General features: G+C 60.8%; 51 protein-coding genes and 1 pseudogene (1 of these 52 running past the window's edge). 16 read left to right on the top strand and 36 right to left on the bottom strand.

The window, feature by feature from the left end:
- The 6 genes from RE432_RS05760 to RE432_RS05735 all read right to left on the bottom strand — a co-directional run.
- On the bottom strand, positions 1–339 hold the beginning of the coding sequence (locus RE432_RS05760; protein WP_310932303.1) for an amidase. Its footprint begins 1,080 nt before the window's first position; the window shows 339 of its 1,419 coding nt (coding positions 1–339); it begins with the start codon at positions 337–339; its stop codon lies off the left edge, out of view.
- Between the two features lie 148 nt (positions 340–487).
- Positions 488–1,468, bottom strand: a complete 981-nt coding sequence (locus RE432_RS05755; protein WP_310932302.1) for a tripartite tricarboxylate transporter substrate binding protein — start codon at positions 1,466–1,468, stop codon at positions 488–490.
- 69 nt (positions 1,469–1,537) lie between these two features.
- Positions 1,538–2,287 (bottom strand): SDR family NAD(P)-dependent oxidoreductase, encoded by a 750-nt coding sequence (locus tag RE432_RS05750; protein ID WP_310932301.1) that lies wholly within the window; start codon positions 2,285–2,287, stop codon positions 1,538–1,540.
- A gap of 112 nt (positions 2,288–2,399) precedes the next feature.
- Positions 2,400–3,077: a Crp/Fnr family transcriptional regulator gene (locus RE432_RS05745; RefSeq protein WP_310932300.1), complete on the bottom strand. Its 678-nt coding sequence runs from the start codon at positions 3,075–3,077 to the stop codon at positions 2,400–2,402.
- Between the two features lie 54 nt (positions 3,078–3,131).
- Positions 3,132–5,084 carry an SLC13 family permease gene (locus RE432_RS05740; RefSeq protein ID WP_310932299.1) on the bottom strand — a complete coding sequence of 651 codons (1,953 nt, stop codon included), beginning with the start codon at positions 5,082–5,084 and terminating at the stop codon, positions 3,132–3,134.
- A gap of 103 nt (positions 5,085–5,187) precedes the next feature.
- A complete protein-coding gene (locus tag RE432_RS05735; RefSeq protein ID WP_310932298.1) occupies positions 5,188–6,753 on the bottom strand; it encodes a PLP-dependent aminotransferase family protein in 1,566 nt (521 codons plus the stop codon).
- Positions 6,754–6,828: 75 nt separating this feature from the next.
- Here RE432_RS05735 and RE432_RS05730 point away from each other — a divergent pair, with 75 nt between their 5' ends.
- From RE432_RS05730 to RE432_RS05695, 8 genes are read left to right on the top strand one after another with little or no spacing between them, the layout of a single operon-like run.
- Complete coding sequence (locus RE432_RS05730; protein WP_310932297.1) at positions 6,829–8,133, top strand: ArgE/DapE family deacylase; 1,305 nt, start codon at positions 6,829–6,831, stop codon at positions 8,131–8,133.
- A gap of 27 nt (positions 8,134–8,160) precedes the next feature.
- A complete protein-coding gene (locus RE432_RS05725; protein WP_310932296.1) occupies positions 8,161–9,726 on the top strand; it encodes an ABC transporter substrate-binding protein in 1,566 nt (521 codons plus the stop codon).
- A gap of 24 nt (positions 9,727–9,750) precedes the next feature.
- Positions 9,751–10,755, top strand: coding sequence for an ABC transporter permease (locus RE432_RS05720; protein WP_310932295.1), 1,005 nt, complete (start codon positions 9,751–9,753; stop codon positions 10,753–10,755).
- Positions 10,755–11,594, top strand: coding sequence for an ABC transporter permease (locus RE432_RS05715; protein WP_310933033.1), 840 nt, complete (start codon positions 10,755–10,757; stop codon positions 11,592–11,594). The genes RE432_RS05720 and RE432_RS05715 overlap by 1 nt, the downstream gene beginning before the upstream one ends.
- A gap of 10 nt (positions 11,595–11,604) precedes the next feature.
- On the top strand, positions 11,605–13,248 hold the full coding sequence (locus RE432_RS05710) for an ABC transporter ATP-binding protein (protein WP_310932294.1): 1,644 nt from the start codon (positions 11,605–11,607) through the stop codon (positions 13,246–13,248).
- A gap of 23 nt (positions 13,249–13,271) precedes the next feature.
- Positions 13,272–13,556, top strand: a complete 285-nt coding sequence (locus RE432_RS05705; protein ID WP_310932293.1) for a cupin domain-containing protein — start codon at positions 13,272–13,274, stop codon at positions 13,554–13,556.
- Positions 13,557–13,595: 39 nt separating this feature from the next.
- Complete coding sequence (locus RE432_RS05700) at positions 13,596–14,660, top strand: histone deacetylase family protein (RefSeq protein ID WP_310932292.1); 1,065 nt, start codon at positions 13,596–13,598, stop codon at positions 14,658–14,660.
- 9 nt (positions 14,661–14,669) lie between these two features.
- Positions 14,670–15,572 (top strand): DMT family transporter, encoded by a 903-nt coding sequence (locus RE432_RS05695; protein ID WP_310932291.1) that lies wholly within the window; start codon positions 14,670–14,672, stop codon positions 15,570–15,572.
- Here RE432_RS05695 and RE432_RS05690 read toward each other — a convergent pair whose 3' ends face one another.
- The 4 genes from RE432_RS05690 to RE432_RS05675 form a co-directional block, all read right to left on the bottom strand.
- A complete protein-coding gene (locus tag RE432_RS05690) occupies positions 15,573–16,505 on the bottom strand; it encodes a glyoxylate/hydroxypyruvate reductase A (RefSeq protein WP_310933032.1) in 933 nt (310 codons plus the stop codon).
- Positions 16,506–16,507: 2 nt separating this feature from the next.
- Complete coding sequence (locus RE432_RS05685) at positions 16,508–16,648, bottom strand: hypothetical protein (protein WP_310933074.1); 141 nt, start codon at positions 16,646–16,648, stop codon at positions 16,508–16,510.
- Positions 16,620–18,215 (bottom strand): PucR family transcriptional regulator ligand-binding domain-containing protein, encoded by a 1,596-nt coding sequence (locus RE432_RS05680; protein WP_310932290.1) that lies wholly within the window; start codon positions 18,213–18,215, stop codon positions 16,620–16,622. The genes RE432_RS05685 and RE432_RS05680 overlap by 29 nt, the downstream gene beginning before the upstream one ends.
- 74 nt (positions 18,216–18,289) lie before the next feature.
- Entirely contained in the window at positions 18,290–19,582 is a 1,293-nt protein-coding gene (locus RE432_RS05675) for an aspartate aminotransferase family protein (RefSeq protein ID WP_310932288.1), read from the bottom strand.
- Between the two features lie 230 nt (positions 19,583–19,812).
- On the opposite strand from RE432_RS05675, the gene RE432_RS05670 reads away from it, so the two are divergent.
- Positions 19,813–20,391, top strand: coding sequence for an NUDIX hydrolase (locus RE432_RS05670; protein ID WP_310932287.1), 579 nt, complete (start codon positions 19,813–19,815; stop codon positions 20,389–20,391).
- Positions 20,392–20,401: 10 nt separating this feature from the next.
- On the opposite strand, the gene RE432_RS05665 is transcribed toward RE432_RS05670, so the two are convergent.
- Positions 20,402–20,734 (bottom strand): hypothetical protein, encoded by a 333-nt coding sequence (locus RE432_RS05665; RefSeq protein ID WP_310932286.1) that lies wholly within the window; start codon positions 20,732–20,734, stop codon positions 20,402–20,404.
- A 183-nt stretch (positions 20,735–20,917) separates the two neighbouring features.
- Between RE432_RS05665 and RE432_RS05660 the strand changes: the two genes are divergently transcribed.
- Complete coding sequence (locus tag RE432_RS05660; protein ID WP_310933031.1) at positions 20,918–23,005, top strand: TonB-dependent receptor; 2,088 nt, start codon at positions 20,918–20,920, stop codon at positions 23,003–23,005.
- On the opposite strand, the gene thpR is transcribed toward RE432_RS05660, so the two are convergent.
- Complete coding sequence (gene thpR / locus RE432_RS05655) at positions 22,996–23,589, bottom strand: RNA 2',3'-cyclic phosphodiesterase (protein ID WP_310932285.1); 594 nt, start codon at positions 23,587–23,589, stop codon at positions 22,996–22,998. The two genes, RE432_RS05660 and thpR, sit on opposite strands and share 10 nt — an antisense overlap.
- Before the next feature lie 113 nt (positions 23,590–23,702).
- Here thpR and argE point away from each other — a divergent pair, with 113 nt between their 5' ends.
- The 4 genes from argE (at position 23,703) to RE432_RS05635 (ending at position 27,973) form a co-directional block, all read left to right on the top strand.
- Positions 23,703–24,869 carry an acetylornithine deacetylase gene (argE, locus tag RE432_RS05650; protein WP_310932283.1) on the top strand — a complete coding sequence of 389 codons (1,167 nt, stop codon included), beginning with the start codon at positions 23,703–23,705 and terminating at the stop codon, positions 24,867–24,869.
- Between the two features lie 249 nt (positions 24,870–25,118).
- Positions 25,119–25,370 carry a GlsB/YeaQ/YmgE family stress response membrane protein gene (locus RE432_RS05645; protein ID WP_310932282.1) on the top strand — a complete coding sequence of 84 codons (252 nt, stop codon included), beginning with the start codon at positions 25,119–25,121 and terminating at the stop codon, positions 25,368–25,370.
- Between the two features lie 425 nt (positions 25,371–25,795).
- Complete coding sequence (locus RE432_RS05640; protein ID WP_310932280.1) at positions 25,796–27,046, top strand: MFS transporter; 1,251 nt, start codon at positions 25,796–25,798, stop codon at positions 27,044–27,046.
- A 78-nt stretch (positions 27,047–27,124) separates the two neighbouring features.
- Complete coding sequence (locus tag RE432_RS05635) at positions 27,125–27,973, top strand: IclR family transcriptional regulator (protein ID WP_310932279.1); 849 nt, start codon at positions 27,125–27,127, stop codon at positions 27,971–27,973.
- Between the two features lie 20 nt (positions 27,974–27,993).
- Here the strand turns inward: RE432_RS05635 and RE432_RS05630 are convergent, their stop codons facing one another.
- The 22 genes from RE432_RS05630 to RE432_RS05525 all read right to left on the bottom strand — a co-directional run bounded on the left by RE432_RS05630 (position 27,994) and on the right by RE432_RS05525 (position 53,151).
- Positions 27,994–29,538 carry an ABC transporter substrate-binding protein gene (locus RE432_RS05630; RefSeq protein WP_310932278.1) on the bottom strand — a complete coding sequence of 515 codons (1,545 nt, stop codon included), beginning with the start codon at positions 29,536–29,538 and terminating at the stop codon, positions 27,994–27,996.
- A gap of 60 nt (positions 29,539–29,598) precedes the next feature.
- Positions 29,599–30,621, bottom strand: a complete 1,023-nt coding sequence (locus RE432_RS05625) for a flavin reductase family protein (RefSeq protein ID WP_310932277.1) — start codon at positions 30,619–30,621, stop codon at positions 29,599–29,601.
- A 56-nt stretch (positions 30,622–30,677) separates the two neighbouring features.
- Positions 30,678–31,781, bottom strand: a complete 1,104-nt coding sequence (locus RE432_RS05620; protein ID WP_310932276.1) for an LLM class flavin-dependent oxidoreductase — start codon at positions 31,779–31,781, stop codon at positions 30,678–30,680.
- 105 nt (positions 31,782–31,886) lie between these two features.
- The gene (locus RE432_RS05615; RefSeq protein ID WP_310932275.1) at positions 31,887–32,825 is read right to left on the bottom strand and encodes a LysR substrate-binding domain-containing protein; all 939 of its coding nucleotides are present in this window, start codon (positions 32,823–32,825) and stop codon (positions 31,887–31,889) included.
- 88 nt (positions 32,826–32,913) lie between these two features.
- Positions 32,914–33,408, bottom strand: coding sequence for a flavin reductase family protein (locus tag RE432_RS05610; RefSeq protein WP_310932274.1), 495 nt, complete (start codon positions 33,406–33,408; stop codon positions 32,914–32,916).
- A gap of 52 nt (positions 33,409–33,460) precedes the next feature.
- Positions 33,461–34,627: an acyl-CoA dehydrogenase family protein gene (locus RE432_RS05605; RefSeq protein WP_310932273.1), complete on the bottom strand. Its 1,167-nt coding sequence runs from the start codon at positions 34,625–34,627 to the stop codon at positions 33,461–33,463.
- A gap of 56 nt (positions 34,628–34,683) precedes the next feature.
- Positions 34,684–36,249, bottom strand: coding sequence for a rhodanese-like domain-containing protein (locus tag RE432_RS05600; RefSeq protein WP_310932272.1), 1,566 nt, complete (start codon positions 36,247–36,249; stop codon positions 34,684–34,686).
- Entirely contained in the window at positions 36,246–37,892 is a 1,647-nt protein-coding gene (locus RE432_RS05595; protein ID WP_310932271.1) for an AMP-binding protein, read from the bottom strand. Before RE432_RS05595 ends, RE432_RS05600 begins: the two co-directional genes overlap by 4 nt.
- A gap of 17 nt (positions 37,893–37,909) precedes the next feature.
- Entirely contained in the window at positions 37,910–38,326 is a 417-nt protein-coding gene (locus tag RE432_RS05590; protein ID WP_310932269.1) for a MaoC/PaaZ C-terminal domain-containing protein, read from the bottom strand.
- Positions 38,323–38,793, bottom strand: a complete 471-nt coding sequence (locus RE432_RS05585) for a MaoC family dehydratase N-terminal domain-containing protein (RefSeq protein WP_310932268.1) — start codon at positions 38,791–38,793, stop codon at positions 38,323–38,325. The genes RE432_RS05590 and RE432_RS05585 overlap by 4 nt, the downstream gene beginning before the upstream one ends.
- Before the next feature lie 20 nt (positions 38,794–38,813).
- Positions 38,814–39,980 (bottom strand): thiolase family protein, encoded by a 1,167-nt coding sequence (locus RE432_RS05580; RefSeq protein ID WP_310932267.1) that lies wholly within the window; start codon positions 39,978–39,980, stop codon positions 38,814–38,816.
- Positions 39,977–41,146: an acyl-CoA dehydrogenase family protein gene (locus RE432_RS05575; protein WP_310932265.1), complete on the bottom strand. Its 1,170-nt coding sequence runs from the start codon at positions 41,144–41,146 to the stop codon at positions 39,977–39,979. Before RE432_RS05575 ends, RE432_RS05580 begins: the two co-directional genes overlap by 4 nt.
- 11 nt (positions 41,147–41,157) lie before the next feature.
- Complete coding sequence (locus tag RE432_RS05570; RefSeq protein ID WP_310932264.1) at positions 41,158–42,324, bottom strand: acyl-CoA dehydrogenase family protein; 1,167 nt, start codon at positions 42,322–42,324, stop codon at positions 41,158–41,160.
- Positions 42,321–43,388: an oligopeptide/dipeptide ABC transporter ATP-binding protein gene (locus RE432_RS05565; protein WP_310932263.1), complete on the bottom strand. Its 1,068-nt coding sequence runs from the start codon at positions 43,386–43,388 to the stop codon at positions 42,321–42,323. Before RE432_RS05565 ends, RE432_RS05570 begins: the two co-directional genes overlap by 4 nt.
- Before the next feature lie 46 nt (positions 43,389–43,434).
- Positions 43,435–44,436: an ABC transporter ATP-binding protein gene (locus RE432_RS05560; RefSeq protein WP_310932262.1), complete on the bottom strand. Its 1,002-nt coding sequence runs from the start codon at positions 44,434–44,436 to the stop codon at positions 43,435–43,437.
- A gap of 5 nt (positions 44,437–44,441) precedes the next feature.
- A complete protein-coding gene (locus tag RE432_RS05555) occupies positions 44,442–45,365 on the bottom strand; it encodes an ABC transporter permease (RefSeq protein WP_310932261.1) in 924 nt (307 codons plus the stop codon).
- The gene (locus RE432_RS05550) at positions 45,358–46,275 is read right to left on the bottom strand and encodes an ABC transporter permease (RefSeq protein ID WP_310932259.1); all 918 of its coding nucleotides are present in this window, start codon (positions 46,273–46,275) and stop codon (positions 45,358–45,360) included. Before RE432_RS05550 ends, RE432_RS05555 begins: the two co-directional genes overlap by 8 nt.
- Positions 46,272–47,969: an AMP-binding protein gene (locus RE432_RS05545; RefSeq protein WP_310932257.1), complete on the bottom strand. Its 1,698-nt coding sequence runs from the start codon at positions 47,967–47,969 to the stop codon at positions 46,272–46,274. Before RE432_RS05545 ends, RE432_RS05550 begins: the two co-directional genes overlap by 4 nt.
- A 27-nt stretch (positions 47,970–47,996) precedes the next feature.
- Entirely contained in the window at positions 47,997–49,553 is a 1,557-nt protein-coding gene (locus RE432_RS05540) for an ABC transporter substrate-binding protein (RefSeq protein WP_310932255.1), read from the bottom strand.
- A gap of 51 nt (positions 49,554–49,604) precedes the next feature.
- A complete protein-coding gene (fabG, locus tag RE432_RS05535) occupies positions 49,605–50,375 on the bottom strand; it encodes a 3-oxoacyl-ACP reductase FabG (RefSeq protein WP_310932254.1) in 771 nt (256 codons plus the stop codon).
- A gap of 293 nt (positions 50,376–50,668) precedes the next feature.
- Positions 50,669–51,583: an alpha/beta hydrolase gene (locus tag RE432_RS05530; RefSeq protein ID WP_310932253.1), complete on the bottom strand. Its 915-nt coding sequence runs from the start codon at positions 51,581–51,583 to the stop codon at positions 50,669–50,671.
- On the bottom strand, positions 51,583–53,151 hold the full coding sequence (locus RE432_RS05525) for an FAD-dependent oxidoreductase (protein ID WP_310932252.1): 1,569 nt from the start codon (positions 53,149–53,151) through the stop codon (positions 51,583–51,585). Before RE432_RS05525 ends, RE432_RS05530 begins: the two co-directional genes overlap by 1 nt.
- Positions 53,152–53,383: 232 nt before the next feature.
- On the opposite strand from RE432_RS05525, the gene RE432_RS05520 reads away from it, so the two are divergent.
- Together RE432_RS05520 and RE432_RS05515 are read left to right on the top strand one after the other, a co-directional pair.
- The gene (locus RE432_RS05520; protein ID WP_310932251.1) at positions 53,384–53,608 is read left to right on the top strand and encodes an acetyl-CoA carboxylase biotin carboxyl carrier protein subunit; all 225 of its coding nucleotides are present in this window, start codon (positions 53,384–53,386) and stop codon (positions 53,606–53,608) included.
- 20 nt (positions 53,609–53,628) lie between these two features.
- A pseudogene (locus RE432_RS05515) lies at positions 53,629–55,026 on the top strand (acetyl/propionyl/methylcrotonyl-CoA carboxylase subunit alpha); the annotation flags it as partial.
- Between the two features lie 2 nt (positions 55,027–55,028).
- Here the strand turns inward: RE432_RS05515 and RE432_RS05510 are convergent.
- Both RE432_RS05510 and RE432_RS05505 read right to left on the bottom strand, forming a co-directional pair.
- Positions 55,029–55,808 (bottom strand): enoyl-CoA hydratase-related protein, encoded by a 780-nt coding sequence (locus RE432_RS05510; RefSeq protein WP_310932250.1) that lies wholly within the window; start codon positions 55,806–55,808, stop codon positions 55,029–55,031.
- A 45-nt stretch (positions 55,809–55,853) separates the two neighbouring features.
- On the bottom strand, positions 55,854–57,392 hold the full coding sequence (locus RE432_RS05505; protein ID WP_310932249.1) for a carboxyl transferase domain-containing protein: 1,539 nt from the start codon (positions 57,390–57,392) through the stop codon (positions 55,854–55,856).
- Between the last annotated feature and the right edge of the window lie 279 nt (positions 57,393–57,671).

Here is a 57,671-nt window from a genome sequence, read left to right as displayed (position 1 = left end):
ATTCAAGCGGGCGACACAGGGGGCGTCCTCTGTGGGGACGTTATCTTGGTAGAGCAAGGTGCCGAATGTTGTGCGAACCCCTGCCGTATTCACAAGATCCTTGACGGTATAGGGAATGCCATGCAGGCGGCCCAGGGACTTGCGCTGCATGATGGCCTGCTCGACCTCTCGCGCCCGATCCAGCGCCTGCTCGCCGCACAAGGTAATGAAACAGTTCAAGTCGTCCTGAAGGCGTTCGGCGCGATCCAGGCTGGCTCGCACAAGGTCGACGGGAGAAAGTTGTTTGCTGCGGATCAAGTCGAGCAAATCCGTTGCGGAAAGCGTATGCAGGGCTGTCATATATGGTTCAACTATGTAGGCAAGCAAAAAGCCAATCCCCCGCCAAAGGCTGGTGGCCGCAGGCTTCCGACGCCAAACAAGCCAAGGGATTGCCTATGCCAAAGTGTACCGTAGCTGCGCTGCCTTGCCGGCCCTTGGACGAAGCCGCTTAATCCACCGTGATGTTCGCGTCGCGAATGATGTCGGCCCAGTTCTGCATGTCTTTCAGCAGGAACTCCCGGAACGCCTGCTGCGGCGTGATTTCCGGGATGAAGCCGGTCGCGGCGATTCTTTGTATGACAGCGGGATCGGAGAAAGTCTTGAGCGTGGTGGCGGCCAATTTCTCAATCACTTGAGGCGGTGTTCCCTTGGGCGCGAACAAGGCCGACCATGCATCGGCTTCGGCATTCAGGATGCCTTTCTCAGTCAAGGTGGGTATGTCAGGCAGGCTGGGGGACCGGGTCGCCGATGCGACGGCCAAAGCGATCAGGTCGCCGTTTCTGACTTGCGCCAGCACGGTGGGCATGGTCGAGAATGCGGCATCGATATGGCCGCCCATAATGGCCTGCACGACGTCGCCGCTGCCTTTATAGGGAATATGCTGCATGTCCACCCCGGCACTGCGCTTGAACATTTCCGCGGCAAGATGCGAAGCCGATCCGTTGCCGCTGGAGCCGTAATTGATGTCTCCGCTGCGGCTGCGTACAAGCTCGACGAACGCATCCAGCGTGTCGACGCCCAGGTCCTTCCTGGCCACCAATAAGTGCTGGAGCCGTCCCAAGCCGGCGATGGGAATGAAATCCTGCACGGGGTCGTAGCCCAGCTTGGGGTATAGCGCACTGTTGGCGCCATGGGTCTGGTTCGTACCCAGCAGCAAGGTATAGCCATCGGGGGCCGACTGCGCCACTGACCGCGTCCCGATCGCCGCCGATCCACCAGGCATATTGAACACAATGGCCGGGCTTCCAAGCTCGCCAAGATACGACTCGGCAACCACCCTGGCAATGACTTCCAATGAGCTGCCCGTGGGATAAGGAACTACGATCTTGATGGGGCGATCGGGATACGCCCATGCCTTTCCCATGCCCGCTGCAAGCATGGGAAAACCAAGCCCAAGGCCCATGAGCAATTTTCTACGTGTCGTTTTCAACGGTGTCTCCTTCTTGAAAAATGTATGTATCGTCGTAACGGATGCCGCGCCGGACAGGGGCGCCCTGCGCTATGCCGCCAGATAGCCGCCATCCACGGCCAGGGTCGAGCCGGTCATATAACCAGACAAAGAAGAGGCCAGGAAGATGGCGGGTCCGGCCAGGTCTTCAGGTTTTCCGAATTTGGCCATGGGCACGCGCGCCAGCAACGCGCTGCGCCGTTGCGGATCGCTTCTGGAAGATGCGGTCATATCGGTTTCAATCACCCCGGGCGCGATGGCATTGACGCGCACCCCATCGCGTGCCAGCTCCAGCGCCAGCACTTTCGTCAGCATATGCGCAGCGGCTTTCGAGGTGGAGTATGAAATGGACAGGCCCGAGGCCTGATGGGCCGCGATGGACGTAATGTTGATCACGCTGCCTTGGGTCGCTTTCAATTGCGCAAGCGCCGCCAAGGTCATGTTTCGTATACCGTCCACGTTTACATCCATCGCGTAACGCCAGAGCGCGTCGCGATCGCGGCTGTCGAACGTGTGGCGCGGACGTACTCCAGCGTTATTCACCAATACCGACAAGGTGCCGATTTCCGCTTCAACCTGGTCAATGACGTCAGCGCAACACGCCGAGTCTCGCACGTCGAGCCGATAGCTGAAAGCGCTGAATCCTTGTGCGCGCAGTCCGCTTGCCGTCGCCAGCGCAGCGCTTTCATCGATATCGGTAATCACCACGATGGCGCCGTGCGCGGCCATCCCCTTGGCAATGGCCGCGCCGTTTCCTTTGGCTGCGCCGGTGATCAGGACAAGCTGGTTTTCTAGCAGCACGCTTACGTTCTCCCGTGGAAAACCCGATCTTATGTCGGCTTCCGCAATAAGAACGTATACCGGGATACAAAGTCGCTACCGCATTCCGCCTCGAGCGGCCGCGGGGAGCGCGCTAGATACGAGGCACGAGATCAATCAGCGCCGATGGCGCCGCGACTTTAATGACGCCGTAATGGGTGGACAGCAGCTTTTGATCAGCCAGGGACTTGAGCACACGCGTGATCGTCACGCGGCTAAGCGCCGTCATGGAAGCCAGCTGTTCATGCGTCAGGTCGATGTTCACCGGCTCGTCCCGTCCTTCCTGGGCAATCAGCGCGATACGGCCAAGCAGCCCGCCCACCCTTACCTCTGGACTATCGGAGACGAAACTCATGAGCTTGGCGATGAGAATTCGATGTTTTATGCCCAGCAACTGGATCAAAGAGACGGACAGGGCGGCGTCCGTCTCGAAAATCCGGGTCATCTGCGTTGCGCTGAATTCGGTGACCGTGGCGGGCGTGACGGCCACCGCGGTGACATATCGCTTGGTTCCAATGAAGGCGGTCGCCTCGCCGAAGATCGCTTGCGGCCCAAAGATTTCCAGCAGCAAGGCAGTCCCGTCAGGACGCAGAACCGTGGTATGGATAAAGCCCGATTCAACCAGGTAAAACGAATCGTGCCGGGACCCCTGCGAATACAGGGATTGCCCCGGCTGCACGGCAAACGTACGCCCCAGGCGAGAGCGCGAACGCCACAAGGTACCTAAATCACGGGCGGCATCCCACGATGAAAAGGTGTCAATACGGTCCATGCTGTCCCCTGATACGAGTGCGTTGTGCGCTGACGAAGGTATCCTGCGCACAGATCAGAACGGCCAGACCAGCAATAGCATGGGTATGGCGATGGCGCATATCGCCAATTCCAGCGGCAGACCCAGGCGCCAGTAGTCGCCAAACCGGAATCCGCCCGGCCCCAGGATCAGGGTATTGTTCTGGTGGCCGATCGGTGTCAGGAAAGCGGCTGAAGCGCCGATCGCCACCGCCATCAGGAATGGGTCGGCATTGGCATTCAATTGCGCGGCCGAGCCGATCGCAATCGGGCACATAATAGCGGCCGTGGCGGCATTGTTGATAACGTCGGACATGGTCATGGTCACCAGCAGCACCACCGTCAGCGCGACAATGGCGTTGCCTTGCGCAACGTTCTCAAGCAGGAAGACCGCAATCAGTTTGGCAGTGCCAGTGTCTTCAATGGCCTGGGCCACGGGGAGCAGTGCGCCAAGCAGGACGATGACGGGCCAGTCCACCGCCTCGTACATTTTGCGCAGGGGCAGCACGCGCAGGATCATCAACAGCAGCACACCCAGCAGGAAGCTGATTGCCGCCGGCAATATATTGCATGCTGTCAGGGCGACCGCAAAGACCATGATAGCGGCCGCAGTGATCAGCTTCTTGCGGTCAGGGGTGCGCAGCGGACGCTTGGCCAATGGCGCGCAGCCCGCATTGGATGCAAATTCCGAAACCAGATCGCTTGAGCCCTGCATGAGCAGGACGTCGCCGTCGCGCAAAGCCGTGTGCCGCACCCGGCTGCGGATACGCGCGCCCTGGCGCGATATGGCCAGCAGATTGATGCCGTAGCGTTCGCGCAGGTCGATGTCGCTGGCGCTACGGCCCAGCAAGCCGGATCCGGGCAGGATGACCAGCTCGATCAACTCGGCCTCATCCAGTTGGGCGGACCGCTTGTTTTTCTTTTTCTGCGCTTCTTCGTCATCCCCGGCCTCGCCGGCCGCTTCGTCGCCGGGGCTACTTTGATGGCGAGACGCGCCACCGCCGGACGCCGCACTGGCCTTGCTCCTTGCGTCGGCGTCATCCCCATCGGATGCTTCGTCCGCATCGGCATTCTGGTCCTTGTCTTCGTCCTCGTCCTGAGACTTGCCTTCACCAAACACCAGGCCCAGGCTATCCAGGGCGCTTGCCAGCGCTTCGGGGTCGGCTTCAATCAACACCAGATCGCCTTCACGCAAGACACCCGCGGTACGGGGCGCCGTCAGCCTGATCTCGTTCCGGACAAGACTGATGATTTGCGCATCAGCCCCTTCCAGTTCGCTTTCGGCCTCGTGCAGCGTCATGCCGATGGCCTTGGAATTGGCGGCGACACGCGCTTCAGTCAGGTAGGTTCCCGTATCGAATGACTCGGCACCGGAGCGTTCGCGCGCGGGAACAATGCGCCAGCCGATCAAGGTGATGAACAGGATACCGCCCACCGCCACCACCACGCCGACCGGCGTAAAGTCGAACATCTGGAAACCGCCCTCTCCAAGCTGTTCGCGAAAGCCCGACACAATCAGGTTGGACGGCGTCCCAATCAGCGTGGTCATGCCGCCCAGCATGGTTGCAAAGGACAAAGGCATCAGTATTTTGCCCGGCGCAATGCCCTGGCGCTGCGCGATTTGCATGGCGATGGGCATCAACAACGCCAGCGCGCCCACATTGTTCATGAAGCTGGACAACACGGCCGCCAAGCCCGTCAAAGCAAGAAGGGTGATGGTCGGACCCGCGTCGGTCGGCAGCACGCGCTGGGCCAATAGGTCGACCACGCCGGTATGCAGCAGGGCGCTGCTCAGGATAAGCACGCAGGCCACTGTGACGACAGCCGGATGCGAAAACCCCGCAAACGCTTCGTTGGCCGGAACCAGTCCGACGATGACGCTGGCCACCAGCGCGGCCGCCGCAACAATGTCATGCCGCCAGCGGCCATACAAGAACAAGCTCAGGGTCGCGGCCAGGATGGCCAATATCATCCATTGGGGCTGTGTCATTGCGTCAATACCATTCCGATAACAAGCCCCCCGGCCGTGGACAGCGGCTTGACCATGGAGACCAAAGCAAAAACTCCGATCGCCGCATCGGAGCGTCACCACTTTACAGAAACTGAGTGGCGCCCACAAGGTCGCGCCTGCATGGGCGCAGCACAGCCCCCGCCTTCAACCCCGGCAATATAAGCTGCGTCAGTTTGCGGAACATGGGCGCAATCTGGTCGTCGGGGACGGTGGCATAGCCCAGCAGCAGGCCGGGCGGGCCGACGCCGTCGGCGTAGTAGCGCGATAGCGCGCGCACATAGATTTCGGCCGAACGCGCCGCCAGCACGATGCCCACATCGTCGGTGCCGGGCGGCAAATGCATGACCAGGTGCATGCCGGCATCCTGGGTGGAAACGGGCCAGTCCGCGCCGAAAGCGTCCAGTATGGCGTCGCGCAACAGCGCCTGCCGGCGCGCATAGCACATGCGGGCACGGCGGATGTGGGCCGCATAGTGCCCTTCGCTGATGAAATCCGCCAACACGGCCTGCTCGATCTGCCGGCCATCGCGATACAGCTCGGTCAGGCCGGTGGAAAAATGCCCGGTCAGCGCTTTGGGCACCACCATATAGCCCAGGCGCAGGCTTGGAAAAAGCGTTTTCGAGAACGTGCCCAGATACAGGACGCGGTCGTTGTCGTCCAGGCCCTGCAAGGACGCAATGGGCCGCCCCCCGAACCGGAACTCGCTGTCGTAATCATCTTCGATGATCCAGGTGCCGTGCGTGTGGGCGTACTCCAGCAGCATGCGCCGGCGCGCCAGGCTCATGACCGTGCCCAGGGGGTATTGATGGGAAGGCGTCACGAAAATAAAGCGCGGCGGGTCTTCCATCTGACTTGCCGTAGGCGCCAGGCCTTCCTCATCCAGGTCGATGGGCACCGTGCGGATTCCGCAGGTGCGCAGCATATTGGCGGCCCCCCAGTAGGCCGGGTTTTCGATCCAGGCGGAGCAGCCGCTATCCCCCAGCAGATTGGCGATCAGGCTGATGGACTGATGGATGCCGCTGCTGAGCAGGACCTGGTCGGAGTCGCATCGCACGGAGCGCGCCAGGCGCAAGTGTTCGGACAGCGCCGTGCGTAAAGGCAGGTAGCCGGCGCCATAGGCATAGGTCAACAAGGCCGGATCGGGCTTGCGCCAGTGCCGGCGCAGCAAGCGCAGCCAGGTCCGGTGCGGAAACTGGGACACATCGGGCACACCGGGGACGAAGGCGCCCCACTGCTTGTCGGATGCCTGGGCATTGCGAATGATCTGCGTACCGCGGCGCGATAACACCAACTGGGGCTTTTCCGGGTCGCCGCCGTTGTCCGCGGCGACGGTTGCCGGCTCGCTGCGGGCGGGCATGGTATCCGACACATAGGTGCCGCTGCCGCTGCTGGTAACGATATAGCCCTCGGATTGCAACTGCTCGTAGGCCGCCAGGACGGTATTGCGCGACAGGCCCGTATCGCGCGCCAAGGCGCGGCTGGCGGTCAGTTTTGTGCCCGCGGCAATATCGCCTTGCAGAATCAAGTGGCGCAATACGTCGTAGACCTGGCGCGACAGGGATTGCCCGCCTTGACGTTCTATGGTCTGTAGCAGAAGATCGGAAAGCACGCCGTTTTCCCTGGAAGTGGACCCATCAATCAAACGCATAGTGGCTCTTTTCATAGTACCAGAACTGGATTACGTTATGGACAACAAAAAATAGACCCTCTCCGGGAGACAAGCATGACGCCGAGCAGCGCTGAAATCATTCAAGCCATTGAAGCGGTCGAGCCCTACATGATCCGGACCCTGTCGGATTTCGTGGCAGCGGAAAGCCCATCGGGCGCGGAAGAGCCCGCGGCGCGGTTTCTGGAAAGCGCGCTGGCCGAACTGGACCTGGATACAGAACGCATCATGCTGAATAACGATCAGTTGAAGGACCTGCCGCTGTTCGCCTGCCCGTATGCGCCCGACAATGGCCGCTACAACCTGCTGGCCCGGCATATGCCGCCCAACCCCACGGGCCGTTCAGTACTGTTCAATGGCCACCTTGACGTCGTGCCCACCGGCCCGGCCAGCATGTGGACGCACCCGCCGTTTTCCCCCATCGTCCTGGATGGTTGGCTCTATGGGCGCGGCAGCGGCGACATGAAGGCCGGCATTGTGTGCGCCATGGCGGCCTACAAGGCCTTGCGCGACATGGGCCTGCAACCGGCCGGCACGGTCGGCTTCAATGCGGTCCTGAATGAAGAAGACGGCGGCAACGGCACCCTGTCCACCCTCCATGCCCTGAAGAACGCAATTGCCAAGGCGCGGCTGACCGACTTCGAGGCCACCATCATTCCCGAGCCCTTTGCCGAAACCATGCTTTCAGGCCAAGTGGGTGTCTTCTGGATGTTTATTGAGCTGACCGGGCGGCCGGCGCACGTGGCCTACATGAATACGGGCGTCAACCCGATCGAAGCCGGCATCGCGGTCATGGCCGCCCTAAAGGAAATCGAGGCCGAATGGAATCGCCCGGAGAACCGCCACCCCTTGTTCAAGGATGCCGCGCATCCCATCAACTTCAACCTGGGGCGTATCGAAGGCGGCGAATGGAACTCGTCCGTGCCCTGCACCTGCACGCTGGGCACGCGCATCAGCTTCTATCCTGACATGGCGCCGGCCGAGGCCCAGCGCATCGTCAGCGAGTGCGTGCATGCCACCGTCAAGCGCCTGAACAGTTCGTTGTCGGTCAACATCCGCTACGAAGGCCAGTTCGCCCCCGGCTGCGATTTCGATCTTGACGCGCCGGCCATGCGCACCCTGGCGCTGGCACATAAAAAGATTACCGGCAAAGAGCCCGAGCAACTGGCGTGCACCGCGACAACCGATGCGCGCCACTTCCGCCTGATGACCGACATGCCCGTGACCTGCTACGGGCCCGAGGCACGCAATATCCATGGTATTGACGAATCCGTTTCACTGGCCAGCATGCAACGTGTGGCAGCCACCATGATGCAGTTCATGGTGGACTGGTGCGGGGTCGCGCCGGCCAGCCAGCGGTAACAACAACCACCCACAGGAGGCGACAAAATGAAAATCAAACACTGGCTCAAACTGACCGTCGGCGCCCTTGCCATGGCCCACGCGCTTGGCGCCGGGGCCCAAACACGGGGCGGGACACTCAGCATGATCGTGCAGCCCGAGCCGCCGATCATCGTCACCGCCATCAACCAGCAGGCGCCCACGCAGTTCGTGGCCGGGAAAATCTACGAAAGCCTGCTGACCTACAGCCACGACCTGAAGCCGCAGCCCGGCCTGGCCAAAAGCTGGGACATGAGCGCCGACGGCCTAACCTATACCTTTCACCTGAATGAAGGGGTGACCTGGCATGACGGCAAGCCATTCACGGCCGACGACGTGGTGTTCTCGATGGGCGACATGCTGCCCAAGACCCACGCGCGGGCCCGCGTCATCCTGAACAAATACCTGGAGTCGGTCAAGAAGGTCGACGACCTGACCGTCGAAATCAAGCTCAAGGCGTCCTTTCCCGCCTTCATCCTGATGTTCGAGCCCGGCTTCGCCCCCATGATGCCCAAGCACCTGTATGAAGGCACCGACTACCTGAAGAACCCGGCCAACCAGAATCCCGTGGGCACCGGCCCCTTCAAGTTCAAAGAATGGAAGCGCGGCGAATACATCAAGCTGGAGCGCAACCCCAACTACTGGAAGGAAGGCAAGCCTTATCTGGACGCGCTTATTTTCAACATCATCCCCGACTCCGCGTCGCGCGCCGTGGCCTTCGAGCAGGGCACGGTCAACGTCCTGCGCGGCGGCGATATCGACAACGTCGACGTCAAGCGCCTGCGCAGCCTGCCCGACGTGGAATACACCACCCAGGGCTGGGAAATGTTCTCGCCCCAGGCCTACCTGATCTTCAACATGCGCAAGCCGCCCTTCGACAACATCAAGGTGCGCCAGGCCGTCATGACGGCCCTGAACCGGCAGATGATCATCAACAACATCTTCTTTGGCCTGGGCAAGCTGTCCACCGGCCCGTTTGTCGCCACCGAGATGTTCTACGATGCAAACACGCCCGCCATCGAGTTCGACCTGAAGAAAGCCAAGGCGCTGATCAAGGAATCGGGCGTGAACCCCGCCGATCACACGATACGCATGCTGGCCTTTCCCTACGGATCTACCTGGGAGCGCCTGGACGAATACACCAAGCAGTCGCTGGAACAGCTGGGCTTCAAGGTCAATCTGGAATCGACCGACGCGGGCGGCTGGGCAAGCCGCACCGGCAATTGGGACTTCGACCTGACCACCACCTATGCCTATCAGTATGGCGATCCGGCGCTGGGTGTGGAGCGCCTGTATATCGAGGCCAACAACGTCAAGGGCTCGCCCTTTGCCAATGTGCAGGGCTATATCAATCCCGAGCTCGACAAGGCATGGACGGCCGCGGCATCCGAGGTCGACCCCGCCAAGCGCCAGGAACTGTACACCCAGATCCAGACCAAGCTGGTCGAAGACATGGGCAACGGCTTTCTGGTCGACATGGAATTCCCCACGCTGTATCGCAAGAACATCAAGAATCTGGTCAAGACGGCCATCGGCCTGAACGATACTTTTGACGACGTGTATATCGAGAAGTAATCCACACCGAATCCGGATCGCCTTATGAAATTCGCCCTCTTCCTCGCATCACGCCTTGGTAAAGCCGTCTTCGTGGTTTTAGGGGTGGTGGTTGTCAATTTCTTCTTGATCCGGCTGGCCCCCGGGGACCCCGCGGCGGTCCTGGCGGGCCAGGCCGGCGCAGGCGACCCGGCCTACCTGGCGCAGCTGCGCGAGTCCTTCGGGCTGGACAAGCCCCTGCTCACCCAGCTGTACCTGTATCTGAAGGACGTGGTCCAGCTCGACCTGGGGTTTTCCTACCGCAATCACGTCCCGGTCCTCGACCTTATCCTTGAACGCCTGCCGGCCACATTGCTGTTGATGTCGTCCGCCTTCGTGTTCTCGATCATCGCAGGCGTGCTGCTGGGCGTCTTTGCCGCCAAAGCGCGCTACAACAACCGCCGGCAATGGCTGGACAGCACGGTCATGACCGGCGCGCTGATCCTGTATGCCACGCCGCTTTTCTGGCTGTCGCTCATGGGCATCCTGCTGTTTTCCGTGGTGCTGGGCTGGCTGCCGGCGTTCGGCATGGAAACGGTGGGTTCCAGCCTGACCGGCCTGGCGCGGGCGCGCGACATTGCCACCCACCTGGTGCTGCCCACCATTACGCTGGGCTGCTTTTTCATGGCCTTCTATGTCCGGCTGACGCGGGCCTCGATGCTGGAAGTGATCGGCATGGACTTCGTCAAGACCGCCCGGGCAAAAGGCGTTCCCCCTGAAAAAGTGGTGCGCGTCCATGTGCTGCGGAACGCCTTGCTGCCCGTGATCACGTTCGCCGGCATACAACTGGGCCAGATGGCGGGCGGCGCCGTGCTGACGGAAACCGTCTTTGCCTGGCCCGGCATCGGACGCCTGATGCTCGATGCCTTGCTGCAGCGCGACTATCAATTGCTGCTGGGCATCTTTCTTGTCACGTCCGTCATGGTCGTGGTCTTCAACCTGATCACCGATATTATCTACCGCTACGTTGATCCCCGGATCGCAGCGGGCGCGCAGGCACAGGGGGCATGATGAAAGGCTTGATGCAACGCTATATGCAAAACCGGGGGGCCATCTTCGGCCTCGCCATCATCATCCTGGTCGCCATCCTGGCGCTGGCCGCCCCCCTGCTGTACGACACCTCGCCGTGGATGATGGTGGCGGCGCCCCTGATCCCGCCCTTTACCGACGCGGCTTATCCGTTCGGCACCGACATGCTGGGCCGCGACATCACCGCCGGCCTGGTCTGGGGCGCCCGGGTGTCGCTCATGATCGGCCTGGTTTCCACGATTGTGGCGCTGATCTTCGGGATTCTGGTGGGGGCGCTGGCGGGCTTTTACGGCGGCGTCATCGACGACATCCTGATGCGCTTCACCGAATTTTTCCAGACCATTCCGCAACTGGCGCTGGCGGTCGTGATCGTCGCCGTGCTCAGCCCCTCTATCTATTCCATCATGGGGGCGATCATGGCCGTGTCGTGGCCGCCGGCGGCGCGGCTGGTGCGCTCCGAATTCATGACGCTCAAGCAGCGCGAGTTTGTGCAGGCGGCCATCGTCATCGGCCAGAAACCCATGCGCATCGTGTGGTCGCAAATACTGCCCAACGCCATGTCGCCCATTATTGTGTCGGCCTCTTTCATGGTGGCCACGGCGATTCTGACCGAATCGGCGCTGTCCTTCCTGGGCCTGGGCGACCGCAACCTGATGAGCTGGGGTTTCATGATAGGCGCTTCGCGCACCATGATACGCGAGGCCTGGTGGATGAGTGTGTGGCCCGGCATCGCCATCCTGTTGACGGTGCTGGCCATCAACCTGATGGGCGAAGGGCTGAACGACGCGCTCAACCCGCAACTACGCAAACGCGGCGAATAAAGGGCAGGGCATGAACGACACGTCTTCTTTGCTTTCCGTACGCAACCTGACCATTCCCCTGCCGCCTGGCAGCGACCGGCCCTATGCGGTGCAGGATATTTCTTTCGATATCCATGCGGGGGAAATCCTGTGCATTGTGGGCGAATCCGGTTCGGGCAAATCCATGAGCGCCAACGCCATCATGGGGCTGCTGCCCGAATACCTGAAACCGGTGAACGGCCAGATCATGTTCCGCGGCAACGACCTGCTGCAGCAGGCCGAGCCTGTGCTGCAGGGTATACGCGGCAAGGATATCTCCATGATATTCCAGGAGCCGCTGTCGGCGCTGAACCCGCTCATGACGGTGGGCCGGCAGGTGGCCGAGGTCATGCAGGTGCATCACGCGTATCCGGGCGAGCAGCGCCGCAAGCGGGTCATCGATCTGTTCAACTTCGTGGGCCTGCCCGACCCCGAAACACTGTATGACGTGCATCCGTTCCGGCTTTCAGGCGGCCAGCGCCAGCGCGTCATGATCGCCATTGCCCTGGCGATGGAACCGGCCTTGCTGATTGCCGACGAGCCGACCACCGCGCTGGACGTGACCACCCAGGCGCAGATCCTGAACCTGATTGCGCGCATCCAGAAAGAGAAAGGCATGGGTGTGATGTTCGTGACCCACGACTTCGGGGTGGTCGCCGAGATCGCCCACCGCGTGGCGGTGATGGAAAAAGGCATATTGGTGGAACAGGGCCCGGCGCAGCAGGTGCTGAACGCGCCGCAACACCCCTACACACAGCGCCTGATCGCCGCGGTGCCGCGCCGGCGCTTCGACGAAAGCACGACAGCCGCCAACACGCCGCCATTGCTCGAGATCCGGAGCCTGAAAAAAACCTACACCCTGGGCGGCGGCTTGCTGAGTCCCAGGCGCCACATCCATGCGGTCGACGACGTCAGCTTCACGGTGCGCAGCGGCGAAACCCTGGGCATTGTGGGCGAGTCGGGATCGGGAAAATCCACCATAGGCAAGTGCCTCTTGAAGCTGATCGGCGTAGAAGGCGGCCAGATGCTGTTCAAAGGCGAAGACATCGCCCCCTTGACCGAGAGCCAGTTTCGCCCAAAGCGGCATCACATCCAGATGATCTTCCAGGACCCCTTTGCTTCCTTGAATCCTCGGCACACTATCGGCAAGTCGATTTCCGACGGCCCCGTCGCGCACGGCAAGCGCCGCAGCGTGGCCGACCAGCGTACGCGCGAGCTGCTGGAACTGGTCGGGCTGGATGCCTCGTCCTTCGACCGCTACCCCAACCAGTTTTCCGGCGGCCAGCGCCAGCGCGTGGGCATCGCGCGCGCCCTGGCCATGGAACCGCAGGTGCTGGTGGCCGATGAATCGGTGTCCGCGCTTGACGTTTCAGTCCAGGCACAAGTGCTTGAGCTATTGCAAACGCTGCAGGCCAAGCTGCGGATTGCCCTGATTTTCATTACCCACGACCTGCGGGTAGCCGCGCAGATCTGCAACCACGTGGTGGTGATGCACCAGGGGAAAGTCGTGGAGTACGGCAGCCCGTCGCAGATTTTCGAGGCCCCGCAAACGCCCTATACGCAAAGCCTGGTCGCCGCCGTCCCCGGCAAAGACTGGCATCCCCCCCATACCGGCGCCCAGACGCCCCGGCACTGAATGGACTATTCACAAGGAACGTCATGAATCGCGCACAAGCCATCCCCACCGTCCAGATCGACAACCCGCGTGTCACCGTCACGGAGTGGCGTTTTCCCCCGGGGGCGGAAACCGGCTGGCATGAGCACGGCGTGGATTACGTGGTTGTGCCCATGACAACCGGCCCCCTGCTGCTTGAAACGGAACAAGGGCCGGTCACCAGCCAGCTCGTTGCGGGGGTTTCGTACAGCCGCAACGCCGGGGTCAAGCATAACGTCGTCAATCCGGGCGATACGGAATTCGTATTCGTGGAAATCGAAATCAAGTAAGACGCGCCGCGCCTGGCATGGCATTGACTCAGGAATACCATGAAAGCCTTTTTTGCCTCTGAACAACTATTGCACCAGCCGCTGCAGTTCATGCGGGCGGGCCGTATCTGCGCCCCCACCGACGTGCCCGCGCGGGCCACAACGCTGAATGAGGCGCTGGCGGCGAAAGGGATCAGCAGCCAGGTTCCGCCCGATTACGCGCTGAACCTGCCCGCGGTGCACAGCCTGCCCTACCTGACCTTCCTGAAGGACGGTTTTCAACGCTGGCAGGCGCTGGCGCAAACCGGCCTGCAGCCAGGCCCCGAGATCCTGCCGAACATGGCGCCGTATTACAACGGCCGAACCGACCTGGACCAGCGCGCCGAGTGCCCCTCGCCTTCGATCATTGCGCAGGCCAGCTGGTATCTGGGCGATCTGGCCTGCCCGGTCGGCCCGCACACCTGGACGGCGGCGCTGCGGTCAGCGCACTCGGCGATTGCGGCCGCTGAAAGCGTTTGCGCATCCGGCGGCATGGCCTATGCCTTGTGCAGGCCATCCGGGCATCATGCCCACCGCGACCGCGCCAGCGGATTCTGCTATTTGAACAACAGCGCCATGGCGGCCCAGCGCCTGCGCGATACCTACGCTTCGGTCCTGCTGCTCGATGTCGACGCACACCACGGCGACGGCTCGCAGAACATCTTCTACCATCGCGCCGACGTCATGACGGTCTCGCTTCATGCGGATCCGGCCAGCTATTTTCCGTTCTACACGGGGTACCCGCATGAGCACGGGCACGGCAGCGGCCACGGCTATAACCTGAACCTGCCGCTGCCCCATGGAGCCGGCAACGATGTCTTCCTGGACGCGCTGGACAAGGCCTTGATGAGCATCCGCGACTTCCGACCCCAGGCGCTGGTCCTGGCATTGGGCTTCGATGGCTACAAGGACGATCCCATCAGCGTCCTGCGGTTGGAGCTCGATGTCTACCGCCAGTTGGGCGAGCGCATCGGCGCCCTGGGACTGCCCACCGTCATCGTCCAGGAGGGCGGCTACATGCTGGACAGCATCGGCCAGGCCCTGGACTTTTTTCTTCAAGGGGTGCAGCACACCTCATCGGAATAATACGGCGCCATGAGCTCGATCCCGTCAAGCCGCCGATTCACCCTGGGTCCGCAACAGGCGGGCATTCTGCTGTTCTTTTGCGGCCTGGTGACGTTTGCCTTCTTCGATGCTTCGTCCAAGTACCTGCTGCAGACCTATCCCGCCCCGTTCCTGAACATCATGCGCTACTCCACCGTGGCCGTGGTGGGGATCATCATGCTGGTCCGCTACGGCCATACCATGCCGCGCGAGCCGGCACACCGCTGGCAACTGCTGCTGCGCGGCGTCGCCCTGGGCACGGTGGGCACTTGCTTCATGACGGCTTTGCAATGGATGCCGCTGGCCGAAGCCACGGCCATTTATTTCACCTCGCCGCTGATTGTGGTGGCGCTGTCGCCCTGGCTGCTGAGCGAGCGCTTGACGCGCGCGAAATGGGTGGCGGTGGTGACCGGCTTTGCCGGCATGCTGCTGATCGTGCGGCCCGGCAACGAGCTGCCTTGGCTCGGCACCCTGCTGATGGTGGTGTCGGCGGTCAGCTTCGCCTTGTTCCAGCTGTTGACGCGCCGTTTGAGCAGCCGCGTGCCCAATCACATCCAGTACGCCTATACCGCCTTCATCTGCTTCATTATCACAGCGCTGCCGGCGCCTTTCTTCCTGCCCGACCCCTGGCCCGGGGCGCTGGACTTGCTGTTTATCGTGAGCCTGGGGCTATGCAATGCCACGGGACAGCTGCTGCTGATCGCCGCCTTCCAGCGTGTCGCCGCTTCGACCCTGGCGCCGTTCAATTATTGCCAGTTGCTGATGGCGGTGGCGTTCAGCATGTTCTGGTTCCAGCAAACGCCCGATCTGCCGGCCCTGGCCGGCATTGCCCTGATCATCGCGGCGGGTGTTTTCCTGGCCACGCGCCCTTCAGGCCCGCCCAACCAGGCATGATCAATAGCCCAGGTCGCGGCTCACCATGCCTGTCAGCGCCTCCCCTTTCAGGAAGCCCCTGATTTTGGCCGCGATCTGACTGATGGTTTCATCGCGCAGGCTGGCCGCCGCCACATGCGGCGTGACCGTAATGCCTGGATGCGCCCAGAACGGATGATCGGACGGCAGGGGTTCCTGCGCGAACACGTCCAGGGTCGCCCCCTTGATATGCCCCGAGGCCATCATGCCCAACAGGTCGTCCTCGACCAGGTGCTCGCCCCGGCCCACATTGATGATGTAGGCATCGGGAAGCAGTTGCTGCAAGGTATCGCGGCACAGTATGCCCCGGGTTTCGGGCGTCAGCGGCAAGGTATTCACCAGCACACGGGTGCGTGCCAGAAAAGCGGGCAGCTCGGCCGGAGACGCAAACCTTTGCACGCCCGGCATATCTTTGCCGCGGCGGGACCAGCCCGCCACGGGATATTCCAGCGCCGCCAGTGTCTGGGCCACCCTTGCCCCCATCAGGCCGGTACCCATGACCCCCACTGGCCACTGCGCACGCTGGATATCAGGCAAGGGCGCCCATTCCCGCTGTTGCTGCAGCGTCTGGTATTGCTCGAATCCGCGGGACGCGCGCAATAGTGCGTGGGCAACATATTCAGCCATCTGCACGCCCATGCCGGCATCTTCCAGACGGACAATGGGCAGATCGGCGCGCAAGCCGGGCAGGCGCAGCAGGGCATCGACGCCCGCCCCCAGGTTGAACACCCCCTTAAGCCGGGTCTCGCGCATGAACAGGGTTTCGGGCGGATTCCACACGACCGCCAATTGGGCATCGACCGCCGGCCCGTTATCATCCCAGTTCACGATGCGCACATCGGGCAGTTCGCGCTGCAGCGGCACGATCCAGTCCTGCGGTTCGGCATTGTGGTCAGAGGCAAAAATCACATTTATCATCAAGTTTCCTGCAAAAGCTGTTGCGCCTTGCGGCGTATGCCCGACAAGGTTCCGCCCGGCGCGATACCGTCGGCATCGTATCGGATTTCAATCAGGCCGGGCAAGGTCTGCCTACGGCTGGCCGGCGCCGCTGCGGTCATGGTTCTGTTCAAGACGCCGGAACTGCAGGGCAACCTGCAGTTCCAGGCGTAACGGCCCATCGTCAAGGCTGCGGCCCAGTAGCGCCTGAAGGCGGTCGATACGGTAGCGCAGCGTATTGATATGCACGTCCAGCTGTTCGGCGGCCTTGGCCAATTGAAACCCCGTGCTGCTCAATGCGTCCAGCGTCTGCAGCAGTTGTTCGTTCTTCTGCGCGGCCAGCAGCGGTCCGATGCGCTGCTCGATGAACAGCCGCCTGGCTTCCGCATCGCCCATCAGCGCGCGCGGGAACAGCACGCGCTCGAAGGTCACGACTTCGCCCCACTGTAAATGCGCCTGCAGGTCGCGCACGTCGCGCCCCCCCTTGGCAACGCCCTCGACCCCATGGACGGGCCGGCTGACCGCCAGCGCCGCCTGCCGGCCCACGCCCAGGCTGCGCCAGAATCTGTTTAGCGGTAGCGAAACAGGGAGAAGAAAGTAGATCTGGCTGGCGGTCATGAACACCAGCGGGGTGGCCGAACAGGCTTTCAATGCCGTGTATGCGCGCGTTTTCCACTGCTCCAGCCGTTCCAGGCACTGGGGCGAGGCGGGGCTGCCTGTCTTCGGCTGCAGCAAGGCGACGTGGTAGCTTGCGTAGGGGTCCCAGCCCGCAATGCGCGCACGCTCGAGCGAGGACTCGCTGGCCAGGAAACTGCCGTCCAGCAGCGACTCCAGCAAAGCATAGCCTAGCTGCTCTTCGCGCTGGCGCAGCGCATCCGTGTGCACAATGTGCAGCGCCGCCACCACAGCGGCATGCTCAATGGCGCGATGGTCCAGGTCGGTAAAGGCGGTATCGTGCTCATCCATCCACACCAGCGCCCGCTGACTGCCGTGCACCTGCACCGCGCAGCCCAGCCGGGCCGGATGCGATGGGCGCTCGAGCGGCGGCGCCACGAACGACACGCCGCTGGACCGGATGGCCGTGCCGGCCTGCTCGCGCCAACGCCCGAAATAAGCCGACTCGCGCTGCTGCCGGCCTTCTGTCATGCTGTTTGCCCCCAGCAGCAAGCCGTCATTGCCGATAAAACAGGTGTCCCGATCCAGTTTGTCGGCCATCAGCCTGGCCAGGCTTTCAAGGTTGCCGCTGGACGCCGCGGCCACGGTCAGTGCCCGGTGGATAAGGTCCGAGCGCGCCAGCAGAGCATGCTGATGCTGAATGATGCGGCTATGGATTTCTTCGGTGACGCGGCTGAACGGAATGTCCCATGGCAATTCGAGCAGCGGCAGCCCGACGCGATCCGCCTCTTGGCGCGCCGAGTCGGAAAAATGCGGCAAGAAGCGCGGAACCGCCAGCACAATGCCGGCCAGCTTGTGTTCATGCAATGTGCGTATCAGCCCCTGCTGAGCCGATGCTTCCTTGGGCCAGTGGTAGCCCGTCATCAACAACAGGTGGCCGGGCTGCACCCATCCGACAATATCCGGGTGATCCACAATATGCACCCAGACCACCTGATTGGCGAGTCCGGCCCGGCCCGCCACCACCTGGGCCTGGTCCAGAACCGTATTGTTGATAACCGATAAGATGTCCATGCCCATTGCCCAGGTCAGTTCGTATGAGCGTACCTGAAAATCAACCCGGAACCCAAGCAGGCATGCAGGCCGGTCTACTGAACCGCGCGCGCCAGCGCCTGATCAAGGATGTCCAGGGCCTGTTGCGCCTCTTCGGCCGTGGTGGTCAGCGGCGCCAGCAGACGCACCGTATTCTTGTAGAAGCCGCATTTAATCACCAACAGCCCCAGTTCGCGCGCATGGTCGATCACGCGCTGCCCAATCTCGGCATCGGGCTGGAAAGGGTCACCGTTCTTGACGAACTCCATCGCCAGCATCGGCCCTATGCCCCGCAGCTGGCCAATTTGGCTGTACTTGCCCGCCAGCCTGTCCAGGCCCGCGCGCAGTTGCTCGCCCAGCCGTAGCGACTGCCCCAGCAGATCGCCCTGCTCGAACAGATCCAGCACAGCCAGCGCGGCCGCGCAGGCCAGCGCATTGCCGCCATAGGTGCCGCCCAGCCCGCCCGGCGCGGGGGCATCCATGACGTCGGCACGTCCCACGACTCCCGAAAGCGGCAAGCCGCCCGCCAGGCTTTTTGCCACGGTCACCAAGTCGGGCTGAATCCCGCTGTGCTCGAAGCCGAACAGCTTGCCCGTGCGGCCGAAACCCGTTTGTATCTCGTCGCAGATCAACAAAATGCCATGCTTTTCAGTCAGCGCGCGCAGCTTGCGCAGGAAGTCGGAACCCGCATACAGGAAACCGCCATCCCCCTGCACCGGCTCAATCAGGACGGCGGCCACCCGGCTGGGCGCCACCGTGGTCGCCAAGAGGTTGTCCAGTTCGCGCATCGCGGCGTCCGCATCGATGCCCCGATATGCGTCGGGATAAATCGTGTGATGAACGTCGCCGGCGAACGGCCCGAAGTTCTGCTTGTAGGGTTCGCTCATGCCTGTCAGCGTCATCCCCAGCAAAGTGCGGCCATGAAAGCCGCCGCGAAAGGCGATGATCCCGGGCGCATTGCGATAGGCCCGGGCGATCTTGACGGCATTTTCAACCGCTTCGGCGCCGGTCGTCAGAAACACCGATTTGTAGTCGCGCCCCTGCCCCACCAGCCCATTCAGGCGCCGGGCCAGGTCGATATAGACATCGTACGCCCCCACCTGGAACGCCATATGCGTGACCCTGTCCAGCTGGCGCTTCACCGCCTCGACCACCGCGGGGTGGTTGTGGCCCACGTTCAGGACGCCGATGCCGCCGACGAAATCAAGATACTCGCGGCCATCCGTGGTCCAGACCCGGGACCCCTGCGCACGGTCGACAAAAATAGGGTGCGCCGTCACGACGCCGCGCGGCACATTGGCCTGGCGCAATGCTGCAAGATCGTCGATATTTGCCGGAACTGCCGCCATGTTCGCCTCCTGAGTAGCATGCAACATGTTTCATGTTAGTGAGGCAGCATCCCGCAAGATATGGATTTAATCAACAATTAATTTTGATTTTTTCCTCTATTTTTTGTGTTGAACATCCACTCAAGACGCTTGCCATCCCGTGATACCCCACGTGGCGACGGCACATCATGCCTGGCGGTCATATTTCCACGGTAAGCTATCGGACTGACTCATTACCGCTCCAAGCCGCCATGACCAAGCCTGCCGACGCCCATCTGATCGAAACCCTGATCCACAGCGAAACGCTGCTGGACGGCGGGTTCCTGAAAGCCCGCCGCGATACGGTGCGCCTGCCCGACGGACGCAGCGCGGGGCGCGAATACATCATTCATCCGGGCGCGGTGGTGATCATTCCGTTGCTGGACGACGATCACGTCATTCTGGAACGCCAGTTCCGTTACCCAGTGGACCGTGTGATGCTGGAATTTCCGGCAGGCAAACTGGATCCGGGCGAAGACCCGCTGGTCTGCGCCAAGCGCGAGCTGCAGGAAGAAACTGGTTATGTGGCCGGGCGATGGGCCTACGCAGGCGCCATGCATCTGGCCATTGCCTATTCCACCGAGATCATCCATATTTTCTTCGCACGCGATCTTCAGGCCGGCCCGGCCAGGCTCGACAGCGATGAATTCCTTGAGGTGCGCACAGAAACGGTGGAGGACCTTGCGGAAGCCTGCCGTGACGGCGGCGTGACCGACGCCAAGACGCTGACCTGCATGCTATGGCTGCAAAACGCCCGCTCGGGGGCCTGGGCGCTGGACTGGCAAAGCTAAGCCCCAGGGCCTAGCGGCCCGCTACCGCCACCACAGCCAGTACGCTGGCGACGACGGCGATGGCGGTTGAACAGTAGACCAGGCGCCTGAGCACGATGATTTCCTGCTGCAGCCTGGCAGCGGCCGCATCGATGCTTTCCATGGTGCCTTTCCACTGCGTGGCCAGGCCTTTTACCGATTCGGCGTTCTGCGTGACCGCCGTCTGGAGCTCGCGGATTTGCTGCGGAACGACCTCGTCAAGCTTGCCATTGGCCGGCCTGGAGGTAAACATGGGCACGGCCGCCGTCACAACCTGCGTAATGTAGGGAAGCGCGATTTTCAGCGCCGGAAGAAAAACCGCCATGGTATTGCCTTTGCAAAGTCATAAGCTGGAATCCAGTCTATCATTTGATAACGGATACGCGATACCCTGTAGCTACCTGATTCTATGCTTATATCTATGCGCCATCATCCGGGGCAACCCGACTCTCGTTCCCGCAACACGCTGCTACCGCGCTTCTTTCCCTGCGCCGTCCTGGTTTGCGCCATGCCGGTCTTGTCGGCACAGGCACAGGCGCAGGCCCCGGCCGCCACGCCAGGCCAGAGCGTCGATACGCTGACGCCGGTGGTGGTGACCAGCACGCAGATCGAACGGCCGGTGTTCGAGGTGCCCGCATCGGTCGACCTGCTGGATGGCGAGCTGATGCGCGCCAACCAGATGCAGGTCAACCTGTCGGAGAGCCTGGAACGCGTACCCGGCCTGCTTATCCAGAACCGCCAGAATTATGCGCAAGATCTGCAGGTATCCATACGGGGCTTTGGTTCGCGCTCGACCTTTGGCGTGCGCGGCATACGGTTGTATGTGGATGGCATACCCGCCACCATGCCCGACGGCCAGGGCCAGACATCGAACATCGACATTGCGTCGATCGATCGGGTCGAGGTGCTGCGCGGGCCGTTCTCGGCCTTGTATGGCAATTCATCGGGCGGCGTGATCCAGGCCTTTACCGAAGAGGGCAGCGGCCCGCCAACCATAACGGGCAGCCTGGCCACGGGCAGCAACAGTCAGTGGCGCTATGGCCTGAAGGCCAGCGGGTCGGCGGACGCGCTGGATTATCTGTTAAGTACCAGCCGCTACACCACCGAAGGCTATCGCGACCATAGCGGCGCCCGCAAGAACCTGGCCAACGCCAAACTGGGGCTGCAGCTCGACGATGACAGCAAGCTTACCCTGATCATGAACAGTGTGGACGTCAAGGCCGACGATCCGCAAGGCCTGAACCACGAGGAATTCATGGACAGTCCGCGCAATGCTGCACCCAACGCCTTGCTCTTCAACACGCGCAAGACGGTCAAGCAAACCCAGGGCGGACTGGTCTACGAACGCCGCGTGGATGTAAACAATACGCTGCGCCTGATGACTTATTACGGCCAGCGCAAGACGGAGCAATTCCAGGCCATCCCCGTTGCCGCACAGCAAGCGCCCAGCCATTCGGGCGGGGTGATCGGCCTTGACCGCGACTATGGCGGCGTGGACGCCCGCTGGACCTCGCGCCTGGACCTGGCCGGCCGGCCCCTGACACTGATCGGCGGCGTGGCCTACGACACGCTGACCGAGGACCGGCGCGGTTATGAAAACTTTATCGGCGCCCAGTTGGGCGTCCAGGGCGAACTGCGCCGCAAGGAAAAGAACAAGATATGGAACATCGATCCGTACCTGCAGGCCTCGTGGGACTTTGCGGAACGCTGGACGCTGGACGCGGGCGTGCGCTACAGCACCGTGCGCTTCGATTCGGACGATCGCTACATCACGGCCGGCAATGGCGACGACAGCGGCTCGGCCCGGTACAACAAGGTCTTGCCCATGGCGGCGCTGCGTTACCAGGCCACCGACGACCTGAACCTTTACGCTACCGTGGGGCGCGGATTTGAAACACCCACGTTCAACGAACTCTCGTATCGGACCGACGGCCTTGCGGGCCTGAACTTTGCCCTGCAGCCGTCAACGAACACCAGCGTCGAAGTGGGCGCCAAGGCACGCTTGGGCGGGGGCCTGCTGACAGCGGCTTTGTTCCAGACCCGTACCGACGACGAAATCGTGGCGGCCGACGCCGACGGCGGCCGCACAACCTACCGCAACGCCGGGCGCACGCGCCGCAACGGCTTCGAGCTGAGCTGGTCGGGCAAGGTGGCGCGGGACTGGCATGGGCACCTGGCCTATACCTGGCTGGACGCGACCTACCGTGACAGCTTCTATGCAGGCGCGCAAGCGCCCGCCAACCTGATACCCGCCGGCAACCGCATTCCCGGCATTGCGCGGCAATCGCTGTTTGCCGCGCTGGCCTGGGCGCCGCCCCAAGGCTGGCGCGCGGGCATCGAGGGCCGCTACCTTAGCAAGATCCAGGTCAACGATGCCAATAGCGAAGCGGCGCCAAGCTACTTTACCGCCGCCATCCATGCCGGCTATCTGTGGCACTGGCAGGGCTGGACGCTGGACGCCTTTGCCCGCCTCGACAATGCGCTGGATCGCCACTATGCCGGCTCAACCATCATTAATGCGGGTTTCGGCCGCTACTACGAGCCCGCCCCCGGCCGCAACTGGACGGCCGGGGTAAACATGTCGTATCAGTTTTGAGCCAGGGCCGTTTCCAGCGGCATGCGGGCCAGCACCTGGTAGTACGACCCGCTATCGGTCGGCTGTGAGGCCACCAGCACACACTGCGCCGGCGTCCAGGCCAAAGGGGCCCGCCGCAACACGGCCGGGTCGCCCGGCTGGGCCTTGCGCAACAAGGACACATGCGGCCTGAAGGCACTTTGCGGACGCGGCCAGCCCATGGCCTCCAGGCGGGACCACAAACTGTCGTGCAGTTGGTCCAGCCAAGCCAGGCGGTCGGTGTCGTCCGTGCCCGGGCCGGCCCAGACGATGCGCGGCCCGGCAAAGCGCCCGAAGCGCTGCAGCACAATCGGCCCCACCGGCGCCGGCCAGGACGGCGCCGCCTGGACCAGGGCATCGACCCGGCCGGCGGGCGTGCTGCCCAGAAACGCCAGGGTCAGGTGCAGGGTATCGGCCCGCATGATGCGCCCGCCGAACGCAGCCTGGGCATCGTGGGCCCAGGCCATGATGCGGGCCGCGTCATCCCCGGAAGGCCACAAGCCAAAAAAAATCCGCAAGGGCGGCCTGGGCTGTGCCGCGTTGCTGGCAATGGATGGCATATGCATACGGACTCCGCTGCGCATGAAAAGCGCGATGCCTAAGCTTATATCGGATTCACGGCGTATGTTTGACGGACAAAACACGACTTGGCTATGATCGTTTGCCTACGGACTTCCCTATGGAGCGCAACGCTGTGAAACCCCAATCGCTGGAAATGATCACCAAGCTTATCGGTTTCGATACCGTTTCGCGCAACTCCAATCTCGAACTGATCCATTATGTTCGCGACTACCTGGCCGGACACGGCATCGCCAGCCACCTGGTGGCCAACGAAGACCAGACCAAGGCCAATCTGTTTGCCACCGTCGGCCCCGATGTGGAAGGCGGCATCGTGCTGTCGGGGCACACCGACGTGGTTCCGGTCGATGGCCAGCCCTGGGACACCGACCCGTTTACCGTCGTGCAGAAAGACGGCCGGCTGTATGGCCGCGGCACCTGCGACATGAAGGCCTTTTCAGCGGTCGCGCTGGCCATGGTGCCCGACATGCTGAAGAAAGGCCTGAAGCGGCCCATTCATTTCGCCTTGAGCTATGACGAAGAAATCGGCTGCTTCGGCGCGCCGTCCATGATCGACAGGCTGGTCACCGATATTGCCAGGCCCAGCGCCGTCATCGTGGGCGAGCCCACCAGCATGCGGCCCATCGTGGCCCATAAGGGCATCGCCGCGCTGCGCACCACCGTGATCGGCCACGAAGCGCATTCCAGCCAAGTGCAGCGGGGCGTCAGCGCGGTCATGACCGCCGCCCGCCTGATCACCTTCATTGACGGCATGATGGCCGAGAACAAGGCGGCCGCCGACCCCGAATGCCGTTTCGAACCGCCCTACACCACGCTGCATGTCGGCGTCGTGCACGGAGGCACCGCCGTGAACATCATTTCGCGCGAATGCACGTTCACCTGGGATATCCGGACCCTGCCCGGCGACAACTGGCGCCGCTACCTGGATCGTTTCCAGGAATACGCCGACAGCCTGCTGCCGGCCATGCAGGCTGTCGCCCCCGAGGCCCGCATCCGCACCGAGATTCTGGCCGATGCGCCGCCGCTGCAAGACCGGGGGGGCGCCGCGCAGCATCTGGTGTTCGGCCTGTGCGGGCACGCGCACGCCGGCGTGGCCCCTTATGCGGCCGAGGCCGGGCAGTTTCAAGAGCGCGGCTTCTCGGTCGTGCTGTGCGGGCCGGGCTCCATAGACCAGGCGCATCAGCCCAACGAATACATCGACATCGCCCAAGTCGCGGCCTGTGAAGACTTTATGGAAAAGCTGACCGATCAACTGGCCGGCGCCTAAGCCGCGCTCTTCTTGCGCAAACCGCCAGACGATGGCGGCGCAAAGGGACGGCCGGCCAAGACCGCTCCTTTGCCATTGTTTAACTTTTTGATACCAAAATCGCCGCCCCACACTGGACGCCCGGCCTGGCCGTCCCTATTATCTACAAGAGTCCGCCCTGGCAGAGTCCGCCCTGGCGGGCTTCTGGCCAGCAATGTGCGTTTTCCGGTTTATTGCGCGCACTCCACCTTTATAAGGATACAAATCGCCATGGGTATCATCAGCATGATCGTAGTGGGCTTTATCGTGGGTCTGCTTGCACGGGCCATCATGCCCGGGGAGCAAAAGCTTGGCATCATCATGACCATTATTCTGGGCATCGTGGGCGCGGTGGTGGCCGGTTACCTGGGTGGCGCACTGGGGCTGTATCAACCCGGCGAAGGCGCCGGCTGGATAGGCTCCATCATCGGCGCCATTATTGTCCTGTTCATTTACGGCCTGATCGTCAAGAAGCGGGCCTAGTGCTTTGAGCATGGCTTGCCGGACGACAGTCCGCCGGGCCATGCCGTTGTTGAAAAGGCGCCCCCTGTGCATCAGAGCGCCAATACGCCACCATAAGCCAAGCGCGCTCTTCACGGCGCGCTTGGCTATTTCATTTTCCGCTCGATGCCGCCCCTGGCCTGACACCGCTTATCTGCCACAGGGATGAGCGGAGCGCCGTGCCCCGCAACGCGTTGCCCTGGGCGAACAGTCCGGTGTCTGGCAGCGCATAAATTGATCCAGATTATGGAATTTTTATCAAACCATAAACGATCACGCACGCTTCATTAATACGTAAAAAAAGCATAATGTCCATCTATATCATGGCATGAAGACATCTATAGCGGCTTATAATGGGCAGGCTATTATTCCAATATATAGACTCATTACCGTTTTCAGCTATCCAAATGATGCACACCCTCAGGGCGCTTGGCTACCCGGATTACCGTATCTTTCTGGCCGGCCAGGGCGCCGCCCTCATTGGTATCTGGTGCCAGCGTATTGCACTTGTCTGGCTGGTGTACAGCACAACCGGTTCGCCGCTATTACTTGGCCTGGTCGCTTTTGCCGGTGAGATCCCGTTTTTGATCCTATCTCCGATGGGCGGAGTCATCGCCGACAGGCTGGATCAGCGCAAGGCATTGATCATCATTGAAACGATCGCAGCCATACAAGCATTCATCCTGGCCGCCCTGGTATGGACGGGCACCGCGTCCATGCCCCTTATCCTGTTTCTGACCATGATATTGGGCACCTGCCAGGCGTTGGATATGCCGCTGCGGCAGACCATGTTTCCCAAGATGATCAGCAATCCGCAAGACATGCCCAATGCCGTTGCCCTGATGGCCTTCATGAACAACGCCGGGAGGCTGATCGGCCCGATCATCGCCGGATTCCTGATTTCGGCTTTTGGCGAGCAATTGTGCTTTGTCTTGAGCGGCACCGGCTATCTGCTGGTCATCGCCGCGCTTTACAAGATTTCGATCCCTCCCGGCAACATGACGGACAGCGGGGAGACCATTGCACAACAGTTGCATTCCGGCGCTGTTTACGCATGGTCGAACTTGCCGATACGGGCCACCCTGGGTTTGCTGGGCATGATCGGCTTCTGCTATTTGCCCTACCTGATCCTGGCGCCGGTATTTGTTCAGGATGTGCTGCTGGAAGACGCGCGCACCCTAGGGTATCTACTTAGTTCCGCGGGTATAGGGGCACTGCTGGGGCTGGGATGGATCGCTCGCCAGACAGAGGTCAAGACCTTTCCGCGCGCCATCTGCCTGAGCAGCGCGGTCGGCGCAATCGGCATGCTGATGTTCGCCCAATCCGCCAGCCTGTTACCCGCAACCATTGCAATCACCATGGTCGGCATAGGCATCGTGGTCTCGGCCACAGCCATCAATATCTATTTGCAGATCATCGTCCAACCCGCAAAGAGGGGCCGTGTCCTGGGCTTGTACACCACGGCTTTCTTCGGCATTGCGCCGCTGGGCAACTTCTTTGCAGGCGCCATCATGGAGTCCATTGGGGTAACTGCCACTATGCGGACGCTCGGCTTGGCCGGACTATTATGCACCATCGCATTCGCAGTCACTTACAATCGCATCAATAAAGCAAGCGCGCGTCTCACGGCACAACCGGACGCAGAACAGATCAATTAGCACTTGCTTTTTGATTGGCCACCCGTCCAACCCAAGGACACACGTTTAGCATGACACTTCACAATAGGCATCCAGCTCATGGTCACTGACTCTCATACCATCAAGAACCGCGCAGGCACAAAACGCCCCTCGCAGAAAAGCGCAAATCCCAATGAGGCGCTCCCAGGCACACAAAGCATACAGCGCGCCACATTGATACTGAAGGAAATCAGCACCTACGGCCGAAACGGCATCCGGCTGGTCGACATTGCCCATGCCATGCAGCTGGAACGCCCAACGGTCCACCGGATCATGCGTGGCCTGATGTCGCAGGGAATGGTGGTACAAGACGCCAAAACAAAAACCTACCGGCTTGGCCCCGTCATCTACGAGCTGGGCCTGGCGGCAACGCCCTATTACAACCTGCGCGAAATCTGTCAACCCACCCTTCAAAACCTGGCCAATCGTACCGGCGACTCTGTTTTCCTGATCGTGCGCAGCGGCATGGACGGCGTCTGCATCGACAGCCTTGAGGGCGATTTCATTATAAAAACCCGCACGCTCGACATTGGCGGACGCCGCCCCCTTGGAGCGGGCGCCGGCGGCCTGGCCCTGCTGCTTCAGCTTAGCGACGAAGAGATTGAACAGGTCATTGCCACGAATACGCCGCGCTTCCCTTTGTTTGGCTCATTGACCGAAGCGCGCCTGCGAAAAGCAATCGAACTATCCCGGAAGGTCGGCTACGCCGTCAACGACGAGGATGTTCTACCCGGCGTCGCGGCGATCGGCGCCCCCATTATCAACCCGAATGGCACGTGCTATGCGGCGCTCAGTATCGCCGGCATCACGTCACGCCTGCAAGAGCCCCGGCGCGACCAGATGGCCAAACTGCTGCTTAAGGAAACCCGCGCGCTATCGCGCCTTCTCGCAGAGCAGCAACCCTATTAAAAGCATGCCCGGCCGGCCGATTACTTCCAGCGCACTGTTCGCAAGTCGTAGAACGCATAACCCGACTGCGGCGTCCACTCGATATGGTCGTCCTTGGCAAACACCTGATAGAGTTCCGAAATAAGCACCGAATGGCCATCCTCGCGCAGAACGCGGCCGATCTCCTGAAACAGCGCGTCGCGCGCGCGGGTATCAGAGGTGACGAGGGTTTTCTCGAGAAGCGCTTCGACTTGTTCGTTATGGTAATTGGACCACGTTCCGTTCTTGCTCGCCGTGCCATGTATGGGGGTAATGGGATCATACAGGGCGTTCGAGTACTGCATGACCGTCATGGGGCCGGACTTGTGCGTGTTGTTAAGCCGATTCCAGGCGGGGTAATCCAGTAGCCGGGTCTGCGCGCGCACACCGACCACCGACCAATAGGCCGCTATGGCTTCGGTGACGTCCTTGGGATAAGAAGTCGGGCTCAGCAGGACGGTATCAAACCCATTGGGATAACCCGCTGCCGCCAGGAGCTTCTTGGCTTTGGCGGGATCATAGCCGTATGGCGCCAGGTCTTTGCTTGCCCCTATCGGATAATACGCAGAAATGAACGTGCTCAGCGGCTTGCCGATACCATGCATGACGTTCTTGATGATTGCGTCCACATCCACGGCGTAATTAAGGGCCAGCCTGACCCGGGGATCGCTCAAGGGCGAGCTTGGGTCGTCCGCATACAGACGGACATGCAAAGGGCTGCCCATGGGCACGGGAATAACATCGACGCCAGGGCTCTGCTTCAAACGGGCGACATCGCTTGCGGCAATCCCATCCGCCATGTCCACCTCGCCCATCGCCATGGCGTTGATACGGCTGCTGGCCTCGGGAACGAACTTGAAGATCAGGTGCTTGATGCCGGGTTTCTCGCCATAATAATCGTCAAAGCGCTCAAGCTTCACGTACTGTCCAATCCGATGCTCGACAAACCTGTACGGGCCCGCTCCAATCGGCGCGCGCGAGAATTCCGCAACAGACCCCAGAGACTCGGTATAAGCCTTGGGCACGATGGCCACGAATGCGGCGACTTTGTTCATGAACACGACGTCCGGCTGGCTAAGCTTTATAAGGACGGTGTAATCATCGAGCGCCGTGGCGCTTTCAAATGTATTGACGAAATAGGGCCGCCGGGTACTTTTCACTTCCGGCCTCAGAATGCGCTCGAAGGAATACACGACATCCGCAGCGGTCAAAGGCTCCCCGTTATGGAAGACGACATCGTTACGCAAACTGAACCGGTACTCCAGGCCGTCGCCGGATACCTCGTAGCCTGAAGCGATCTGGGGCTGGAGCCGGCCTTGTTTGTCGAAGGTGTACAAGTTGTCGTATAGCTGCCAGGCATAGCGGTCCGAGTTTCCGGTGTTATCGACTTGCGCATCCAGCATGGCGATATCCCTGCCCACCGCAAACACAATGGTGTCCTTGTCGACGGCCGGCTTCCCCCCCACCGCCATCGCAGTTGTAGCCAGGCTCATCAACAAAACAACACAACCCAGCTGCCACATCCGCTGCCCACTTAACTTACTCATGTTTGCCTCCGTCTCATTTAATTTTTTTGGCATTCAACTTCTATGGGTAATGGCTTGACCTTATGTATCGACGGACGCCGCTGCGGCGATGCCCTTTGACGCCGGCGCGCCCCATATATTGTTGTCGCGCCAAAAACATTCTTTGCGAAATCCATCAGGGAGCCCTTCCCTTGTTTTATGGATGAGCTTCTGAAGCAGGCGCTTAAGCACAATGACTTCCTGCGGCTCAAAGACCGACAGCGCCTCTTCTTCCGCCTGTTGCCCAATCGCTGCCTGCTCGATCGCCAGCGCCATTCCGGCGGGCGTAAAGTACAAGCGGATTTCGCTGCCTTCCTGCTTTAATTCAATCAGCTGCTGGGCACGCAATTCCTCGTAATGCTCAGGCTGCACCTGATGGCCCGACAGGCCGACCAAGGCACTCGTTTGGTCGACGGAGCGGCCCTGCCCCATGCTCATCACAGACAATATCGTCCTATGGACATCGTGCAGGCCGTAACGCTGTAGCGGATAGCGCAGCGGCATGGCAAGCTGCGAGTAGGCCCGGCGCAACAGAAAGGCCATCAAGTCCACCCCCATCGCCGAGTCCGCATCATCCGGCGCGGTGTCCGGCCGCTTGATCACCGCGGCATAGCGTCCGCCATGGAATGCCAGGGGCTCGCATCTTGATTGGGTGAAATCAAGCACCTCTCCGACGAAAATGACGTGATCCCCTCCCTCGTAGCGGTGCACCGTCCGGCACTGGAATACCGCCGCGCAACCGCCAAGCAGCGGCAGATCGCCTTGCCCCGGCATGGTGTCCACGCCGGCGAACCGGTCTATGCCGCTGGTGCAGAACCGGGCAGCCAGATGCTCCTGGTCAGCCGCCAGAATATGCACGGCGAAATAATCCGCCTCCATACAGATCGGGAAGCTTGAAGAATTCCGGTCCAGGCTCCATAGCACGAGCCTGGGCGTCAAGGAGACGGAGCTGAAGCTGTTGATCGTCAGCCCCGCCTTGCGGCCATTCAACCCCTTGGCAGTGATGATTGCCACGCCAGTGGGAAAGCTGCCCAATGCCTGGCGAAATTGACGATGGTCTTTCATTGCTAAGCTCCTACCCAGCCTGAATAGTCTCCAGCACGCGCAACCTGCCCGTGCCCTTAAACGCTTAAAGAATCATGTCTGGACATACGCTCGACATGCTGGCGCAGCAGCGGCATGACAAGCCGGCCAAAAATCTCTGCTTCTTTATCGTGCGGATACCCCGATAAACAAAAACCGCTGCACCCCGCCTCGACAAACTCCATGAGCTGGGCCGCCACCTGCTTGGGGTTGCCCACGACCGCGACGCCGGCGCCCACGCGGACATCATTGATGCCAGTCCAAAGATGCGGCGTCATTTTTCCGCCCTCTACCTTGGCCAGCTCTTTCTGGCGTGCATTCGCAACGGAGTTGATGTTCTGGTCACGCTGCTTCTTTTCCGCTTTACGCTGTTCCGTATCGGCAACCAGCTGATGAGCAAAATCCCAGGCCTCGTCTTCCGTTTCACGGCATATCACCTGCAGGCGCATCGCATAAGCCAGGTCCTGCTCTCTTTGATATTCAGCGGCAATCTGTTTTATTGCCTTGATCTGCTCGCTGATGACCGCGGGGTAATCGCCCCAGAACAGGTGCACCGCCGAATGCCTTGCCGAGATCCCGATGGCCTGGTCGGAGCCGCCCCCCAAGAAGAACTCCGGCATCCCATATTCAAGATCCGGAATGACGGCCGGCTCCTTGACTTGATAGAACTCGCCGTCGAACGTCACGTTCTTTTCAGTCAACAATCTTTTTATCAGCACGACCTCTTCTTCAAGCTGGCGATAGCGCGCCTCTTTTGAGCCCAGTTGCCCTTCCGACACGGCCTCTTTCTCGCTCACGCCGGCAATCAGGTTGATATGGATCCGCCCTTGCGTGAAATTACTGAATGCCGCGATCATCTTGGCTTGGGCGACCGGGTGCGTAAACCCTGGCTTCATCGCCACCAATGGCTTGATCTTCTTGCACGCCGCGGCCACGAACGATGCCGCCGTCCACGCATCCCAACAAGTCGGCCCCGTCGGGAACAGCATATATTCCATGCCGGCGTCCTCGGCATTTTTGTTGACCTTGATGAAGTGCTCCAGGGAACGCGGAATGATTGCACCGGGATCGGAGAATCGTGTCATATCCCCATTCGTGGGGCAAAACCAGCCGATCCTGAGTTGATTGAATTCTTTTCGCATAGCTTGTCTCTTTTCCTGTCGACGCCATTCAAGACATGCTATCAGCGCACATCACATAAATAAAATGATGATCAGTCAGATCCAGTATGAATAGTATTCATGGCGTCACACCGCATCATTCACCGTGAGCGACGACACGATCTCAGTGGTTTTGTCCTTGAGCCATTCAACGCTTTTATCGTTCCGAAAGCGCGGATGAGAGGTCAATATGACGCGAATCGGCGGTGTCTCGACCGGCAGCTCGTAGGCCTTCAGGCCCAATGACGAGGCATACTGCGCAATCATTTTTCCGGGAAGGTGGCATATGAAACCGCAGCGCGCCGCCACCTCTGCCATCACCGAATAGTTCTGAACCACCGCGCCGATGATTCTGCGCCGGCCCAGCCTGGCCAGTGCATGGTCAATGACGGAGCCCCTGTGATCGGGCGGGTGAATGATGACATGCGGAACAGAGAGATACACATCCAGCGGCATTGTGGTGCCCCCGCAAGACATATGCTTGGGAAGCATGGCCGCGAACGGCATGGTGCCCGCCGTAATGGTTTGCACGCCTGCCGACGCCACCGTCCGGGCGCTCACGATGAGCTGTATATCACCGCTTTCCAGCCGCTGGCTCGTGACACGCGGGTCCGAGATGGGCAGCAAGTTCAGCGTGACGCCCGGCGCCGCCTTCCTGACCTCCTGCACCAGCAGCGGCGCGATCGACAGCTCCATGATTTCGCTCATGCCGATGCGAAACTGCTGCGTGGAAACGCTTGGATCGAATGGGCCTGGCGCTGCCAGGGCCATATTGATCTCTTGCAGCGCGCTGGCGATCGGCTGCAGCATTTTCCGCGCCCGGGGAGTCGGCTGCAAGCCGGCGCGGCTTTGGGTAAAGATGTCGTCGTCCAAGGCCAGCCGCAATCGCTTCAGGGCGTGACTGACGGCAGACTGCGTCAGGAACATCCGCTCCGAGGTCAAGGTCACGCTGCGCGTTTCACACAGGTCGATAAAGACCAAAAGCAGGTTGGTGTCGAGCCGTTGAAGATTATTGAATTTACTCATGCTTCAATGCCTTGCCTTGGCCTGCGACCGCGTCATGCCCCCTGGGGAAAACACTCAGGCGCCGCCCTGCGCGGCGCGTGCCCGCCGCCTATAGCTCCGGGTGCGCAACAGGCACCCCATAAGCGCCGCCCGCATAGAGCAAGGGGGTGCGGTCGCTATAGCCAAAGTCCGTGACTTCACCCACAAAAATAACGTGATCGCCTCCTTCGTACTGATGCACGCCCGTACATTCGAACCAGGCCACGCTTTCATCGAATATGGGCATGGCGGCCTTGCCGGAGCGCCAGTCCACGCCCTCGAACCGGTCTTCGATGGGCGATGCGAATCGGGCCGCCAGGCTCATTTGATCGGCGCAAAGCACATTGATCGCATAACGCTCGGACGCCAGGAACACCGGTAAGCTGCGGGAGTGCTTGTTAAGGCTCCACAGCACCAAAGGCGGGGTCAGGGAAACCGAGTTGAACGAATTGGCCGTCAGGCCTATCGGTACGCCCTCGTTTGTCCGGGTGGTGATAATCGTGACGCCCGTGGCAAAACGGCGTAGCGCATCACGAAACCGGCGAGATTCAAGTTCAGCAGTCAAGAGAATTCCTTCATGATAGTAGCGCGCCCAGCAGCATGGGCACTTCCATGGCTCACAGCCGATCGGTGATATCGAAGTTCTGCCCCAAGTGGTACTTGCCGATGGTGGCAGCCGTTTTGTCGACGTTGGAGTGCAAGGTATGGATGCGCAGGTCGCGCATCATGCGCTGAAACTTGCCCGTACCGGTCAACGCATGCGACCCCGCAATCTGGGCCGACTTGTCCATGATGTCGACGACCGTGCGTGTGGCATGCTGCCGCGCCACCATCGCGAACAGCTCTGCTTGCTGAAGATCCCCTTGGTTCCACAACCATGCCGACCGATAGATCAGCCAACGCATGGAATCAATCAGGACGCGGATTTCCCCTAGCCGAAGTTGAGTGAATTGTTCACCCGCCGTGCCTCGCACAGGGATATATTCCGTCAGGGAGTCGAACAAGCCTTCGCTCGCCCCCAGATATTGGGCGGCCAATGACAGATAGTGACGAGCCTGCCATCGGTCATTCGGATAGACGCCCGGCGATCCGATGATCATCGAACTGGGCACCATGCAGTTATCCAGCACAACATCCGGACTGACTGCGGAGCGCATCCCAATGGGATCCCACGAATCCTGAACCACCTCATAACCTTTAGCGCCCTGCGGCACCGCCACGCCAATGTGCCCTTCCATGGGCTTCGCCTCCTTCAATGTCGCGAAGACAATCATGTACTCGGCGACCCCGGCCAACGTTGCGTAGTTTTTCCGGCCATTGAGCATGATGCCTTTGGGGAACTCCTGGGCGGTGGTGTTCAGCATATACACGCCGCGCGCCGTCCGTCCGGGCTCGCTCCCCACCGCGCCAATCAGCGCCCCGCGCTCCAGCACGGGACCCAGCAGGGTTTTCCGCTGCTCCGCCGTGGCAACCTGATCAATAAAATGGGTAGCGTGCAGATGGATATGCAGGCAGTGTGCGGTGGAAAGATCCAGCCGCGCCGTCTGCTCGATAGCCAGCAGGTAAAGCAGCGGGTCCTCGCCCATTACGCCGCTGCCCAGGCCGCCATGCTCACGCGCAATGGTCAACCCCAACAGTCCGTGCTTATGCAGGTCGCGCAAGTTGTCCAGGGGCAGCGCTTTAAGCCGGTCGGACTCCTCGGCCCTGGGTGCAAAATGCTCGCGCGCCAAGTATCCCACCAGCTCGTAGAGATCCTGCTGCGTTTTACTGAAATTGAAGTTCATGTGATGTGTGTCTCCATGCGATCTTTTGCGATGCCGAACCTGAAGTCCAGCGATCGTCAGTCGATCAGTTGCGTTTCCCAATGGATGTAATCGTGCATTGCCTTGACCCCGCGCTTGTACGGTGGAAGCAGTTCGTCATCCTGATGGCTTAGGCCGTCTTTTTCGACAGGCAAGCCCGCCGCAGCCCAGGCTTTGCTTCCGCCGTCCAGCACCCAAACATGCTCATAACCCAACTCGGCCAGTGTGGCGGCGGCATAGCACGCCTGCCTGCCGTCAGCGCTGGCCAACACGACGGTTGCCTCCAGGCCGGGCGCCATGCGCTGAATGCGCTGCGCCAGCCAGGCGCGAGGCAGCCAGCGCGCGCCCGCCACATGCCCCTTCCGGAAGCTGGCGCTGTGATCGACGTCAAGCAGCTGCACGCCGCGATCATCGGCCAGCCACTGCGACAGCGTCTGCACGGAGACCATCCGGGCCAGGCGGCGCACCCGCTCCCAACCCAACGGGCTCGCCGCCTCGCTGCCCACGTGCAGGCTGCCGCCTGCGGCCGTCCAGCCATCCAGGCCGCCCGTCAATACGGCCACATCCGAGCACCCCATGCGCGAGAGCCAGGCAGCCGTCAGATTGGCCGGCGCTTCGCCTTGCCCTGCCAGCACAATCGGCGCGTCCCGCAATGCAATGAAGTCGTCCATGCGCTGGACGGCCTGGCCGCCCGGCAAGGCCAGGCTGCCCCTGATATGCCCCTTCGAATAGTCATCCACGGATCTCACGTCAAACACGTAGCGATTGACGCCTTCCTGCGCCAGCAGATCTTGCAACGCCCGAGGCGTTATGCGCTTGACGCCGGCCGCGTCGGCCATCTCGCGGGCACGGCGTTCGGCATAGGCGGCGCTTTCCGCGGAGGGCTGAGGCGGCGACGCCGGCAGCGGCGCGCCATGCCACAGCTGCAGCCCGGCAAGATGCCACCCTATCGTGCCATTCTCGAGTGCCACGACGTTATCTATGCCCAACTCGCACAAGGTGCGGGTCGCGATAATGCTGCGGGTGCGCCCAGCGCAATGAAGTACAACCAAGTCATGGCTGCGGGCCAGGTCGCGGGCATGCAAAGCAATGTCAAAACTGGGCAATGAAACACCCCCTGGTATGCACGCTTCGGCATGTTCTCCCGGCGTGCGTACATCGCAAACGGCAATATTCTTTCCTTCCTGCATCAGCGCATGCAACGCCAGCGCGTCGATCGCAGGCACGGCATGATCCCGGTTCACGATTTCGCCGAATCGCTTGCTGGGCACATTGTTGCCGGTCGCCGTCGGGGCGCCCTCGCCCTCCCAGCCCTTCAGCCCGCCGTCCAGTACCCAGATGCTGCCGTAACCCAGGCTCGCCAAGGTTTTTGCGGCCGACGCGGAACGGCCGCTTTCGCCGTCGCAATACACGACAAGCGTCGTCGAAGGGTCGGGGACAAGGTGGGCAATCCGGAACTCGATACGATTAAGCGGGACGTTGGTCATGCCCGGGACATGGCCCCGATCGACCTCTACCGGGTCTCTGACATCAAGCAGCGCCACCGGACGCCCTGAGCCGCATAACTTCCGGAACGCATCCGGACGGATTGCCCGTACCGTCATGGCTTGATCCCGTCGAGTTTCGCGCCGGCACGCGCCTTGAGCTCGAGTTTGCGAATCTTCTGGCTGCTTGTCATGGGCCAGTCAGTAATGAACTCGACATGGCGCGGCACCTTGTAGCTGGCAATATGCTCGCGGCAATAGGCCACCAGGGCCTCGGTGGTCAGTTGCGCGGCCGGGTGAGGCTCAATATAGGCGTAGCCCACTTCGCCAAGGCGCCGGTCGGGCACACCCACCACAACGGCCTCACGCACCCCGGGGTAGGTTTTCATGAACTGCTCTATCTCTTGCGTCGCGACATTGAAGCCGCCCGGCTTGATCATCTCTTTGACCCGCCCGCGGTAAATCAGGTAGCCGTCGGCATCGAGCTCACCCAGGTCGCCGCTATGCAGCCAGCCGTCGGCGTCAAAGACTTTGCCATCCTCGTCCGGCTGCTTGTAGTACCCCTTCATCAGGACATGCCCGGCAATGCAAATCTCGCCCACTTGCCCATCCGGCAGTGTTTCATTCGTGTCGACATCAGCGATCCGTATGCGAACCCCATCAACGGGGCGGCCGTTGGTGCCCATTCTTTTCTCAAGGGGGTCATCACACGATGCCCTGGCTACCGCATTGGATGTCTCCGACATACCGTACACACTGATGAGCCCGGGCACACCCAATTCCTGGGTGATGAACATAAAGGACGATTTCGATAGGGGCGCGCCGGTACCGGTACGCAATGACGACAGGTCGTACCGGCCTCTGTCCGCAAACTGGCGCAGGTCCTCGACGATCGCGTCCACGAAAAAGCTGACCGTAATGCCTTCTTTCTCTACCGTGGCGCAATAAGAAGCGGCGTCAAAGCGGTCAAGGATAACCATGCGGGCGCCCGCCAGGTGCATGGACAAGGTGTAGCTGGTGCCGGTGGCCGAGAACAACGGCACGCAGGACAAGTAGCGATCTTCGGGTGTCAGGCGCATGCGCCCGATGGTCTGGAAATTATTCTGCAGCAAAGGACCATGGCAAACCTGCGCCCCTTTCGGAAAAGAGGTCGTGCCCGAGGTATAAAGAATCTGCGCCACATCGTCAGGCTGCACCGCAGCCATCCGCGCCTGAAGCGCGGCATCCGGGCGTCCGTCCGTCAACAGGCTTCGCCCCAGCGCCTCCAGGGCATGAAAATCCTGCATGCCGGCGGGGAGAGCGTCATCGGACAAGCACACCACACGCTGCAAGCCGGGCAGTGCAGCGCTGGACCAGGCATGGGCGGAATGGCCCGGCATGGCCGGCTCCAGCCCTGCAAGCAAATCGATATAGCTCGTTCCGCGCGCGCCGTCCTGCATGATCAACGTCGCCGTGTCAGACTGCTTCAGCACGTAGGCAAGGTCGTGCGAGCGAAAGCGGGTGTTGACCGGTACCAGGATGGCGCCAATCATGGGGACGGCCCAGCGGGCCAGCAGCCATTCCGGCCTGTCCGCCATCCAGAGCGCCACCTTCTCGTGAGGCTGGACACCTATTTCAACGAGCCCCCGGGCAAAGGCAAGCACCCGCTCTGCCAGGTCATTGAAAGAAAGATGGGTATCGCCGTAGCAGACAGCCGGACGCGTGCCGTACGTTTCAGCACCCCATAATAATGCGTCGGCGAAGGTATGATTGCGCCAGTCCATATGAGCCTCACAAGCGTTCAGGTGTTCCAGGCAACCGTTGCATCGCCCATGGCTACTTGCTTTTCACCCACTCGGGCGATCAGTTGGCAACTGGCCTGGATCCCATCGGCGGTGTCTTTTCGTTCTGATACCGTGCCGCTGACCGACACCACATCGCCGGGCCGAACCGGCGCGGTGAATCTGGCCGCGATGCGGCTCACGGCAGCATCTTCCCCGGCCCAGCCCGTCAATGCCCTGCCCATGAATGCCATCGTCAACATGCCATGGGCGATCACGCCGCCCAGCCCGGCCTCCTCGGCATACGGCGCGTCGTAATGAATGCGGTTGTAGTCGCCGGACGCGCCCGCATAACGGACCAATTGCGTGGTGCTGACGGGATCGATGTCCAAGGAAAACGTATCGCCGACGGCGACTTCACGGCCGTTCATGCTCATGCCAAGCTCCTTTGCTCGACCTGCTCGAGCGAGCGATACACGGTGCTGCGGCCCGCCACGAACACGAGCGCGCCGGCCTCGTCATGGCCCTGCAATTGATTATTCAGAAGCTGCATGCGTCCGCGCGCGCCCACTTTATCTTCCACGCCCATAAAGCGAAGGCGGCAAGTCAGCCGCATCCCGGCCGTGATCGGCTTGAAGTACTCAAATGACATTTGGCCGGCGACGATACGGCGCCGGTCAAGGCTGCGCAGCCATACCGGTTCAACGGGAGGCCTGAAGCACGTCGGATAGGTAGGGGGCGCCAGCAAACTGGCGTACCCCTTGCTTCGGGCGTAGGCCTCATCGCGGTACAGGGGATTTGCGTCGCCAATCGCTTCGGCAAACTTGCGTATCTCGCTTTTCTCGATATCGACCTCAAAAGGCTCTGACAGCGTACCCACCAACGAAAGATCAATTTCCGACATACCGCCCCCGTTCCTTACGATCAAGCAAGACGCTCAATCAGGGTGGCGGTACCCAGGCCGCCACCGCAACACATTGACACCAAGCCATAGCGCCCGTCACGACGCTCGAGCTCATTGACGATGGCGGTAATCAAGCGCGCACCGGAAGCGCCCAACGGGTGCCCAAGCGCGATCGCGCCGCCGTTCACGTTGACCTTGTTCATATCCGGCTCCAGCTCCGCCGCCCAGGCGCCCAGCACGGATGCAAAGGCCTCGTTGATCTCGAAGAGGTCGATATCCGCCATCGACAAACCGCTGCGCGCGAGTATCGCCCGGGTCGCGGGAATAGGCCCGGTCAGCATGAGTTCCGGATCGACGCCGACCACGCACTGGTTCTTCAGCCTGGCGCGCGGCCGCAGGCCGTATTCACGCGCCTTGGCTGCCGTCATGAGCAGAACCGCCGACGCGCCGTCCGACACCTGGCTTGCGTTGCCCGCCGTCACCCGCCCATCTTCCTGGAAAACAGTCTTGAGCGTGCCGAGCTTTTCCAGGGAAGTGTCGCTGCGCACCCCTTCATCGCGGGAAAACGCTTTCCCATCGGCGCCGGTCAGCGTGATGACCTCGTTTTCCAGGCGTCCTTCATCCCACGCTTGCGCGGCAAGCCGATGGCTGCGCATGGACAGTTCGTCCAGCTGCTTTCGGTCAAGCCCCCACCGGGCGGCGATACGCTCGGCGGCAATACCCATGGAAGGCATGGAAAACTTTCTGACCAGGTGTTCGGGATAGCGGCGCCCATAATGCGTGTTGTCATTGCCGCCGGCCGTTTTGGACATGAGCTCTACGCCGCCGGCAATCACCACATCGCAGACACCGCTACGTATCAGGTTGTCGGCAATGTGCACCGCCTGCTGCGACGACCCGCAAGCCCGGTTGACGGTCATGCCGGGCACCGTGACCGGAAAGCCCGCCAACAGCAATGCGGTACGGGCAACGTTGCCCGCTTGCTCGCCGACCTGCGTGGCGCAACCGGCGACCACATCATCGACGTCGGCCATGGGCACACCGCTGCGCTCTGCGACGGCACCCAGCACCTTCGCCATCAGTTCTGCGGCGTGCCAGCCCTGCAACGCGCCATTGCGCTTGCCGAAAGGCGTGCGCACGGCCTCGACGATGACGGGCTCTTGATCGGCTATGTGCTGCGAACTCATGCTTTTTCCTTTCGCTTCCACTGGCTGTTCCTGCGTTCCAGGACGTGGCCCGCAATCATGTTTTTATGGACCTGCATCGTGCCGCCATAGATGGAGCCGCCGCGCACTTCACGGTAGCGTCCTTCAACAGGGTATTCAGTCATGTAGCCGTACCCGCCAAGCAGCTGTATGGCGTCGTCGCAGATCTCTTTGGCCGCCTGGGCCACGTAGACTTTTGCCACCGAGGTTTCCAGCGGGGAAGGCAAGCCCGCAGCCGTATTGGCCGCGGCGCGCCAAGTCAGCAGCTGCGCGGCTTCCAGCTTGACCTTCATATCGGCAACCATCCACTGCAGGCCCTGGAAGTCTGCCAGCGCCTGGCCAAACTGCTGCCGCTCCTTGATGTACTGAAGCGCATATTCAAATGACGCCTGCGCCGAACCCAGCATGCGCGAGATGCTGCCCAGGCGCTCACTGTTGTAGACGCTGATCAGTTTGCCGAAGGCATCGCCGTCGATCAGGACGTTCTCGCGCGGGATACGGCAGTCCGACATGAACAGTTCGTACTGCCTTTCACCCGCCATGTTGATCATTCCCGGGGAAATCGTCAGGCCCGGCGCATCGTGGGGAAGGATCACGGCGCCAATGTCCGACGCCTTTCCTGTGGTGCCGAAGCGGCAATAAAGCAATGTCGCGTGGTTGTCGCGCGCTGCGGTAATGAATGTCTTTTGCCCGTTGATGACGATTTCATCGCCTTCGATACGCGCACGGGTTTTCATGGCTGTCGCGGCAGAACCGGCTTCGGGCTCGGTGATGCCGATGCTCAGGCCCAGCTCGCCGCGCACGATGCCGCCGACGTACTTCTCTTTCTGCGCGGCGCTGCCCAACTCGAGCACCGCGCCGACCGCACCGGTGGAAGTCCGGTGGGAAAGGCCGCAAAGCGTGGAGTCGACTTTCTGTATGGTTTGCAGCAAAAGCAGTGTGTCGAGCAGCGGCAAGCCCATGCCGCCGTATTCCGCAGGCATGTTCAGGCCAAGCAAGCCATTCTCCGCCATGGTCTTGCGCAGTGTGTTCAATGCTTCGGGTGTATCCGCCTGACGCGTTTCCTTGGCAAGGGGAAGCAGTTGATTGCACAGTTTTTCCGTCGCATCGATCAGCTCGCGTTGCGACGGCGATATTTGGAAATCCATATAAAACTACCTTAGCGTTGCAGGGTTGAATCAAATACTTCGTCAAGGCAGGCGGACCCGACGATTTGTGAAGTCCGGTCGTGCCCGACATGCAGATAGTGCGTTTGCAGATCCCGCAACATACGGCCCAAGGGGTATTCATCGAACAGCGCGGTCGAACCCGCGAGCTGGATAAGCGTCGTGGACAGGTTGGACGCTACGTGCGCGCAAATGGCTTTGGCTTTCATCGAGGCAAGCTCGGCCTGCAGCACATCGCCGCGGCGCCAGGTGGAAATCGCGCTTTCGAATGCAACCTGCGCGCCATAAAGCTGGATCTGCATTTCCCCGACACGCAACTGCACGAAGGGGTCTTTGCCACGGCCGCGCTCTTTCAGGCTGTTCAGGACCCACTCGTAGGCGCCTTCGATCGTGCCTAGATAGTTAGCGGCAAAGCCCAGGTGGAAACGCCCTTGCCAGCGGCCCTTGGGATACGCGCCCGGCTCGCCCAGCACATGGGTATGGGGAATGAAGACGTTGTCCATGTAGATTTCAGGGCTGGGGCAGACCCGCATGCCCGTGGGCCGATACCAATCATGATTGATCGACAAGCCTTTCATGCCAGGCTCGATGATCACCATCAAGTGGCTTTTCATGTAGTCGGTCTCTCCCTCGACCGTCGCAAAAACGATCGCCAGCCCGTCTTCATAGCCATTGGTCGCGTAGTTCTTGTTGCCGTTGACGATATAGCCGCCCTCTGTTTTCTTGGCGGTTGTCTTGAGCACGTACATATGCTTGCGGCCGGCCTCGCTGCCCACAAACGAACACAGCTTCATTTCCTTGGTCATGGGCGTCAAGAAGCGTTCCCGCTGCTCATCGGTGCCAATCTCGTCAATGGCCCAGGCGACGTGGTTCTGCACTTGCACGCAATGTGCCGTTCCCGGCGAGCCGTGCGCCACCGTGCGAATGGTCTGAAGGAAGGTTGCCGGATCATCCGACATGACGTTGCTGCCCAGCCCGCCATGCTCTCGCCTTACGGTTGCGGTCAGCAGGCCCCTTTCCCAGAGTTCTTTCAGGTTTTCCATGGGCATGGAAACCGAATCATGCAGCGCTTCCTCGCGCTCCCGGAATTTGGTTGTGGCCAGATGTTTGACCTCTTGGAGCAGTGAGGACTGGAGTACGGCATGTGCATCGAAATTCATGTTGTCACCTCGGTATTGGAATTGGGCAAGGAAGAAGACTCGGCCGGATTTGGGTCTCGGACCAAGCGTTGTTTTGTATAGGATTCCAGAAATTCTTCGGCAAAATGGCAGGCGGCCTGGTGGCCGCTCGACAATGGGCGAAGCGCGGGTTTTTCACGCGAGCAGCGACTCTCCGCCCTGGGGCAGCGAGGATGAAACGGACAGCCGCTGGGCGGATTCATGGGGGACGGGATCTCGCCCGTGATAACGACCTTTCCATCATCGTCGTTGCCCCGGCTATCCACCGATGAAATCAGGGCCTGCGTGTAAGGATGAAGAGGACGCCTGACGATGTCGTCGGCATCGGCGACCTCCATGAGCTCACCCAGGTACAGCACCCCCACACGCTGGCTCATATAGGCAACCACGGCCAGGTCGTGCGATATCAGCAAGTACGTCAGGCCAATACGCTGCTGCAACTCTTTCAGCAGGTTCAGCACTTGCGCCTGAATGGATACATCAAGCGCCGAGACGGGCTCATCCAGAATCAGGCATTTTGGATTCAGGCCCAGGGCGCGGGCGATGGAAATACGCTGCCTTTGCCCACCCGAAAATTCGTTCGGATACCGGTCGGCGGCATCCCTCGGCAAGCCGACCAGATCCAGCAGCTCGCGCACCCGTTCCTGGCGCTCGTGCCGGGACAATGACAAGTGAATCCGCAATGGTTCATCGATAATCTGCCCGACGCGCATGCGCGGATTCAATGAGCTATAGGGGTCCTGCAGGACAGGCTGCAATTCGCGATAGGCCTGCAGCCGCGCTGCGCCATCCAGGTTGGCCAGATCGCGTCCACCCACCTCGATGGCGCCTGATGTCGGCGCTTCGGCGAGCATCAGCATCTTTGCGATCGTGGTCTTGCCGGAGCCGGACTCACCCACCAGGCCGAAGGTTGTGCCCGCTTCGACTTCAAAGCTCACACCCGCGATGGCTTGCAGGGGCAAGGGGCGGCCGAACATGCCGCTACGCACCTGATACACCTTGCGCAAGTTGTCGACCTTGATGTGCGGCGTCGTACTTTTGAGCATTTTCAATCTTTCCCTTGCCGACGCAACCCTGGCCGACCGTTCGATATTAATGACATCCGACAAGGCGCTCCTCCGTCAGCCAGCATGCCACGCGGCGCTCTCCTTCATTCCACTCGAACCAATCCGGATACTGCGCACGGCACTGGTCGGTGGCAAGGGAACAACGCGGCGCATAGCGGCACCCCGGCGGCAGATTGCTCAGCGAAGGCTGCTGGCCGGGGATGGCCACGAGCCGGTTCGAATAGGCCGCCAGCGATGGCACCGCGTTGAGCAACCCTTCGGTGTAGGGATGGACCGGGTTGTCGAATACTTCGCGCACCGGCCCCGATTCGACGACACGCCCCCCATACATAATGGCCACGTCATCACAGAACTGCGCCGCAAGATGCAGATCATGCGTCACGAAAACAATGGCCATGTTCTGATCTTGCTGCAGCTCGCGCAGCAGCTTGAGGATCTGCAATTGAACGGTGACATCCAGCGCCGTTGTAGGCTCATCACAGATCAACAGATCGGGCGACAGCGCAACATTGATCGCGATCGACACCCGCTGGCGCATGCCGCCGCTAAACTGAAACGGATAGCTGTCCAGGCGCGACGCTGCCGCGGGGATCTTGACCTTTTCAAGTACCTCGACCGATTTGCGCCGGAGCTCGGCATTGCTGGTCACGCCCTGGTGGTATTTGAATACCTCGCCCACCTGGTCGCCGATGGTCAGCAAAGGATTCAGCGAGGTCATGGCATCCTGCAGAATCATGCCGATTTCGTTACCCCGGACTTTTTCAAGCTCGGCTTTGGACATGCGCGCCAGATCGCGGCCCTTGAACAGGACCTGCCCCTCTACCAGACGCCCGTTGGGTGGAAGCAGGCCCAGCATGGACAGGCATGTAAGGCTCTTGCCCGACCCTGACTCACCCACCAAGGCCAACGCCCGGCCGGCCTTCACCGAAAGACTCACGTTATCGACCGCTGTAATGACGCCGCTACCCGACCGGGAATGGGTACGCAGCATCGTGGTCATGTTTTTTGCTTCCAGAATTGCGCTCATTGTGCTCACCACGCCCTGGACATTGTTGGGTTGAACCAGTCACGCAATGCGTCGCCCAGCAGGTTGGCCGACAACACCGCGGCCATCAGCGCCAAACCTGGAAATGCGCATATCCACCATGCTGTTTCAAGATATCCGCGGCCGTCGGCGATCATCGAGCCCCAGGAAGCGGTCGGCGGCTGCACGCCCAGCCCGAGGAAGCTGAGCGAGGCCTCGAGAATAATGACGATCCCGACATCCAGCGTAGCCAGCACGATGAACGTGCTGATCACATTGGGACTGATATGCGCCATGATGATTCGAAAACGGGATGCGCCGGCCAGCCGCGCCAGCAAGACGAAGTCGCGCTGCTTCAACGACAAAGCCTCGCTTCTTGTGACGCGGGCAAACCGGGCCCAATGCGCAAGGCTCAGGATGATGATCAGGTTGAAAGTGGAAAACCCGATCGCGCCCACCAGCACCAATGCCAGGATCACGGCCGGCAGGGCGAGCTGGATATCTACCAATCGCATTGCAATGCTGTCAATGGTTCCGCCCAGGAAGCCTGCGGCAATACCAAACAGACTGCCGAATATTCCCGCCAGCGCCACGGCGCTGAAGGCAATGAACAACGAGACTTGCGACCCCCAGATGACACGGGACAGCAAGTCGCGGCCCAGTTGGTCCGTGCCGAACCAGTTTTGGCCCGAAGGGCCTTGCAGCGCATTCGCCAATGAAATCGCATTCGGATCGTAGGGGGCCACCCATTGAGGAAACACCGCCGCGATGATCAGGATCAAGGCCAGCACAGATGCCACGCCCAACTGGATTCGTCCAAAGTACCGGCGGTTTGAACCGGGCGGGATGACGGTTACGCGCGGGTCGGCAGGCACCTGCTTCAATCTGGGTGGAGCCGTCTTTCTCACGGCCGATACATTCACATCATGCATAACGTATCCTTGGATCGATTGCCGCATACAGAATATCTGCGGTCAGATTTATGGTCGTGAACACCAGCGCGCCCACCGTGACGGCCGCCTGCACGACGGTGTAGTCGAGGTTGGAAATCGACTCGATCATGAGCCGGCCTACACCCGGCCAGGCAAATACGAACTCAACCGAGACGGCGCCCCCCATCAAGATACCGAACTGCAGCGCGATGAACGTGATGACCGGCAGCAGGGCATTTTTCAGGGCGTGCCGATACACAATGACGCGCTGCGGCACACCCTTGATGCGGGCGAGCTTGATGTACTCCGATTCAAGGACTTCCGTCATGGAAGAGCGGGTCAGCCGCATGATCCCGGCTGACGAGTACCAGCCGAGCGCCACCATGGGCAGCAGAAGATTATCGATATGCCCATAGCCGCCTGTGGGCAGCCAGCCGAGCTGAATCGAAAAAAGGCGTATGAACAGCAGGCTGAACAGGAACGGCGGCGCCGCCTGCCCCAGCACGGCGAATACCTTGGCAATCTGGTCAATAGGCCCTTCCCGGTGAACTGCGGACAAGACACCCAGCGGCAAGCCGATGGCCACCGCAAAGACCAGCGCCGCCGTCGTCAGCAAGAGTGTCGGCCCAAACGCTTCGACGACCACGGACAGCGCCGGCTGCGAGAAGCGATACGACATGCCCAGGTCGCCCATCAGCAGATCGCGCAGATAGGTGCCGTACTGAATGATCAGTGAACGGTCCAGGCCCATTTGCTCGCGCAAGATCTGCCTGTCCGCTTCAGTGGCCTCTGGCGGCAGCATCAAATGCGTCGGATCGCCGATCTGGCGGATCACGATAAAGATAATCAGCGTGACCAGAAGTACGGTAATGCCCGACTGGCCAAACCTGCGAAGTATGTAACGAATCATGCGCAGTTCACCTCGTTCTCGAGTTTGCTTGCGGCACGCGCCTTAAGCTCCAGCTTGCGTATCTTCTGACTGCCGGTCAGCGGCCACGCATTCGTGAATTCCACATAGCGCGGCACCTTGTAGCTGGCAATGTGCTCGCGGCAGTACGACTGCAGTTGCTCCGCCGAGATGTCGGCGCCCGCCTGAGCTTCTATGTAGGCGTAACCGACTTCGCCCAGGCGGCGGTCGGGCACCCCCACGACGACGGCTTGCCGCACGCCCGGATAGGATTTAAGAAATTGCTCGATCTCTTGCGTTGCAACGTTGAAACCGCCCGGCTTGATCATTTCCTTGACCCGGCCCCGATAGATCAGATAACCATCCGGATCCAGCTCGCCCAGGTCGCCGCTGTGCAGCCAGCCTTGCTCGTCGAATACTTTGCGATCTTCGTCGGGGCGCTTGTAATAGCCCTTCATCAGCACATAGCCCGATATGCAGATTTCACCAATCTGCCCGCTGGGCAGGGGCTCATTGGTTTCCACATCCGTAATCCGTATGCTGACGCCATCTACCGGGCGCCCGTTGGTATTCGCTCGTTTTTCTATCGGATCGTCGCACCGCGTGCGAACCACCGCGTTGGACGTTTCAGACATGCCGTACGCGCTGACCAGCTCGGGCACATTCATGGTCTCGGTCACCCAGTGGAACGAGGCGGTTGGCAGGGGTGCGCCCGTGCCGGTACGCAGGCTGGACAAGTCGTAGCGCTTGAGATCCTTGAACGACTTCAAGTCCTGCACAATGGTATCGACGAAGAAGCTGACGGTGATGTGTTCACGTTCGACCATTTCACAGAACAGGCGCGGCTCGAACTGGTCCACAATGACCATCGTCGCCCCCGATAGCCACATGGCCAGGGTGTAGAAAGTCCCTGTTGCCGTGAACAGCGGCACACACGACAAGTACCGGTCGGCCGTCGTCAGCTTGAGGCAGTCGACGGCATAAAAATTGTTCTGCAGCAGCGGGCCATGGCTGACCATAGCCCCCTTGGGAAATGACGTCGTGCCCGACGTATATAGAATCTGCGCAATCGTTTGCCCGTTCAGGCCGGCAATGCGGGCGTTCAGGGCAGCGTCGGGCTTCCCGCCCGTCGCCGCCAATTGCGCCGCGCCCCGCGCCTCTATTTCAAGAAAGCCGGCCATGCTGGCGGGCAGGCTTCCTGCCGGCGCCGACACCAGGCCGATCACCCGCCGGAGCGCTGGCAGCTCTGCGCAGGACCAGGCGCCAGGGGGCTGGCTCTTGTAGCCGGCATCAAGCTGGCCCAGGATGTCGAAGTAGCTGGTGCTTCGGGCGGCATCCTGGACAATCAGCGTGCTGCTGTCGGACTGCGCCAATATGTATTGCACATCGGTATTGCGAAACCGTGTATTGACCGGCACCAGGATGGCGCCGATGATGGGCACGGCCCAGCGCGCTATCAACCATTCAGGACGATCGCTCATCCATAAGGCGACTTTATCGCCCGGCTCCACGCCCAGCTGCATCAAGCCTCGAGCAAACGCATACACGCGGTCGGCCAGTTGGCTGAACGTAATACGTTCCTCTCCATACACAACGGCTTCCTGGCTGGCATACTGCTTGGCGCCCCAGGCCAATGCATCCGCAAAAGAAGCATCAATCCATCGGGATTCCTTGATATTGTTAACGCTATGACCCATACGACCTGGACTGTTGTTCATTTTTACTTATTTCCAGCTCACATTTCGCAGGTTGTAGTAGCCACTGCCATACTGCGGCTCCCAACTGAGTCCGGCGTCTTGCGCGTAGGTGTAATAGAGCTCGCTGATCAGCACGGCATGGCCATCGTCATGCAGCAAGCGGCCGATTTCGCGGAATATTTGATCTCGCTTGGCGGGATCTGTTTCGGCCCCCCCTTCAGCCACGAGCTTTTCAACCTCGGGGTTGAAGTAGTCCGACCAGGTGCCCGCCTTCGTCGCGGCGCCGCTGATGGGGTGAATAGGGTCATAGATGGCGTTGGAAAACTGCATGATCGTCATCGGCCCGCCTTTGTGCGTGTTGTTCAACCGGCTCCATGCCGTATAGTCCATGACCTTGACCGCAGCCTGGACGCCAGCCATCGACCAGTACGCCGAAATGGCTTCGCAGAGTTCTTTAGGCTGGTCGCTTGGGCATAGCAGTTCGGTCTTGAAACCCTTGGGGTAGCCGGCTTCAGCCAGCAGCTTCTTGGCTTTTTCAAGGTCGTAGCCATAGGGCTTCAGGTCGGGGTCCACACCGTAGGGGTAGACAGACGATATATAGGAAGCCATGGGCTTGCCGATGCCATGCAGCACGCCTTTGATGATGGCGTCGATGTCCAATGCGTAGTTCAGGGCAAGCCGGACACCCTGCTTGGACAGCGGCGAATCGGGCACGTTGGAATACAGGCGCACTGCCAGCGGGCTGCCGATGGGCACAGAAGTCACTTTCAGGCCTTTGGTTTCTTTCATGCGGGCGACATCGGCGCCCGGCACATAATCGACGATGTCGGCCTCGCCGGTAAGAATGGCATTGACACGGCTTGCAGGCTCGGGGATAACCTTGAAGATCAGGCGCTTGATGCCTGGCTTGGCGCCCCAATAATCGTCGAAGCGCTCAAGCTCAATCGATTGGCCGATTTTCTGGCCCGCAAACTTATAGGGCCCCGAACCAATGGGCGCGCGCGCGAAATCTTCAGGTGTCGGCAAGGATTCGGTGTAAGCCTTGGGCACCAGCAGCAAGTAGCCGGCGATCTTGTTCAGAAAGGCGCCGTCCGGATGCTTCAGGTGAAAAGTCGCCTTGTGGTCGCCATCGGTTTCCACACGGTCGACCAGGTTTGCAAAGTACGGGCGCCGGGTGCTTTTGACGACGGGGTCCAGGATGCGCTCGAGCGAATACTTGACGTCGGTTGAAGTCAGCAGCGTACCGTCATGGAACCGGACGTCGTCCCGCAGGGTAAAGGTGTAGGCCAGGCCATCGTCCGAGATGTCGACCTTGGTGGCCACCCAGGGCTGAACCTTTCCCTGGGCATCGAAGGCAAACAGCGTATCGTACATTTGCCAGCCGTAGCGCTGCGAATCGCCCGTAGCCGCCACCTGGCCGTCCAGGTTGCCAATCGCCTTGCCCACGCCAAAAACAACGGTTTCCTTATCGATCGCAGGCTTGCCATTGACGGCCAGCGACGGGGAACTCCAGAATGCTGCCGCGCATACGGCCGTCAGGACAGCGGCACGAACGGGGAGGGATTTGATAGACATTTGATTCATGATGTTCACTCAAAATAAGATCGTTGCGTTGTTTGAAGTGCGGGCGCATGCCTACCGCAGCGTTTCAGGGCCACCCTTCACATAGATGATCTGGCCCGACACAAAGGCGGCATCTTCACTGCACAGGAAAGCGATGACGTTGGCAATGTCGCGCGGCACCCCCACCCGGCCCAGCGGTATATTCTTGGCGCGCATCAGTTTGTATTCTTCCGGGTCAATGCCCCGCCGCTCGGCCGTTTTACGCGTCATTTCCGTGTCGACGAACCCGGGCGCCACCGCATTGACATTGATATTGAAGGGGCCGAGCTCGATGGCCGCTGTGCGGGTAAATGCCTGCAGGCCTGCCTTCGCCGAGGAATAATTGGCTTGCCCCCGGTTGCCCAGCGCCGACGTGGAGGACAGATTGACGATCTTGCCGGAACGCTGTTCCACCATGTACTTCTGGGCGGCTCGCGTGCAAAGAAAGGTCCCGCGCAAATGCACGCCCATGACCGTGTCCCAGTCATTGACCGACATTTTGAATAACAGGTTGTCGCGCGTAACCCCTGCATTGTTGACGAGGATATCCAGGCGGCCAAGGGCTTCCTGCACTTGCTGGAACAGGGCGTCGACCTGCTTTTCGTCAGTCACGTCGCACCCGACCCCTATCGCCCGGACGCCAAAATCCTTGGCAAGGGTGCTGGCGGCCTGGGCTGCCGCATCGGCATCCATGTCGCACAGGGCGATGTCAGCCCCCCCTTCTGCGAATTTTTCAGCGCAGGCATAGCCGATGCCCCTGGCAGCACCGGTGATCAGCGCTACTTTTCCTTCAAACTGCCCCATCAGGCTTGTCTCCTTGGTTAGGGTCCAGGTGGTGAGCCATGCCCACTGGCTGGCCATTGTGTCAAGTCAGTTTATACAGCCATGAACGTGATGTCAATATATGGACTTGTTATTAGTTTATTGGTGTTTTCACTTATATCCACCTGCCTTCAGGCCGGTATCTCCATGGGATATTTCAATGTTAAAATTGATATAAATATTGTTTTTTAGCATTTTTTATGCGATTTTCAGCCAAATATGCTCACTGATTGGCAATTTCGCCGTATCCAAATAAAGAATATTTTAATTCCATATTATGGACTTATTTTGTTTATCCACTCCATTGCAGCAGCGTTTACGCAGCGCGCGCACTCATAAATGACCCAGTGGCCCGCATCGGGCACCACGACGCTTTCCATTTGGGGCGCCACGGCCCGCAAGGCCGCGATGCGCGTGCGGACATCGGCATCGAAAGCATCCCGCCCTCCCCACACCCCCAGCAACGGCAGGTCCACGCCTTCCAGGGCGTCCAGCAAAGAAGACGGGTGCGCGGTGAAGGGACCGCGGAAGCGGGCGGAAGCCACGTTCTCATCCTGTATGGCGACCGCCTGATCGTCGATGTTTTCCGCTCGCGCGAACATCAGGACCTCAAGGTTGTGCCGATGCGCAGCCGCCCGCTCCATGGGCGACTGATGCCGTTGCGATACAGGCTTCAACCCAAAATCCAGGCCAGGCCTGTGGCCCAACCCGCCCGGCCCAAAAAGAAGGAGCCCGGCGGGACGGCGCTTGATGCCGCTATCGGCACGCATCAAATAACGAAGCATCCAGCCTGCGTATATGCCGCCCAAGGAAAAACCCGCCAAGAACAGCGGCGCGCCCTGGACAGCCAAGACAGGCAGGCGGTCTTGCAGCGCGAGCCACCCCTCTCCCAGGGCCCGGCCCATATCCGGCGGCATGCGCTGCGCCGGGGCGTTGCCGGATTCGCCAAACCCCGGCATGTCGACCGCAACGACCGTACACGTTTCCGACCATGCCGGGACATTGCGCAACCAGTGCGTCCAGGATCCATAGGAGCCATGCAGCAGCACGATGACCGGAGCAACCCGGCCGGGCCGCTGGCTGCCGCATTCCCATACCCTCCAGACAATGGACTCCTCTTTGCTCCGGCCTGTGGCCAACGCCCTGGCCAGCCCGCCCAGCGCTTTGACCTCTGACTGCACCGGCGCCATCAGGCGCCCGCCCCAAGGGCTTCCGGCAAGGAGGCGCACACTGCCCTGGCCGCAATGCGCCCCCCTACAAAACATTCGGCCAAGTTGCCGCCCGCCATATAGACGTGGCCAAACACACCCCCGAGCTCGCCCGCCGCATAGAGCCCCGGTATCGGATCGCCGAAGGCATCCAGCACGCGCTGCTGCGCGTCATGGACGGGCCCGCCTTGCGTGTTGATGACCATCGGCCACAATCGCGCGGCATAGAACGGCGGCTTGATGAGGGGCATCATGGTTTCCGGACGGCGGCCAAACTGGGCATCCACCTGATTGCGCACCCCCTCGTTCCACTGGCCGACGGTTTGCTCGAGCGCCTCGGCATCCAGGCCCAGCAGATCGGCCAGTCCAGCGATCGATTCCGCCTTGAGCAAAATGCCGTTGTCCACCTCTTTGAGATTGTCGGCGCTCCATTCGTAGCAGGCGTGGCGATCATTGGTCATCGAGCGCCCCATCGGATAGCATTTGCGGCCCTCTTCATCGAACAGCATGAACGAAGGCATGCGGGTGTGGCGGTAGGCGGCGGGGTCGTAATGATCGAACTGGCGCACGCCCGTATCCGACATATAGGGCGGGTATTCATTGACATACCGACGCGCATGCTGATCGACGATGATCCACGCCATCTTGGGCAGCGGCTTGACCGTTCGCTCGGGCGTCCACATGGGCAGCAGCTTGGCATACAGCCCAAAGGGATAGTCGGGATCGGGGTGGCGCATGCCGTAGGGGCCGTGATACAGCCACATATGCCAGAGCGCCGCCCCCATCTGTTGCGCCATGCGTATGCCGTCGCCGGTGTTCCCCCGGAAGCTGCCGGTAATGACAGGCGTCGACACAAGAAACTGCTTCTTGAGCTCTTCGTCCGCCTCGAAACCGCCGCAAGCCAATATGACACCCAGGCGCGCGCGCACTTGCACCGGCGTCCGGCCACCCTGAACGTTGCGCGCAATACGCGCGCCGCACACCCGGCCCTGCGTATCGCGCAACAAGCGCTCGACCGGGCTGTCCAGCCACAGCTGGATCTTTCCCTGAGCCTGCAAATGCTCGACGTGGTCCGCAAGGAGCTTGAAGAGATAGCAGCCCGGCCGCATGGGCCGAACGGCAAGGTAGCCGTCCCGCTCTTTTTCCGGCGAGCCGCCAAAGCCGGGAATCGCCGACACCTCGGCGTAACCCAGGGCGTCACACCCGGGAAATGGGTAATTGCCGGGCGCAGGAACGACATCGATGGTGGCGCCATTGAGCTTGGCCAGTTCGCGCAGATAATCGGGCAGTTCGGCCATGCCTTCGGCCAGCGCCTGCAGCACGTCATCAGGCGTGCGCCCGCCGCAGGTGTGATGCAAATAACTGAACCCCTGCGCGACGTCATTGCAAATGCGCACCCCACCCGCCGACAGGATGGAGATACCCCCCGGATCAGGCATTTTTTCGACCAGCAACACCCGGGCGCCCGCCCGAGCGGCTTCGATCGCCGCTACGGCGCCTGCCGCACCGTAACCCACAACCAGTACATCGAACTCAGTGCTATCAAGCAAACCCACATCCATTGTCTCATCCTTTATTCAGCCGCGATTTATAGTCCATATATTGACATTATTTATTGATATGATATTAGAATTCAAGCAATAATCCAACCATCAATTTTTCCTTGCATATCAATATAATTGTGCAAAGTGCCTATTATTGCGATACCATTCTTTTTGACGCTGAAAAAAGAATGAAGAATCAGCTTTTATTAATTTTCCATATATTGGAATTGAATACATTATGAAATCAGTCTCTATCAAGTCCGAGATCACCGGAACCGTTTGCTCAATCGTCGCCGCCGTAGGCCAGCAGGTGGAAGAAGACGACATCATCGTGCTGATCGAATCCATGAAGATGGAGATTCCGGCTCAAGCTCCTTGCGCAGGCATCATCACGCAGATCCTTCCCCAGGAAGGCGACCTGATCAATGAAGACGACGTAATCGCCATCATCGAAGCACCTTGAGATGCAGCGGGAGCCCAACCATGCTTAGCAAAATACTCATCGCCAACCGCGGCGAGATCGCGTGCCGCATCGCCCGGACCGCCAAAAGAATGGGGCTGCGCACTGTCTCGGTCCATTCCGAAGCGGACACGCAAGCGCTGCATGTGCGCCAGACTGACGAGTCCGTCTGCATTGGCCCCGCGCCCGCAACAGAGTCGTATCTGAATATTGATCGCATCCTGGCGGCCGCCAGGCAAACCGGCGCACAGGCGGTTCATCCGGGCTACGGCTTTTTGTCGGAGAATGCGGAATTCGCTCGCCGCTGCGCCGAGCAGGACCTGGTTTTCATAGGCCCCTCGGCATCGGCCATTCAGGCCATGGGCTCCAAGTCCGATGCCAAGATGCTCATGGCCGAGGCCGGCGTCCCCCTGGTCCCCGGCTACCACGGGGAAAAACAAGACCCCGGTTTCCTGGCCGAGCAGGCCGAAGCCATCGGCTATCCCATCCTGATCAAGGCAAGCGCGGGCGGCGGCGGCAAAGGCATGCGGCGGGTCGATACGCCATCCGGATTCAGCGCCGCGCTCACAGCCTGCAAGCGCGAAGCGCAGAAAGCCTTCGGCAATGACGACGTCCTGATCGAAAAATATATTCTTCAACCCCGCCACATCGAGATCCAGATATTTGCCGACCATCACGGCAACGCCCTCCACATGTTCGAACGAGACTGTTCAGTGCAGCGGCGCCATCAGAAAGTGCTTGAAGAAGCACCCGCTCCCCACTTAACGCCTGAACGGCGCCACGCCATGGGCCAAGCGGCCATCAAAGCGGCCAAGGCAGTCGGGTACACCGGCGCCGGCACGGTTGAATTCATCGTAGAACCGTCAGGCAACTTCTATTTCATGGAAATGAACACCCGTCTGCAGGTCGAGCACCCCGTGACCGAAATGATCACCGGCCTGGACCTGGTGGAATGGCAGATACGCATTGCCCGCAAGGAACCCCTGCCGCGCGCGCAAGACAGCCTTGCCATATCCGGGCATGCGATCGAGGCGCGCCTATACGCCGAGAACCCGGCCAAGCACTTCTTCCCTTCCGCGGGCCTGATCAAGACACTTACCCTGCCCGAAGCCATCGAAGGGGTGCGCGTGGACACCGGTGTTCAAGCGGGGGATACCGTTACCCCCTACTACGATCCGATGCTGGCCAAGGTGATTGCCTGGGGCAAGGATCGCAACGAGGCCATCGACCGGCTGACCCGCGCCTTGCAGGCAAGCCATATCGAAGGGGTATGGAGCAATATCCGTTTTCTGGAGCGCGTCATCAATTGCCCCTCGTTCCGGCACGCCGACCTTGACACCGGCCTGATCGAACGGGAACACGCCTATCTGTTCGCCTCGTCCGACACAGCGCCGGCCAGCACCGCCCCTGCGGCAACGGCAGGCTAACGCCCCCGATAAACCGGCTTTCGCTTTTCAGCGAACGCCGCGCGCCCCTCGCGCCGATCGTCGGTATCGCGCAAGGCTCCCCATGCGCTGCGCTCGGCGTCCAGGGCGTGCGCAAGCGGCAAATCAGCGCCTTGATAAACCAGTCTCTTGACAGCCCTGACCGCCAGCGGCGCATTGTCCACAATGCGCCGCGCTATCTGCATCGCAGTGGGCTGCAGCGCCTCGAACGGCACCACCTTGCTGAGCAGCCCAATGCGCAAGGCCTCGGCCGCATCAATCGTATCGCCCGTGAGCAGCATCATCATGGCATCCGAACGGCCAACCAGGCGGGGCAAGCGCTGCGTCCCCCCCGAACCCGGAATGGTGCCGACCCGCACCTCCGACAAGGCAAACCTGGCGTTATCCGACGCAATGCGAATGTCGCAGGCCAGCCCAATCTCCAGCCCTCCACCCATGGCATAGCCGTTGAACGCGCAGATCAAGGGCTTGTCAGTCTGTATGCCCGCCGTCAGCGAATCATTGAACCGCGCGCCGTAAGTCAGCTCGGCAAATGACTGCAGCGGCGGCGGCGTGCGCTTCAGATCAGAGCCCACACAGAAACTGCGCTGCCCCGCGCCTGTCACGACCGCCGCAAAGATTGCTTCATCTTCATCGATACGGCCCCATATCTGCTGGATTTCCCGGCGCATCGGATAGTCAATGGCATTCATCGCCTCGGGACGATTGAGCGTGACGACGGCAATGCCGGATTCTACTTTGAAATCAACGGCCATCATCACCCCTGCTGAACCCGCCCGTCCGTGCCGGCCCGCCGAATGCCGTCATGGGTCTATCCTGTGCTTGAAGCCAGCCGCGCGCGACGCCGCTGTCTTTTCAAGCGTATCGATAATGACCTGGCGCATTTCCGCCGGATCGATCACATCGTCGATAAGACCCATGGCCGCCGCCTTGTACGCACTGGAGTCCGCCTTCAAGCGCTTCATGATCACGGCTTTGTGCGCTTCCGGGTCGTCCGCCTGGGCAATGGCCTTTCCATGCACAAGCTCAACGGCCGCCTCGGGCCCCATGATGTCGAAATGCGCGGTCGGCCACGCAACAATCGTGTCGGGATTCATGCTGCGCCCGCATAGCGCCAGATACGCCAGGCCGATTGCCTTGCGCGCCACAATGGTGATCTTGGGCACCGACGCGGCACACACCACATTAAGCAAACGCGCCGCCAGCGATACCATGCGCTCTTTCTCTATCGCGGGCCCCACCAGAAAGCCGGGCGCATCAACCAGAAACACCAGGGGGATGTGGAAGGCATCGCACATCTCGATGAACTTGCGCGCCTTGCGCGCCGATTTCTCGTCCAGGACACCGCCGCGCGCCATCGGATTGGACGCGACAAACCCAATGGACTCGCCGTTGACACGACCCAGCGCGGTGACGATGCTGGGACCGTACTTCGGACGCCAATGGAATAGCTCGCCGCCATCCACCGTCAATGCAAGCACTTTGCGCATGTCATAGGCCTGCTTGTCGAGCAAAGGGATCAGGCTGCGCAACTTTTCGCAACCTTCTTCGGTATCTACCGCTGCCGGGCGGGCCGGCACACGCGGCGGAAGCTCCCAGCAGTTGGACGGCAAGTACGACAGGAATTGCCGTATACCGGCCATGGCATCCGCTTCGGTATCGCCCACATGGTCCACTTGGCCTGTTACCGTGGCGCTTCGGTCAGCGCCCCCGATGTCGTCGCTGCTCACGGTTTCGCCGATGCCCACCTTGACCACGACAGGACCGGACATCCCGATAAAGCCAATGTCGCGCACAATGGTGACGAAATCCGACTGGGCGGCGGTGAACGATGGTCCGCCGAATGCGGCGCCCATGACGCCCGCCACCTGAGGCACTTTGCCCGACATGCGAAAATGCTCGGCAAACCGCGAGCCGGCCCCTGCCGCCATCGCCCCGAACACCTCCTGGACCCGCGCGGCCCCCGCTTCCATCAGGGCAATGTAAGGCGCCCGATGCGCCAGCGCGGCCGCCCTGACCCGCGCCACCTTGAGCTCGCCCACGCGGCCCCGGGTGCCGCCCAGCACGGTGGCATCGTCCGACGCCACGTAGACAATACGGCCATCGATTTTCCCGTGCCCCACCACGATCCCATCAGCCGGCGTACGGTGCGCCAGGGACTCATGCAGACTATGGCCATGCAAGCCCATTTCGACAAAGCTGCCCGGGTCCAGCAACAAATCAATCCGCTCACGCGCCGACAGCTTCCCTTTTGCACGCAGCTTTTCCAGCGCCTCGTCGCTGGTCGACCCACGCACCGCCTTGCGGCGGTCGTACAACTCTTTCAGCAGCTCATCATTCATGTCTTTCCACCTTCGCACAAGCCTGATTTTTCAATATTCCAAAAGTCCACTTATTGAAATAGAATTTTTTATATATTAAATCAGTCTAAGACAATCGTCTATTCCCGAGCACGGATAGTTGACACATTATCAGCTATTGCGTAGCATTTTCATGCTGATATACCAATCCCCCGCCACGAAAAACAAGCATCCTAATAGTCCATATATTGGATAATCATAATAATTCTGGCAGATAAATATCAGAAATAAGCCGATATCCGGCAACATCAACCAAGGAGA

The sequence above is a fragment of the Pusillimonas sp. SM2304 genome, from assembly GCF_031628915.1.
Taxonomy (GTDB): domain Bacteria; phylum Pseudomonadota; class Gammaproteobacteria; order Burkholderiales; family Burkholderiaceae_B; genus Pusillimonas_C.
The sequence above is the reverse complement of the archived record's forward strand: the minus strand, read 5'-3'. Positions and strand labels throughout refer to the sequence as shown.

Bases quoted from the DNA above. Each gene is read 5' to 3' on its own strand.
- RE432_RS05745 (WP_310932300.1), bottom strand. From the start codon at position 3,077: ATGGACCGTATTGACACCTTTTCATCGTGGGATGCCGCCCGTGATTTA.
- RE432_RS05740 (WP_310932299.1), bottom strand. From the start codon at position 5,084: ATGACACAGCCCCAATGGATGATATTGGCCATCCTGGCCGCGACCCTG.
- RE432_RS05735 (WP_310932298.1), bottom strand. From the start codon at position 6,753: ATGCGTTTGATTGATGGGTCCACTTCCAGGGAAAACGGCGTGCTTTCC.
- RE432_RS05730 (WP_310932297.1), top strand. From the start codon at position 6,829: ATGACGCCGAGCAGCGCTGAAATCATTCAAGCCATTGAAGCGGTCGAG.
- RE432_RS05725 (WP_310932296.1), top strand. From the start codon at position 8,161: ATGAAAATCAAACACTGGCTCAAACTGACCGTCGGCGCCCTTGCCATG.
- RE432_RS05720 (WP_310932295.1), top strand. From the start codon at position 9,751: ATGAAATTCGCCCTCTTCCTCGCATCACGCCTTGGTAAAGCCGTCTTC.
- RE432_RS05715 (WP_310933033.1), top strand. From the start codon at position 10,755: ATGAAAGGCTTGATGCAACGCTATATGCAAAACCGGGGGGCCATCTTC.
- RE432_RS05710 (WP_310932294.1), top strand. From the start codon at position 11,605: ATGAACGACACGTCTTCTTTGCTTTCCGTACGCAACCTGACCATTCCC.
- RE432_RS05705 (WP_310932293.1), top strand. From the start codon at position 13,272: ATGAATCGCGCACAAGCCATCCCCACCGTCCAGATCGACAACCCGCGT.
- RE432_RS05700 (WP_310932292.1), top strand. From the start codon at position 13,596: ATGAAAGCCTTTTTTGCCTCTGAACAACTATTGCACCAGCCGCTGCAG.
- RE432_RS05695 (WP_310932291.1), top strand. From the start codon at position 14,670: ATGAGCTCGATCCCGTCAAGCCGCCGATTCACCCTGGGTCCGCAACAG.
- RE432_RS05685 (WP_310933074.1), bottom strand. From the start codon at position 16,648: ATGACCGCAGCGGCGCCGGCCAGCCGTAGGCAGACCTTGCCCGGCCTG.
- RE432_RS05680 (WP_310932290.1), bottom strand. From the start codon at position 18,215: ATGGACATCTTATCGGTTATCAACAATACGGTTCTGGACCAGGCCCAG.
- RE432_RS05675 (WP_310932288.1), bottom strand. From the start codon at position 19,582: ATGGCGGCAGTTCCGGCAAATATCGACGATCTTGCAGCATTGCGCCAG.
- RE432_RS05670 (WP_310932287.1), top strand. From the start codon at position 19,813: ATGACCAAGCCTGCCGACGCCCATCTGATCGAAACCCTGATCCACAGC.
- RE432_RS05665 (WP_310932286.1), bottom strand. From the start codon at position 20,734: ATGGCGGTTTTTCTTCCGGCGCTGAAAATCGCGCTTCCCTACATTACG.
- RE432_RS05660 (WP_310933031.1), top strand. From the start codon at position 20,918: ATGCCGGTCTTGTCGGCACAGGCACAGGCGCAGGCCCCGGCCGCCACG.
- thpR (WP_310932285.1), bottom strand. From the start codon at position 23,589: ATGCATATGCCATCCATTGCCAGCAACGCGGCACAGCCCAGGCCGCCC.
- argE (WP_310932283.1), top strand. From the start codon at position 23,703: ATGGAGCGCAACGCTGTGAAACCCCAATCGCTGGAAATGATCACCAAG.
- RE432_RS05645 (WP_310932282.1), top strand. From the start codon at position 25,119: ATGGGTATCATCAGCATGATCGTAGTGGGCTTTATCGTGGGTCTGCTT.
- RE432_RS05640 (WP_310932280.1), top strand. From the start codon at position 25,796: ATGATGCACACCCTCAGGGCGCTTGGCTACCCGGATTACCGTATCTTT.
- RE432_RS05635 (WP_310932279.1), top strand. From the start codon at position 27,125: ATGGTCACTGACTCTCATACCATCAAGAACCGCGCAGGCACAAAACGC.
- RE432_RS05630 (WP_310932278.1), bottom strand. From the start codon at position 29,538: ATGAGTAAGTTAAGTGGGCAGCGGATGTGGCAGCTGGGTTGTGTTGTT.
- RE432_RS05625 (WP_310932277.1), bottom strand. From the start codon at position 30,621: ATGAAAGACCATCGTCAATTTCGCCAGGCATTGGGCAGCTTTCCCACT.
- RE432_RS05620 (WP_310932276.1), bottom strand. From the start codon at position 31,781: ATGCGAAAAGAATTCAATCAACTCAGGATCGGCTGGTTTTGCCCCACG.
- RE432_RS05615 (WP_310932275.1), bottom strand. From the start codon at position 32,825: ATGAGTAAATTCAATAATCTTCAACGGCTCGACACCAACCTGCTTTTG.
- RE432_RS05605 (WP_310932273.1), bottom strand. From the start codon at position 34,627: ATGAACTTCAATTTCAGTAAAACGCAGCAGGATCTCTACGAGCTGGTG.
- RE432_RS05600 (WP_310932272.1), bottom strand. From the start codon at position 36,249: ATGACGGTACGGGCAATCCGTCCGGATGCGTTCCGGAAGTTATGCGGC.
- RE432_RS05595 (WP_310932271.1), bottom strand. From the start codon at position 37,892: ATGGACTGGCGCAATCATACCTTCGCCGACGCATTATTATGGGGTGCT.
- RE432_RS05590 (WP_310932269.1), bottom strand. From the start codon at position 38,326: ATGAGCATGAACGGCCGTGAAGTCGCCGTCGGCGATACGTTTTCCTTG.
- RE432_RS05585 (WP_310932268.1), bottom strand. From the start codon at position 38,793: ATGTCGGAAATTGATCTTTCGTTGGTGGGTACGCTGTCAGAGCCTTTT.
- RE432_RS05580 (WP_310932267.1), bottom strand. From the start codon at position 39,980: ATGAGTTCGCAGCACATAGCCGATCAAGAGCCCGTCATCGTCGAGGCC.
- RE432_RS05575 (WP_310932265.1), bottom strand. From the start codon at position 41,146: ATGGATTTCCAAATATCGCCGTCGCAACGCGAGCTGATCGATGCGACG.
- RE432_RS05570 (WP_310932264.1), bottom strand. From the start codon at position 42,324: ATGAATTTCGATGCACATGCCGTACTCCAGTCCTCACTGCTCCAAGAG.
- RE432_RS05565 (WP_310932263.1), bottom strand. From the start codon at position 43,388: ATGCTCAAAAGTACGACGCCGCACATCAAGGTCGACAACTTGCGCAAG.
- RE432_RS05560 (WP_310932262.1), bottom strand. From the start codon at position 44,436: ATGAGCGCAATTCTGGAAGCAAAAAACATGACCACGATGCTGCGTACC.
- RE432_RS05555 (WP_310932261.1), bottom strand. From the start codon at position 45,365: ATGCATGATGTGAATGTATCGGCCGTGAGAAAGACGGCTCCACCCAGA.
- RE432_RS05550 (WP_310932259.1), bottom strand. From the start codon at position 46,275: ATGATTCGTTACATACTTCGCAGGTTTGGCCAGTCGGGCATTACCGTA.
- RE432_RS05545 (WP_310932257.1), bottom strand. From the start codon at position 47,969: ATGGGTCATAGCGTTAACAATATCAAGGAATCCCGATGGATTGATGCT.
- RE432_RS05540 (WP_310932255.1), bottom strand. From the start codon at position 49,553: ATGAATCAAATGTCTATCAAATCCCTCCCCGTTCGTGCCGCTGTCCTG.
- fabG (WP_310932254.1), bottom strand. From the start codon at position 50,375: ATGGGGCAGTTTGAAGGAAAAGTAGCGCTGATCACCGGTGCTGCCAGG.
- RE432_RS05530 (WP_310932253.1), bottom strand. From the start codon at position 51,583: ATGGCGCCGGTGCAGTCAGAGGTCAAAGCGCTGGGCGGGCTGGCCAGG.
- RE432_RS05520 (WP_310932251.1), top strand. From the start codon at position 53,384: ATGAAATCAGTCTCTATCAAGTCCGAGATCACCGGAACCGTTTGCTCA.
- RE432_RS05510 (WP_310932250.1), bottom strand. From the start codon at position 55,808: ATGATGGCCGTTGATTTCAAAGTAGAATCCGGCATTGCCGTCGTCACG.
- RE432_RS05505 (WP_310932249.1), bottom strand. From the start codon at position 57,392: ATGAATGATGAGCTGCTGAAAGAGTTGTACGACCGCCGCAAGGCGGTG.